42 protein-coding genes (1 of these 42 cut by a window edge) are annotated in these 57,671 nt (G+C 47.5%); 15 read left to right on the forward strand and 27 right to left on the reverse strand.

Annotated features, from left to right (window positions below; all coding sequences use genetic code 11):
- Positions 1-489: 489 nt before the first annotated feature.
- Positions 490-3,033: an ATP-binding response regulator gene (locus EDI28_RS10765; protein ID WP_233353347.1), complete on the forward strand. Its 2,544-nt coding sequence runs from the start codon at positions 490-492 to the stop codon at positions 3,031-3,033.
- A 143-nt stretch (positions 3,034-3,176) separates the two neighbouring features.
- Positions 3,177-4,445, forward strand: coding sequence for a DEAD/DEAH box helicase (locus EDI28_RS10770; protein ID WP_128783850.1), 1,269 nt, complete (start codon positions 3,177-3,179; stop codon positions 4,443-4,445).
- 90 nt (positions 4,446-4,535) lie between these two features.
- Here EDI28_RS10770 and EDI28_RS10775 read toward each other — a convergent pair whose 3' ends face one another.
- The 5 genes from EDI28_RS10775 to dsdC form a co-directional block, all read right to left on the reverse strand.
- Positions 4,536-5,729 (reverse strand): NupC/NupG family nucleoside CNT transporter, encoded by a 1,194-nt coding sequence (locus EDI28_RS10775; RefSeq protein WP_128783851.1) that lies wholly within the window; start codon positions 5,727-5,729, stop codon positions 4,536-4,538.
- A gap of 358 nt (positions 5,730-6,087) precedes the next feature.
- Positions 6,088-6,768, reverse strand: a complete 681-nt coding sequence (locus EDI28_RS10780) for a Crp/Fnr family transcriptional regulator (RefSeq protein WP_128783852.1) — start codon at positions 6,766-6,768, stop codon at positions 6,088-6,090.
- Between the two features lie 151 nt (positions 6,769-6,919).
- Entirely contained in the window at positions 6,920-7,651 is a 732-nt protein-coding gene (locus tag EDI28_RS10785) for a nucleoside phosphorylase (protein ID WP_128783853.1), read from the reverse strand.
- Positions 7,648-8,391 carry a nicotinamide riboside transporter PnuC gene (gene pnuC, locus EDI28_RS10790; protein ID WP_128783854.1) on the reverse strand — a complete coding sequence of 248 codons (744 nt, stop codon included), beginning with the start codon at positions 8,389-8,391 and terminating at the stop codon, positions 7,648-7,650. The genes EDI28_RS10785 and pnuC overlap by 4 nt, the downstream gene beginning before the upstream one ends.
- Before the next feature lie 148 nt (positions 8,392-8,539).
- Positions 8,540-9,478 (reverse strand): DNA-binding transcriptional regulator DsdC, encoded by a 939-nt coding sequence (gene dsdC / locus EDI28_RS10795; RefSeq protein WP_128783936.1) that lies wholly within the window; start codon positions 9,476-9,478, stop codon positions 8,540-8,542.
- Positions 9,479-9,736: 258 nt separating this feature from the next.
- Between dsdC and dsdX the strand changes: the two genes are divergently transcribed.
- Together dsdX and dsdA are read left to right on the forward strand one after the other, a co-directional pair.
- Positions 9,737-11,062 carry a D-serine transporter DsdX gene (gene dsdX, locus EDI28_RS10800; protein WP_233353356.1) on the forward strand — a complete coding sequence of 442 codons (1,326 nt, stop codon included), beginning with the start codon at positions 9,737-9,739 and terminating at the stop codon, positions 11,060-11,062.
- A gap of 20 nt (positions 11,063-11,082) precedes the next feature.
- Complete coding sequence (gene dsdA / locus EDI28_RS10805) at positions 11,083-12,411, forward strand: D-serine ammonia-lyase (RefSeq protein ID WP_128783856.1); 1,329 nt, start codon at positions 11,083-11,085, stop codon at positions 12,409-12,411.
- A 49-nt stretch (positions 12,412-12,460) separates the two neighbouring features.
- Here the strand turns inward: dsdA and EDI28_RS10810 are convergent, their stop codons facing one another.
- Positions 12,461-13,021 carry a NapC/NirT family cytochrome c gene (locus EDI28_RS10810; RefSeq protein ID WP_128783857.1) on the reverse strand — a complete coding sequence of 187 codons (561 nt, stop codon included), beginning with the start codon at positions 13,019-13,021 and terminating at the stop codon, positions 12,461-12,463.
- 48 nt (positions 13,022-13,069) lie between these two features.
- Positions 13,070-14,542 carry a multiheme c-type cytochrome gene (locus EDI28_RS10815; protein ID WP_233353349.1) on the reverse strand — a complete coding sequence of 491 codons (1,473 nt, stop codon included), beginning with the start codon at positions 14,540-14,542 and terminating at the stop codon, positions 13,070-13,072.
- 456 nt (positions 14,543-14,998) lie between these two features.
- Between EDI28_RS10815 and EDI28_RS10820 the strand changes: the two genes are divergently transcribed.
- The 3 genes from EDI28_RS10820 to EDI28_RS10830 all read left to right on the forward strand — a co-directional run bounded on the left by EDI28_RS10820 (position 14,999) and on the right by EDI28_RS10830 (position 19,592).
- Positions 14,999-17,968, forward strand: coding sequence for a TIM-barrel domain-containing protein (locus EDI28_RS10820; RefSeq protein ID WP_164918531.1), 2,970 nt, complete (start codon positions 14,999-15,001; stop codon positions 17,966-17,968).
- A gap of 213 nt (positions 17,969-18,181) precedes the next feature.
- Positions 18,182-18,547 carry a DUF3316 domain-containing protein gene (locus EDI28_RS10825; RefSeq protein WP_128783859.1) on the forward strand — a complete coding sequence of 122 codons (366 nt, stop codon included), beginning with the start codon at positions 18,182-18,184 and terminating at the stop codon, positions 18,545-18,547.
- A gap of 103 nt (positions 18,548-18,650) precedes the next feature.
- Entirely contained in the window at positions 18,651-19,592 is a 942-nt protein-coding gene (locus tag EDI28_RS10830) for a universal stress protein (RefSeq protein ID WP_128783860.1), read from the forward strand.
- Between the two features lie 60 nt (positions 19,593-19,652).
- On the opposite strand, the gene EDI28_RS10835 is transcribed toward EDI28_RS10830, so the two are convergent.
- Together EDI28_RS10835 and EDI28_RS10840 are read right to left on the reverse strand one after the other, a co-directional pair.
- Positions 19,653-20,561, reverse strand: a complete 909-nt coding sequence (locus tag EDI28_RS10835; protein WP_128783861.1) for an aldo/keto reductase — start codon at positions 20,559-20,561, stop codon at positions 19,653-19,655.
- A gap of 190 nt (positions 20,562-20,751) precedes the next feature.
- Complete coding sequence (locus EDI28_RS10840) at positions 20,752-22,188, reverse strand: sucrose-specific PTS transporter subunit IIBC (RefSeq protein ID WP_128783862.1); 1,437 nt, start codon at positions 22,186-22,188, stop codon at positions 20,752-20,754.
- A 344-nt stretch (positions 22,189-22,532) separates the two neighbouring features.
- Between EDI28_RS10840 and EDI28_RS10845 the strand changes: the two genes are divergently transcribed.
- From EDI28_RS10845 to ptsG, 3 genes are all read left to right on the forward strand, one after another.
- A complete protein-coding gene (locus EDI28_RS10845; RefSeq protein WP_128783863.1) occupies positions 22,533-23,522 on the forward strand; it encodes a LacI family DNA-binding transcriptional regulator in 990 nt (329 codons plus the stop codon).
- Positions 23,523-23,721: 199 nt separating this feature from the next.
- Complete coding sequence (locus tag EDI28_RS10850; RefSeq protein ID WP_128783864.1) at positions 23,722-25,371, forward strand: glycoside hydrolase family 32 protein; 1,650 nt, start codon at positions 23,722-23,724, stop codon at positions 25,369-25,371.
- A gap of 858 nt (positions 25,372-26,229) precedes the next feature.
- Entirely contained in the window at positions 26,230-27,618 is a 1,389-nt protein-coding gene (ptsG, locus tag EDI28_RS10855; protein ID WP_128783865.1) for a PTS glucose transporter subunit IIBC, read from the forward strand.
- A 66-nt stretch (positions 27,619-27,684) separates the two neighbouring features.
- Here the strand turns inward: ptsG and cscK are convergent, their stop codons facing one another.
- A complete protein-coding gene (gene cscK, locus EDI28_RS10860; protein ID WP_128783866.1) occupies positions 27,685-28,617 on the reverse strand; it encodes a fructokinase in 933 nt (310 codons plus the stop codon).
- A gap of 313 nt (positions 28,618-28,930) precedes the next feature.
- Here cscK and EDI28_RS10865 point away from each other — a divergent pair, with 313 nt between their 5' ends.
- The 3 genes from EDI28_RS10865 (at position 28,931) to EDI28_RS10875 (ending at position 35,284) form a co-directional block, all read left to right on the forward strand.
- A complete protein-coding gene (locus tag EDI28_RS10865) occupies positions 28,931-31,576 on the forward strand; it encodes an EAL domain-containing protein (RefSeq protein ID WP_128783867.1) in 2,646 nt (881 codons plus the stop codon).
- Between the two features lie 135 nt (positions 31,577-31,711).
- The gene (locus EDI28_RS10870) at positions 31,712-33,145 is read left to right on the forward strand and encodes a Na+/H+ antiporter NhaC family protein (RefSeq protein ID WP_164918532.1); all 1,434 of its coding nucleotides are present in this window, start codon (positions 31,712-31,714) and stop codon (positions 33,143-33,145) included.
- A gap of 36 nt (positions 33,146-33,181) precedes the next feature.
- The gene (locus EDI28_RS10875; RefSeq protein ID WP_128783869.1) at positions 33,182-35,284 is read left to right on the forward strand and encodes a molybdopterin-containing oxidoreductase family protein; all 2,103 of its coding nucleotides are present in this window, start codon (positions 33,182-33,184) and stop codon (positions 35,282-35,284) included.
- An 82-nt stretch (positions 35,285-35,366) separates the two neighbouring features.
- Here EDI28_RS10875 and EDI28_RS10880 read toward each other — a convergent pair whose 3' ends face one another.
- The 7 genes from EDI28_RS10880 to EDI28_RS10910 all read right to left on the reverse strand — a co-directional run bounded on the left by EDI28_RS10880 (position 35,367) and on the right by EDI28_RS10910 (position 43,003).
- Entirely contained in the window at positions 35,367-35,966 is a 600-nt protein-coding gene (locus tag EDI28_RS10880; RefSeq protein ID WP_199287410.1) for a DJ-1/PfpI family protein, read from the reverse strand.
- 7 nt (positions 35,967-35,973) lie between these two features.
- Positions 35,974-36,606, reverse strand: a complete 633-nt coding sequence (locus EDI28_RS10885; protein ID WP_128783870.1) for a bifunctional 4-hydroxy-2-oxoglutarate aldolase/2-dehydro-3-deoxy-phosphogluconate aldolase — start codon at positions 36,604-36,606, stop codon at positions 35,974-35,976.
- A 1-nt stretch (position 36,607) separates the two neighbouring features.
- A complete protein-coding gene (locus EDI28_RS10890; protein ID WP_128783871.1) occupies positions 36,608-37,573 on the reverse strand; it encodes a sugar kinase in 966 nt (321 codons plus the stop codon).
- Between the two features lie 24 nt (positions 37,574-37,597).
- A complete protein-coding gene (locus EDI28_RS10895) occupies positions 37,598-38,452 on the reverse strand; it encodes a tagatose bisphosphate family class II aldolase (RefSeq protein WP_128783872.1) in 855 nt (284 codons plus the stop codon).
- A gap of 108 nt (positions 38,453-38,560) precedes the next feature.
- A complete protein-coding gene (locus tag EDI28_RS10900) occupies positions 38,561-40,054 on the reverse strand; it encodes a DUF2264 domain-containing protein (RefSeq protein WP_128783873.1) in 1,494 nt (497 codons plus the stop codon).
- A gap of 60 nt (positions 40,055-40,114) precedes the next feature.
- Positions 40,115-41,722 carry a sulfatase family protein gene (locus tag EDI28_RS10905; protein WP_128783874.1) on the reverse strand — a complete coding sequence of 536 codons (1,608 nt, stop codon included), beginning with the start codon at positions 41,720-41,722 and terminating at the stop codon, positions 40,115-40,117.
- 27 nt (positions 41,723-41,749) lie between these two features.
- Positions 41,750-43,003 (reverse strand): anaerobic sulfatase maturase, encoded by a 1,254-nt coding sequence (locus EDI28_RS10910; RefSeq protein ID WP_164918533.1) that lies wholly within the window; start codon positions 43,001-43,003, stop codon positions 41,750-41,752.
- A gap of 264 nt (positions 43,004-43,267) precedes the next feature.
- Between EDI28_RS10910 and EDI28_RS10915 the strand changes: the two genes are divergently transcribed.
- Complete coding sequence (locus tag EDI28_RS10915) at positions 43,268-46,393, forward strand: chondroitinase family polysaccharide lyase (RefSeq protein WP_128783875.1); 3,126 nt, start codon at positions 43,268-43,270, stop codon at positions 46,391-46,393.
- A 67-nt stretch (positions 46,394-46,460) separates the two neighbouring features.
- On the opposite strand, the gene EDI28_RS10920 is transcribed toward EDI28_RS10915, so the two are convergent.
- Positions 46,461-48,041, reverse strand: coding sequence for a BCCT family transporter (locus tag EDI28_RS10920; RefSeq protein ID WP_128783876.1), 1,581 nt, complete (start codon positions 48,039-48,041; stop codon positions 46,461-46,463).
- 414 nt (positions 48,042-48,455) lie between these two features.
- Here EDI28_RS10920 and EDI28_RS10925 point away from each other — a divergent pair, with 414 nt between their 5' ends.
- The gene (locus tag EDI28_RS10925; RefSeq protein WP_128783877.1) at positions 48,456-48,827 is read left to right on the forward strand and encodes a phasin-related domain-containing protein; all 372 of its coding nucleotides are present in this window, start codon (positions 48,456-48,458) and stop codon (positions 48,825-48,827) included.
- 242 nt (positions 48,828-49,069) lie between these two features.
- On the opposite strand, the gene EDI28_RS10930 is transcribed toward EDI28_RS10925, so the two are convergent.
- The 9 genes from EDI28_RS10930 to agaW form a co-directional block, all read right to left on the reverse strand.
- Positions 49,070-50,872 (reverse strand): methyl-accepting chemotaxis protein, encoded by a 1,803-nt coding sequence (locus tag EDI28_RS10930; protein ID WP_128783878.1) that lies wholly within the window; start codon positions 50,870-50,872, stop codon positions 49,070-49,072.
- A gap of 103 nt (positions 50,873-50,975) precedes the next feature.
- Entirely contained in the window at positions 50,976-51,497 is a 522-nt protein-coding gene (locus EDI28_RS10935; protein ID WP_128783879.1) for a YgjV family protein, read from the reverse strand.
- A 139-nt stretch (positions 51,498-51,636) separates the two neighbouring features.
- Complete coding sequence (locus tag EDI28_RS10940) at positions 51,637-52,716, reverse strand: glycoside hydrolase family 88/105 protein (protein WP_128783880.1); 1,080 nt, start codon at positions 52,714-52,716, stop codon at positions 51,637-51,639.
- A gap of 11 nt (positions 52,717-52,727) precedes the next feature.
- Entirely contained in the window at positions 52,728-53,492 is a 765-nt protein-coding gene (gene kduD / locus EDI28_RS10945) for a 2-dehydro-3-deoxy-D-gluconate 5-dehydrogenase KduD (protein WP_128783881.1), read from the reverse strand.
- 92 nt (positions 53,493-53,584) lie between these two features.
- Positions 53,585-54,415, reverse strand: a complete 831-nt coding sequence (kduI, locus tag EDI28_RS10950) for a 5-dehydro-4-deoxy-D-glucuronate isomerase (RefSeq protein WP_128783882.1) — start codon at positions 54,413-54,415, stop codon at positions 53,585-53,587.
- Positions 54,416-54,455: 40 nt separating this feature from the next.
- A complete protein-coding gene (nagA, locus tag EDI28_RS10955; RefSeq protein WP_128783883.1) occupies positions 54,456-55,616 on the reverse strand; it encodes an N-acetylglucosamine-6-phosphate deacetylase in 1,161 nt (386 codons plus the stop codon).
- A gap of 2 nt (positions 55,617-55,618) precedes the next feature.
- Complete coding sequence (gene agaF / locus EDI28_RS10960; RefSeq protein ID WP_128783884.1) at positions 55,619-56,065, reverse strand: PTS galactosamine/N-acetylgalactosamine transporter subunit IIA; 447 nt, start codon at positions 56,063-56,065, stop codon at positions 55,619-55,621.
- Positions 56,066-56,123: 58 nt separating this feature from the next.
- Positions 56,124-57,017 carry a PTS system mannose/fructose/sorbose family transporter subunit IID gene (locus EDI28_RS10965; RefSeq protein WP_128783885.1) on the reverse strand — a complete coding sequence of 298 codons (894 nt, stop codon included), beginning with the start codon at positions 57,015-57,017 and terminating at the stop codon, positions 56,124-56,126.
- Positions 57,007-57,671 carry the 3' portion of a PTS N-acetylgalactosamine transporter subunit IIC gene (gene agaW, locus EDI28_RS10970; protein WP_128783886.1) on the reverse strand. It continues 106 nt past the right edge of the window, so only the last 665 of its 771 coding nucleotides appear in the window; its start codon lies beyond the right edge, outside the window — the gene reads right to left on this strand; the stop codon is at positions 57,007-57,009. The genes EDI28_RS10965 and agaW overlap by 11 nt, the downstream gene beginning before the upstream one ends.

Genomic DNA, 57,671 nt, shown 5'->3' on the forward strand with positions numbered 1-57,671 from the left:
TTGATTGCTTAAAAAACCAAGAACATATAAAATTACACTCATATAGTAAAAAACAGTATTGACATAACTTTATTTGACTGGTAGTTAGACGGTAAAGCAATAATGACTTATGAATTTATTAAACTCATTTTATCTTCTTTCGCCCGGTTGCAATTTTCCATTTTAATAATCTCAACAATAATCATCTCAATTTGGCTCTCTTACTACCTATTATTCTTAACGAAAAATGAAGTTAAAGTTAAAAAATCAATATTTTACACCTACTCTTTATATTTGTTATTCATTAATATTTGGGTCATTTCAAACGCGTATTTTCAATCAACATTGTTACCCTATTTCGGTTCCAATATTGCAAAAGAGATAGCTTTAATCGCCAACTCATCTTCTTTGTTATCAGCCAACTTCGCATTTTTATTTTCATGCCTACTCGTAAGATCAAACAAAACATTAAAACCCTATCAGCTATGTGTTTTTCTAATAGGCGTCATCGTGTCGATTGGAATATTCATCTTCCCAGAACTAACCACTCTTGGTGTTAAGATAAATTCTATTGGGGTGTTTTCAATTACGCTAGGAGAAGCCTCTCATAAATTTTTCATTTTTGGCTTCTTTCTACTGATATTAACATTCAGAAACTTTTATCTATATAGAAAAAGTCAGCTAAAAATAAATATAACCAAAAGTAATTACATGATGTTTGGCATTTCAATCTTCATGATATCAACATTAATATGCCATATAATTCTTCCAAGCACATCTAATAACTACACTTCAACTTGGATACCTCCAGCTCTTTCTATTTTTGAACAGATTCTTGTTGGTTACGCTATCTTTTATGACCGCTTTTATAGTCTGAGGTATATGTTACATTTAAGTATTAGTTATTTACTAAATGCTGCTTTATATCTATCGCCAGTAATCGTGATCGTGCAAATAGAACAAAGTGGGTATCAATTTGCTTTAGTCGGATTTTGGATAATTATCAGTGGCGTTTTTTGGAAAAAAAGTTTAAATGTACTTCAACGACATATAAATAGATTTATCTATGGTTCACCGAATAGCACAGTTAATAACATTCATGGTCTAGTCAACGACTTTAAAGAATCCAGTGACGAAGCATTACGTAAAGTAAAAGAGATTCTGAATTCAAACACTGGGAAAATAATAAAAGTTGGAATTAACCCCTCACAATCAGCACTAACTGATTACCTTGAATCCCAGAATGAGGCAATACTAAAGGATGAGCTTGATTATTTCATCGAGTATCATTCATCCAACATTGAAAATCTCACAAAAATTAGAAACAACATGGCTGAAAGTGATTCGGCCTTGATTTTGCCGATTTTTAACAACCATGAAATCACTCACCTATTCATGGTATCGAAGAAGAATGAAGGTGGGATTTTTAGCTATGAGGAAATTACCGCCCTTCAACTAGTGCTTGAGCAATCAAACAAGTTTATTTATGCCGAGGATCAGATACGAAAATCCCAACTACTTGCAGGCTCTATTGCACACGAAATGAAAAACCCATTATCCAAAATTCAGTATCATTTTGAACGCATTGATGCTGACTTGTTTGACTTGGATACTTCATCTCTGATCCCTTATGCCTCTTCAGAAATGAAAACTATCTACCAAAATATCTGTGAAGTAAAAAGTGCTGTCCAGTTAGGTTCCAAGTTCATAGAAGTCATCCTTAACGAGCTGCAGGGCGGTAGGATCAATTCTGAGTCTTTCCGTCTCTTTTCTGCAAGAGATCTGATCTCTCAGTCACTGCATGACTATAATTTCGAAGATGCCGATTCAAAATATGCAATCTCACTAGAATCAGATTCTGATTTCATTTTCAAAGGTAACGATACCCTCTATAGCTTCATCATTTTTAATTTATTAAACAATAGTCTGTTTTATTTAACTCAACATCCCGACATGAAAGTAAACATAAAACTATGCCCAGGCAAGGAGCAAAACACGGTTATATTTACAGATACAGGCCCAGGTATAGACGCAGACCACCTTCCATGCATTTTCGATGAAATGTATACCTCAGGAAAAAACAATGGCAACGGCCTTGGCCTAGCCTACTGTAAGCGTGTTATGACGGCTTTTGGTGGTGACATAACCTGCCGTTCAGAGCTGGGCAAATTTACAGAGTTTACCCTGAGCTTTCCTAGTTTGAGTTCGACTTATGACAAAGAGACAATAAATCGTTTTAAACATGCTCTACAAGGAAAGTACTGCCTTTTGGTTGGAGACTTCTCATCAAGCATGAAGTTAACAGTATTACTCTATGAGCTAGACATCAAAGTCACGAAAGTAGCAAGCTTGAAGGAAATGACGCATGTACTTTCATTTCGTCATTATGATTTTGTTTTGGTTCATGATGACATGATCCAACAATCAACCGAAGCTATCAAGTCGATCCGTTCAGGAAAGCTAGGCGCCATCGCCCAAGTTACCCCTATAATTGTCTGCTCGAATATTCGTATTGATACTCAAACCAAAGCGCTTCCACATTGTCTTATTCAAGGTTTTCTCAACACCACAGAAGAGGAACTCCTTTTCAGTTTTCAACAAATGATCGACAACGGCAATCTGAAACCTCTGGGTAACCTTATAGGGAAAAAAGTATTGGTAGTCGACGATATGTGGGTCAATCGCTTATTGATTAAAGGCTATCTAGAAAGTGAAGGGATCACTTTTATGCAGGCCGAAAATGGTCGAGAAGCAATCGATATTGTAAAGGCTGAGAACGTCGACTTTATCCTAATGGATATTCGTATGCCGGTTATGGATGGATTTGAAGCAACAACCGAGATACGGAAGATTTCCCCCTCAGTGCCGATTGTTGCTCTATCTGGTGAGTATGGTGATGATATTGCCACTACGATTAAAGTGATGATGGAAGATCACTTAATGAAGCCGATCACCAAAAAGCGTTTATTGCAAAAAATCAATCTACATCTTCGAGATACCCCACTTTCTCTACGCGCTACCCGTCCAAGTTATTCGGCAACAGAAATATATTAATGACGTTCGCTGATTAGGCTTGTCATAAACAGCAGAGTATCCCTGACAGCCTTGCTTCATGTTAGAATGCGCACATTCATATTCTTCTGTTATCGCCACCAGCCATAACAGTGGGTAAATTAATCATATACCTGAGATTCAACATGCCATTCTCCAAGCTTGGATTAAGCGATCCGATTGTAAAAGCTGTAACCGAACTCGGTTACGAAACCCCAACGCCGATTCAAGAGAAAGCCATTCCAGTCATATTGACGGGCAAGAACCTTATTGCAGCGGCCCAAACTGGAACAGGGAAAACGGCGAGCTTTGTATTGCCAATAATACAAATGCTAAGTGAAGAACAGCGTACTGTGCGTCGGAAACGTATTCGCGCACTCATATTGGTGCCAACCCGAGAATTGGCGGTGCAGGTAGAAAATAATGTTGCACAGTACAGCAAGCATCTAGCGCTGAACTCACTGGCAATGTATGGTGGCGTTGACGCCAGGCAGCAGAAACAACAACTTATTGAAGGTGTCGATATTCTGGTTGCAACTCCAGGCAGGCTGTTGGATATGTATAGCCAACGCGCCGTGCATTTTGACGAGTTGGACATACTGGTACTGGATGAAGCCGATAGAATGCTCGACATGGGCTTTATCGAAGACATCAATAAGATTATTGAACGCTTACCTTTAGAACGACAAAACCTGCTATTTTCGGCCACGCTATCTAAACAGGTTCGCATCTTGGCCAAAACAGCCATCGATAGCCCAGTTGAAATCTCGGTCTCTCCAGACAGTGCAACCACTCCACAAATAGACCAATGGCTAATCACTGTCGACAAAGACAAGAAATCGGCATTGCTGAGTCATTTGATTAAGGAGAACCAGTGGGATCAGGCGCTGATTTTTATCGAAACCAAGCATGGTGCCGCAAAACTGGTCAGCCAACTAGAAAAACGCGGTATTAATGCCGAGGCTTTTCATAGCGGTAGAAGTCAGGAGGTTCGTGCACAACTACTGGCTGACTTTAAATCGGGCAAACTCAATCTGCTAGTGGCAACAGGAGTTGCTGCTCGCGGTATTGATATTGATAACCTGACCCGTGTCGTCAACTATGATTTACCGTTTCCTGCTGATGACTATGTTCACCGTATTGGCCGTACCGGTCGTGCTGGGGCTTCCGGCGAAGCTGTCTCGTTTGTATCAAAAGACGACTTTAAGAATCTTTGTATGATTGAAAGCCGCCTAGGACACCTTATTACCCGAAAAGAAGTTGAAGGATTTGCACCAAGAAAAGAAGTGCCAATTTCTATTTTGAATTATGTGCCGAAAAGCAAACAAAACGTGGGACGCAATAATCCGAAAAACAGACCGTCGAACGATCGGGCCAATAAGAAGAACAATCAAGGAACGAAAGGAAACAGCTAGTTGTTTTACGAGGATTCGCTGAGCAGCTAACCCGAATGCCTCCGCTCGCTTTATCAAAAGCGAGCGGAGGATAATTGCACAGATGACGGCTTAACTAATCATGACATTGGCAATCATTGCCGACAGCACACTGACTAGTGTTGACCCGTACAGCAGACGCAAACCAAAGCGTGCCACCATGTTTCCTTTCTCTTCATTCACACCTTTTACAGCGCCGGCAATGATGCCGATAGAGCTGAAGTTAGCAAATGATACCAAGAAGATAGATAAGGTGCCGACGGTTTGAACTGACAGACCCGCCATCTTCTCCTGCAGTGCCATCATTGCAACAAACTCGTTAGAAACCAGTTTAGTCGCCATGATACTACCAGCTTGCAGAGCTTCAGATGCAGGTACACCCATCAGCCACGCTACAGGATAGAATAGGTAACCAATAGTATCTTGGAAGCTAATTCCAAACGCCCAGGTAAAGGCTTGGTTCACCATCGCGATCAGCGAGATGAAACCAATCAGCATTGCTGCAACAATTACGGCCACCTTAAAACCCGTAAGAATATATTCGCCCAGCATTTCAAAAAATGTCAGCTTTTCTTCGCCTCCGCTGTTAACCAGATCATCAAAATCCATTTCCGCTTCATGATCGTATGGGTTAATAATCGACAGAATAATGAAAGTACTGAACATGTTAAGAATCAGGGCCGCGACTACATACTTAGGTGCAATCAGCTGCATGTAGGAGCCAACAATTGACATAGACACGGTCGACATCGCAGTTGCGGCCAATGTGTACATACGGCGTTCGGACATCTTGCCAAGAATATCTTTGTAAGTAATAAAGTTTTCCGACTGGCCGACCATCAATGCACTAATGGCATTAAACGATTCCAACTTACCCATTCCGTTGATTTTTGAGAGAACAAAACCAATAAATTGAATAACAACGGGAAGTACTTTGATATGTTGCAAAATACCGATAAGTGCCGAAATAAACACAATAGGCATTAATACATGCATGAAGAAATCGAACTGGCCTAGATTAACGACGCCGCTAAAGACAAAATTAGTCCCTTCAGCAGCAAATGCCATCAGGCTTTCAAAACCGTCAGAAAACTTCGTCACAATGCCGGTTCCGGCTGAAGAGCCAAGCAAGAAGTATGCGAGTCCCAGCTCAATCACAAGAAGCTGAATGATGTAGCGAATTTTTATGCTCTTTCTGTCTTTGCTGACAACCAATGCTAAAACGGCCACAACAGCGAGGCCAAAAATAAAATGCAAGTAAGACATGAAAATGTACTCTTTGGTGATGTATTTCAAATTATGCGTGAATGCTCCACTATTTGTTACATCAATAAAGTGATGAAAGTCGCACTTCGTTCTTGTGTTTATTTATTCACCTACGAGAATAGAAACTGAAGGAGTATTAAAGAAGCCGATAAAGAATAGAAACACTGACACGACAGGCTTTGGAGGGATATTTAAGCGGTTATGAATAAAGCAATTATCAAAAATGCAATCTGATCACCATATATTGCGCTGAGCATAATACAGTCAATTCCGCATAATACCGGAAGTTATAAAGCAAAAAGACGCGGCACAAGTGCAACGTCTTTACTCAGTCACTAAAGGGAAATATAGAAAACAACTACTCGAACTGATCAATAAAGACTTTCAGCGCATCCAAATCAACCACTTTGATTTCTGCACCGTCTTTTACTACCAGATTTTTGTCAATTAGCTCCTTCACTGCACGTCGGTATACCCTACTTGAGGTACCAAAACGCTCGGCTTCCTGGCCGGCTTTATCGAAAGATCCCAACATCACACTCTCTTGATGGCGATGCCAAAGATCATAGGCAATATTATAGGTAATAGGGTGCAACAATCGGTAGGTATAGATATCCAGCGAATCCTGGTAGTCATGCGCCAGTGCACTGGCAAAAAACAAGGTAAACTCGGGACGCTCGAGCAGCAGATCAGCCACAGACTTCAAACAGATCACGTCAACTTCCAGCTGCTCCTCGGCAACGACGCTCCATTGGCATAGCGTATCGGTAAACAGTTCCATTTCGCCGAATACATGGCAATCACAGTCAACTTCGCCTAGTTGGAAACGTCGGCCGTTGACGGCGGAAATATTCATCGATACCCGGCCGACAGAAGTCAGGTACAGATGATCAACAACCTGTCCCTGACGCAAAATCTCCTCGCCCGCCTGATAATACTTACTGTGAGTCTGGCATTGATAAAATGCCTGACGGAACTCTTGATACAGAGCATTTAAATGCTGGGTAAAGCGACCCGTCTGGTAAGGTTTTAGTTGCATAAGATAAAGAGCAGCAGCCTGAAAGTCATCAAATCCTAGCGAAACGTTGCTTGTAGCACAACATCCTCTTCGCTATACAGATCACATACAATAAAGCCCGACGTAAGCCGGGCTCGAAATAACAAGGTGACAACACCAGTAGTGCTAATGACTAAGGTTGAATACAAAGCGCATAGAGAGCCGCTTCGGCTGCCATCATCTCACCTTGCATCATCACCTCGTCGGCGCTGGCATATTGGTTAACACCATCCTGTACATCCTGCTGATACAAAACAACATTATTCAGTACCGATGCCACCTGAAGTCCGCGTAACCGGCCGACAGTAAGCAGCGCAGAGGTTTCCATGTCAGCCCCCAGCACCCCATTTTTATTCCAATATTGGCAAAGTTGATCTTCACCATCGGTATAAAAGCTGTCATGCGACCGCACGATACCGGCATAAGATGGATATTGACGCTGCTTGAGATATGACGAGATACCCGCGACAAGCTGATGACTGGCAACGGCCGGAAACTCGCTGGCGACATAGGCCTTGGAGCCACCTTCATCGCGAACTGCGGCTTCCGCCACAATCAATTCACCCAGGCCGATATTCGCCTGAAGAGCACCGGCCGAACCAACACGTACCATATATTTAGCACCGCATTGCGCCAGTTCTTCAAGCGCAATAATGGCCGAAGGGGCACCGATACCGGTGCTGCACACCGTGATCGGCTGTCCCTGATACTGCCCGTTCATCACCCGATACTCTCGGTTATCGGCCAGCAATTCAGGTCGTTCCAGCAAAGCGACAATGCGATTGACCCGATCCGGTTCGCCGCACACAATGACTCGTTCGGAGACTTGTTCGGCACTAACGGCTATATGAGGCTGTACACTCATGCTACTGCCTCTTTCTTAGTCGTAACCTGCTTAGCTTGGTTTTGCTTGGCTGTTTTCATCCACGCTCGGGTACCATTCGCAGCAATAAACAGCAAGATTGCGTATTCTATCGACAGTGCATACACGCCCTGAGCCGCATAGATACCGACACTGATCACGTTGATCACCACCCAAAGCATCCAGTTCTCAACATATTTGCGGGTCATCAGAACTTGCGCAACCACTGACAGCACAGTCATTGTTGCATCCCAGAACGGAAACGCATCAGGTTCCAGCGTCGGACGTGCCAAATCGGCACCAAACAGATTCAGGCCATCAACGGTAATATTGGCTAATGCAAAGAAGAACGGATCGATATACATAGTCATCAGGCCGATCGCCAGTACGCTGACTACTGCCGTTACCACCAGCTTTTGCTTACTAAGCCAGCGAACTTCCAGCATATCCCCGGAGTCCGAGGCTGGTCTTGTCCATGCGTACCAGCCATACAGGTTGGCACAGAAGAAGAAGAACTGCAGAAGCAGGATCCCGTAAAGCTGGATCTGGTAAAAGATGATTGCAAATAAGGTAACGTTAATCAGACCAAACAAATAATTAATTGTTTTTTCCTGACTTGCGTACCATATACACAGCAAACCAAATACCGTTCCGACCGCTTCGATCCACGACATTGCGTAGCCGCCACCGATCGGAATATTTACTAAGGTATTATTAATATCGAACCAAGCTGCAAAATCCATCCTGTTGTCCTTTCATAGTTTTTTACATAGGTTTTAAGCTTGGCGATATTGTAAGAAAGCCCGAGCCCTGGCAACGAGGACATTTGTCCCTTCGTATTTGGCGAGGGTCATACTTTGAAACAAATAGCAGCAATAAAAGTGAATAGCGCTATTCCGCCAGTTTCTCTTTCATCCAGTCGACAAACACCTTCACTCTCGGGTGGTGGGTACTGTTCGGTGTTACCGCGTAATAATTATGCTGGCAGCTGACTTCAAGTTCGGGAAACGGCTTCACCAGCTCACCGCTTTGAATGCGCTTGTTAACCAAAGTATGCCTGCCCATTGCAACCCCGGCATGATTCATTGCCGCCACAATCGACAAATCAGAGCGGTCGAAGCCAATCCCCCGACACGACACCAAGCTATTAAGACCAAATGACTCAGACCAAAAATGCCACTCATCCATACCGGATTTGTAATCCCATGCCTGTTTGTCATGCAGCAGCGTACAGGCTGCCAGTCCTAACGGATTATCAAACAAGTCATGCTGAAGGGCATATTCCCGACTGCACACCGGTACAATGGTCTCACTCATCAGCTGTTCGCAAGACAAACCTTCCGGCGGCTGATTATCGTAATAAATCGCCAGATCGATATTGTAGTTATTGAAATTGATATACTCATTACCGGTAAGAATATCCAAATTAATGGATGGATACCGCTGATGAAAGTCCGCCAGCTTGGGAACCAACCAGCACTGGGCAATGGACGGGCGGGAATATACTGTCAGCGAGCCTGAAATCTCATTATTTCGTATCTCAGCAACTTCTTGATTAATCAGCGCCAATGACGATTGCAAGGCAATATAAATCCGCTCCCCCTCACTGGTCAGCCTTATTTTACGGTGAAACCGCTCAAACAATTTGAAGCCCAGTTCATCTTCAAGCCCATTAATCCTATGGCTAATGGCACTCGGGCTCAGCGAAAGTTCCTCGGCCGCCATCGAAAATGAAAGGTGGCGCGCCGCCACCTCAAAAGTATGTAACTTAGATAACTGGTAGCCATTTAACAGCATATTTCCTGTTAACGGCAGGTTTTTTGCGTACATGAGATTAACAAACATCGTAATTTAAGAGTCACCACAGTATGCCTAAACGACTATTGAGTCTCGGTTTCATATCGATTTGTGTGACCCCTGCCACCCCAAAGCGCCACATTTTGAGCAGGATCATCTTTTTGATTCAATCTGGCTCATCTGAAAAGTGAATATTGATCGTTTGTCAGCCAAATCCCCGAAAGCTTTAATGAGCACCGAAACAAAAGATCTTATACAGACAAGGAAAAGGACAAGAATATGTATTCGGACATGTGGATATTTGGCACATTAATAAGCTCAATAGCTTTAATTGTGTTCACGATAGTAAAATTAAAAATTCACCCCTTTCTGGCGCTGCTCTTTTCGAGCTTCTTCGTCGGGAGCGTAATGGGAATGAACCCCGTCGAGATGATCAGTGCTATCGAAAACGGGGTTGGCGGCACTTTGGGTTTTCTCGCAATAGTCATCGGCCTCGGAACAATATTGGGCAAGATGATGGAAATCTCCGGTGCGGCCGAACGTATCGGGCTGACGCTACAGCGGTTGCCCTATATTTCAGCTGATGTGGTAATGGTACTAATCGGCTTGGTGTGTGGTATAACCCTATTTGTTGAAGTCGGCGTCGTTCTGCTGATCCCACTGGCCTTTTCGATAGCCAAGAAAACCAATACCTCATTGCTCAAGCTGGCGATCCCGCTGGGAACCGCGCTGATGACAGTTCACTGCATCATGCCCCCGCACCCGGCAGCACTCTATGTGACCAATGCGCTTGGTGCCGATGTCGGTACCGTGATCCTCTATGGATTTATTCTAGGCTTGCCGACAGCATTAATTGGCGGCCCGCTGTTTCTTAAGCTGGTTGGCGATCGCCTGCCGTTCACCTCAGTACCTGCGGAACTCGCTTCTGACCAGGAAAAAGGTGAGAAAGATCTTCCCTCTCTTGCTGCAACACTTTTTACCATCTTGCTGCCTATCGTGCTGATGCTGCTGAAAACAGGAGCCGAGCTTAAGCTGGACGAGAGCACAACGCTCTACACTGTCATTGAATTTATCGGCAACCCGATCACCGCCATGTTTATCGCTGCGCTCAATGCCTACTACCTACTGGGCCTGAAGCAGAACATGGGCATGGCGCAGCTGCTTGATAAAACAGAAAACTGCTTCTCGTCCATCGCCAACATTCTTTTGATCATCGGTGCAGGCGGCGCATTCAATGGAGTTTTGAATGCAAGCGGCCTGGGCGACGGGCTGGCCACTATTCTTGCAGGCTGGCACATGCACCCTATTCTGTTGGCATGGTTAGTGGCTTTGGTAATGCACGCTGCGGTGGGCTCGGCAACCGTTGCGATGATGGGCTCTACGGCTATCGTTTCGCCAATGCTGGTTTTGTACCCTGACGTATCACCAGAAATCATTACTCTGGCTATCGGCTCCGGCGCAATTGGCTGTACCATTGTGACCGATTCACTATTCTGGCTAGTGAAGCAGTATTCGGGAGCAAGCCTCAACGACACCTTCAAATACTATACGACAGCAACTGCCATCGCGTCTGTCGTCGCACTAGGCGGCACATTCCTGCTGTCCTACATCATCTAATTCGAAAGAAGAGAATTATTGTGAATACTGATCAAATCAAACAACTTGTTACAGATTACCCATTGGTTCAGCAGTTAATCGATTTGCAAGAGCTGGCATGGTTTAACCCGAATATCACCACACTGGCAGAAGGCTTGCCCTATGTCGGCCTCGACCAGAATGATGTCAAAGATGCCAGCGATCGTCTGAAGCGATTTGCTCCCTATCTGTGCAAGGTGTTTCCGGAAACAGCCGTCACCAACGGGATCATTGAATCTGACATTCAGGCTATTCCCGCCATGCAGCAGGTACTCAGCTCGCGCTACCACACCGATATCGCCGGCAGAGTATTGCTAAAGAAAGATAGTCACCTGCCTATTTCTGGCTCAATCAAGGCGCGAGGCGGGATCTACGAGGTACTACAACACGCTGAAGGACTCGCCATCGAAGCCGGATTACTCTCGATTGAAGATAATTACGAGAAGCTCCACTCAGATGCATTCACCCAGTTTTTCAACCAGTACAGTATTGCTGTCGGCTCAACGGGTAACCTGGGGATGTCTATCGGCATCATGAGTGCCAAACTGGGGTTCAACGTCAGCGTCCACATGTCCGCCGATGCGCGAGAATGGAAGAAAAACAAGCTTCGCTCCCACGGAGTAAATGTGGTCGAGTACCAATCGGATTACGGCGTTGCGGTTGAAAAGGGGCGCGAAGAAGCCGCTCACGATCCCAAATGTTTCTTTGTCGATGACGAGAACTCCAAGAACCTATTCCTGGGCTATTCCGTTGCGGGCGAGCGCGTCAAAAAACAGTTTGCCGATATGAATATCACTGTCGACAGTAAGCACCCGCTATTCGTTTACCTACCATGTGGCGTCGGTGGCGGACCTGGCGGCGTTGCCTTTGGTCTCAAGCTGGCCTTTGGTGATAACGTCCACTGCATTTTTGCCGAGCCGACCCATTCACCCTGCATGCTGTTGGGTGTCCATACCGGATTGCACGACAATATTGCCGTTCAGGATCTTGGTATCGACAATGTTACGGCTGCTGACGGTCTGGCGGTCGGCCGTGCATCAGGTTTTGTCGGACGTGCCATGCAGCGCCTGCTGGACGGATATTTCACGGTTGACGATCAAGAAATGTATAACCTGCTGGGACGCCTCAGCCAGGCTGAAGATATCCAGCTAGAACCTTCGGCACTGGCCGGGATGGTCGGCCCGATTCATGTGCAGCAAAATACCGAGTATCTCGATCGACAGGGCTTCACCGCTGAGATCATGCGCAATGCGACCCATCTGGTATGGGCCACTGGCGGCGGTATGGTACCGGCCACTGAAATGGAAAAATATCTGGCGACCGCTCAATAGTAAGGAAGAGGCTTCAGGTAAACAGGCTGCGCCCGTGGCGCAGCCTTCGTTACTCTATTGCAATCCGTTTATGGGCGATCCCGGTATGACAGTTAATACAGGTTTCGCCCCGACTTTCCATCATCTCGTGGTTCAATCTCGCACGCTGGGGTTGCTTGCTCAGATCAAAATTATCACCCACATGACATGTCCGACAGGCTTCGGAATCATTTGCCAGCATATCTTCCCACACCATTTTTGCCAATCTTGGCCTGTGTTCTTCGAAGTTCTCCTTGGTTATGGTGCCCTTGATCATGTGATAGATATCAGCCGTTGCGACGATTTTCACCTTCATTTTATCAACAAAGCCATGCGGGACATGGCAGTCCGCGCAGGTCGCCAGCACTTCGTCATCACTGACATAATGGGGCGAGGCCTTATATTCCTGGACTATAGTATCCATACTGAGGTGGCAGCTAAAGCAGAATGCATTCTGATTGGACGCAACCATCACCCCCTGAAATGCCCCGATAGCCAATATGGCAAGGAAGATGCCAATCGGTATCCCCCACAGCAGCGGTTTTTTCAGCCATCGCCACAAGCGTTGCGTCCGAGATAGTTCTTCTCCCATCGTTCCTCACTTAGGAGTCAGGCCGGCAGAACCGGCCTCCCCGGATAGTTATTCCTTACTTTCGCTCAGATAGCGGGCCTTAAACTCAGCCTGCGCTTTCTTACGGGCTTCTTTCACCGAATCAGGTTCTTTGCCGCTAAACCAGGCATGCTCTGGTCTATCCAGAATTTCTTGCAACACCGCACGGGCGCGTTTTGCCCCCTCTTTGTTGCCACCATGCTCGGCTTTCTCTACCACCTCAAGATACTGAGGCACCATCTCGATGTAGAAACGTTCGGCAACTTCATACATACCATGCCACTGCACATAATCCGGTGCCTGCATCGCCGCACCATGACGGGCACGTCGGCCTTCGTGGTGCCACAGATAGAACCATGTCCACTCAATTTCTTCATCAAACCCTATTTCGGTCAGCATCCCCTCTTTGCTTAGTGTCGTCATCAGGGCTTTCCCCGGACGGGCAAACTTTTCGTTATAGAGTTCAACCAACGAATCGAACTGGATGTAGAAGTTTTCAATCATCGATTTAGTATGACAGGCCTGACAAACATTTTGCATATCCGCACGGCGCGCTTGCCAAGTTTTGGTTTCTTTACCCAACGCAATATCTTTGGCGTCAATTTTCTCTGAAATTGCAGGACGCAATGTCCAGGAAATACGATCACCGACATCGTGGGTTACCGGCAACTCACGGGTAGCAGACATATGGCAGGTAGCACAAGTAGGGGCTGCATCATAATCCTCGCCAACAATCCATTTGGCTGAATCAAGATTCATCCTATCGACATGGGCATAGAAGTTAATTCCGTGCTTCGATTCATCATAGACTTCTTTTTGCGGATGATCTGGACCAAGGTGACACTTACCACAAGCTTCCGGACGACGGGCCTGAACCATGTCAAACTCATGCCGCTGGTGACAGGCAGTACATGCACCGATGGAACCATCCGGATTAATTCGGCCAATCCCAGTATTAGGCCAGGTTGTCGGATCCAAGTCGCCATTTTCCAGCACTTTGACTTCCGAACCATGGCACTGCCAGCAACCATTTACCGCAGCCGGAGATTGGCCATTCAAGGTCAATGCCCCTTCAACCACTTCAGCGAGGAAATTGTCCAACGATCCAATTATCTGGCCTGCTTTGGCATGGTGGCTTTTCGAAAATTGATCGACTTCCTGATTGTGGCACTGGCCACAGTCTTTTGGCGAAACGATAACGGCAATATCATAACCCTCATGCTTAATCGCATCTTTATCGGAAGGATCTGCCTGGTGGCACTCATAACAACCAACATTCGCACCATAGTGTTTTGAACGGCCCCACTGGGCATAAATAGACGGATTCTTATCTTTATGACAGGCTGCACACTCCTTGCTTTGATCGCTTAGCTGAGCAAAAGGCTTCATGATCAAAGCCTTGGGCTGAGCATTTACTGTTATCGACCATGATAGTAATACCGCAAAAGTCATCGTCGAAAAGATCCAGTACAAGTATCGTACAGCCAACTTTTCATTGTCCATAGCCAACCTCTTTTGCTTACACTGCTCTCGTTGTGTTGCATATTGTCTCTTTCATGCAACTGGGTATTTTCATCTCAAAGCTTAGATGAATGCTCGATTTCCACATTTTTTTTATGGGGTTGAACACTGAAAATTTAAGCGTACTCTCACCATTTATCATGCGCACTCAGTTGCTTAATTGTTCATTTTTGTTTACTACAGCCCAACAACCTTCAAAATAATTCAAAGCAGAGCAATTGATCAAAATGAATGAATTAGCATGGACTTAAGAGGTTATATGGCAGGAATTTCGCATTATCCATACGATACATCGCAAGCCAAACCACTACAAAATGCATCACGCTTCAAAATTTTAGAAATTAGTTAGAGGGGGCTTAGTATCAAGGAGGAGGAGTATTAGTTCAGATGCATAGAAAATACATATGAATCTTAGCTAACCATATGGATAAGCATCACATGAATAAAAAGCTCTTAGCGATTTGTTATCTGCTAACACCCGGCATATGCCTTGCCGCAGTACCTGAGGCTTATGTTGTCAATTACGGATCGGCCAGCACAGTCATCAAAGTACTGGACGACGATTTGATACATATTTCTTTTCGCCATCACAACAACACCAATGGCGCGGCAACAATCGACAATACTGCCATGGTCTTTAAAAAAGACTATACCGGGCCACAGGTTTACAATCCCGGCTCAAACGGCTTTAGTACTAAAGAGCTGAGTGTCAGTGTCGACCGCAACAACGGTTGTATCAGCATAATCGAGCGAAACCAAAGCAATAAACAGAGTGCAGCTATCTGTCCAGCCATTTATGATGCCACCTGGAAAGGAGCATCCGTTCAAAATATCGGCATGCACTCGGTCTATGGTTTGGGCCAAACCTTCGCCCCTATCGACCCCAATAATGGCGGCCAGATCAATGGCGAATGGCTGAAAGCTGGCGGATTTGGTACACCGGATGATAGAGGTAACACCTTCAGCAGCGTGACCTACACTGACGGTGCTTATGCCGGAGCAACCACTCCGCGACTACAGTTTCCTGTTCTCTATGCCGTGGGTAACGACGTTAACTATGCCCTATTCCTGGATTCCAAATTCAAAAACAACTTCAACCTTTCCCGCGAGTGGTGGGAAATACGCAACAAAGATGCTGCCGAAACTAATTTCTATTATCTAAGCGGTGCAGACTTGCCTGACTTACGCAGTGACTTCATGGAGTTAGTAGGCCGTCCACCGGTTCCGCCTAAAAAAGCCCTCGGAATGTGGGTTTCCGAATTCTCTTATGACAACTGGGCAGAACTGGACGATACAATCAGCACTTTGCGTCAAAACGACTTCCCGGTCGACGGTGCCCTGCTGGATGTCGCATGGTTTGGTTTCAAGCATGCGTGGCAGAACAACAGCCCGGCAAACCCAATGGGCGACCTGCGCTTTGACGAGCAAGCATTCCCCAATCCTGCCAACAAAGTAGCCAGCTTGAAAAATGATGGTATTGGCCTTATTACCATTGAAGAATCCTATGTTTCCAAACAGGGAAACTACGGCGGCACCAACTACAACGGTATGGCTGCTCAGGGCGGATTCGCCAAAAACTGTGGTACCGACGATGTAACTGAATTCAATAACTGGTTTGGCGTCAGCGGCATGATCGACTGGTCAAACAGTAAAGCTGCTGCCTGGTGGCATGACAACGTGCGCAAACCCAACATTACCGATCTGGGTATACTGGGCCACTGGACTGATTTGGGTGAACCGGAAGATTACCGGGCAAGTGCCTGCTATGCCACCGGCAAGCATGCCGACTACAACAACATCCACAACCTATTGTGGAGCAAATCTATTTACGACGGTTATGTGCGTAACCACGACCAAAACCCGCAGCGTCCCTACTCTATAGCACGTGCCGGTACCGTGGGATCACAGCGCTTCGGTGCCGGATTGTGGTCTGGCGACATCGGCGGTCGTCTTGATCATATGAACATGCACTATAACGCAGCCATGCAGATGTCTTTTGCCGGTATTGACTACTACAGCTCAGACATTGGTGGGTTCTGGCGAAAATCCGATGACAAGGGCAAACGAGACACCGCAATTGCAACGGGAACCGGCTACAACGAAGACGAAATGTACAGCCTGTGGTTTGCCAATGCAGCCTGGTTGGATATTCCGCTACGTCCGCACGGTAATAACTGCGGTATGCCCGGCGCATCCGGCAGCGATTGTATTGTTACCGAAACCTCTCCGGCGATGATCGGCAATAAGTCAGGCAACCTAAGTAATCTGCGCCAGCGTTATGAACTGATCCCTTACTACTACTCGCTGGCCCACCGCGCGTACCAATATGGTGAGCCCGTTATTGCTCCGATGCCTTTCTACTATCAGGATGACAGCAAACTAATTGGTCTGGCTGATCAAAAAATGATTGGTAAAGATATTCTGGTCGCCAGCTTGACGACTCAGTTTGCCCAAAGCCGTGATGTCTACCTGCCAGCCGGTACCTGGTACAACTATCACACCTTCGAGAAGTACGACAGTGCCGATGGTATTACCCTGTCCAACGTCAACCAGTGGATTTCATCAGAGAACCGCAACCGCGTACCTGCCTATGCCCGTGCCGGTGCCATCATTCCGATGATGTTTGTCGATCCCCAGACTAAGGATGTCTTTGGCCATCGTAAAGACGGTTCAAGTCATAACGAGCTGATCGCCAAAATCTTCCCGTCGAGTGAAGCCAGCAGCTTCACCCTCTATGAAGATGACGGCAGTACGGTCGCTTATTACGACAAAGGCAGCGTGCCGCATTACCAGGTACGCGAGACCCTGCTCAGCCAAACGCCTATCAGTAACGGCGTTAAAATAACTATCGGCGCAGCAAACGGCAGCTTTGTCGGCGCGCAGAGCAGCCGAAACAACGAAATTCGTTATCTGATAAATGCAGCCGACAAGGCAACGGTAACCCTTAATGGTTCACCGCTTCCGCAGCTGGCCAACCGCACAGCCTTGCAAAAGGCCGGGGCAAAAGGCTGGATCAAGGAAGGCAGTGTTGTTTCAGTTCGCACTGGGATCGAATCAGTCCAGAATACCAAGACTCTGGTCATCACAGCTGAAGCTTGCCAGAACAACTGCGGCTTTGCATCGAATCAGCCTAGCTTCGCCATCCGTGGCACCAACAATGGCTGGACCAGCACCGATATGGCGTTGATCGCAGACAATACCTGGCAGGTTGATGTCACTTTTGGTAGTAGCAGCGATGAGCGTTTCAAATTTGATGTGTTCGGTGACTGGAGCCAAAACTTCGGCGACAACGGCGCTGATGGTAGCCTTGAACAAGGCGGCACCGATATCATCGTTCGTGAGGGTGCAGGCACATACCGCATCACCCTTCACGACAATAGCAACACCTACACAGTGACTAAAATCTAGGTCTTTACCAGCGTAACCAAAGGCGGCGTGCTACGCCGCCTTTTTATTAACTTGTCATTAAACAATGCACATTATAACCCTTTGATTTTCAATCACGCTCAGCAGTTTCTTATATTTGCAACAACCTAGTTTCAGACTTAGAATTAACAATAAACATAATTTACTAATCCGTTCAGAATATTCTCCAAATACCTCACGTAGAGGAGCAATGTTATGAAGAAGCTATTAGCCAGCTCCCTCCTCATTTTCTTTAGTGCTTTGTCTGTTGCCGATCATTTTGTCACATTGGGAAATTATCGTTTTCAAACAGGTACCTCAACGTTCAGAACCGACTATGTCGAACACAAAAAAAGTGCCTATCAAGAAGGGTATACAATTATGGCTGATATCAATAGCCAGAAATCCTTTGATTTAAGCCGATCATTACGGGTCCCCCCCTCACGGCTTGACGTCAGGTCAATCAAGATCGACAACAGTTATGTAATGGTACGTGAACTGTCCCGCGTACCCGGCCAAATTGAATATCAAGGGATAGTTATCGTCAATTACCACTATCGGGTGCGCGAGTCCAGAAACTGATACATCATTTAATGATAAAACTGTAATTTGAAGTTGAGAGCGCGCCATAATCAGTAAAACTAAATAGAGCCAAGCTATTTATCAGCCATTCAAGGAGGCCACTATGTCTTACCGACGTTTACTCTTTCCTCTTGCGCCCAAGCAACCTCTCGGCACCGCTTTTCATCAGGCACTGCAATTCGCCAATCAGGAGAAAGCCTGCGTTACTCTTTTCACCGTCATTGAAAAACTGGCTGAGATGGAAGATCTTAGCCGCTACTCGGTATCAACGTTGAATCTACTCGATAACGCAACTCGTCAGTGTGAGAAAGAGCTTGCAGAACACATCGCAATCTTAAGCCCCCAGTATCCCGACATTGAATTTGACACCATCGTCGCGACTGGTATTCCATACATTGAAATCATCAAGGGTGCCGCCAAGACCTCCAGTGACCTCATCGTTATTGATGCCCATCGCGATAATAAAGAAACAGCCTGCCAGTGGGGCACCTCGACTCGTCATTTAATGCGAGAATCTGACATCCCCCTTTGGACTATCCACCCTTTGCTAGAGCCTCTGCGAATTAAAAAAGTAGTTGCTGCCATTGATGTCACAGGTACCGATCTGACAGAGCTTAACGAGAAAATCCTCCAGCATGCTTTCGAGTTTGCCGACATGAACCAGGCCACCCTTTACCTCTGTCACGCCTGGCGTCTAGAAAGCGAGGGGTACCTGCGCGAATGGAACCGTTGTGATGATTTGGAAATCGCAGTTATTGCCAAAAAATTACGCGAAGACAGGGCATCCCGTCTCGAAGCCTTGTTGGAACCTTATACCAACTCAAAGACATCGGTTAAAATCACCATGCTCGAAGGGGATGCGAAGAAGATCTTGCCGGATTACATCAACAGTCATGATATCGATCTGGTGATCATGGGAAGCGTATGTCGAACAGGGATTGCAGGCTTCGTCATGGGTAATACAGCCGAATACATGCTGGATAAAATTCAATGCTCGGTGATCACCCTCAAACCTGAAGGGTTTAAGTCACCAGTACTGGAGTAGGCTAGATTAGTATAAGGCCTCTCTACGAGGCCTTACCGGTATTCAACAAGGTCTAAAGGCTTATGGCACGCCGTGTCCTTTAGAGGCCGCCCAGACGCGGAACCACTGCTCGCGACTCAGTTCAATATCCAGTGCTGCAATAGCGGCCTGCACTCGCTCAATTTTACCCGAGCCGATTATTGGCAATGGTTTCGACGGCAAGCGGCGTACCCAGGCATAGATGACCTGATCAATACTGGTCGCCCCCACTTCTTCACGGATCAGTTCAAGCTCATTACGAACTCGTATCTGTTGCTCTGACTGGCCCGAGAAAATGTCGCCGCCGGCAAGGCAGGACCACGCCATTGGTTTGGTTCGTTTCAACTGCAGCTGATCGAGGGTGCCATCATGAGCCACCTCAAAATTCAGCGGATTGATTTCTACCTGATTGGTTACCAATGGTGCCTCAAGGCGGGATTGCAGCAAATCAAACTGTGACGGCGAAAAATTCGAGACGCCAAAGTGATTCACCTTGCCCTGCTGTTGTAGCTCGGTAAATGCTTCGGCCACTTCATCCGCATCCATCAAGACATCCGGACGATGGATCAGCAAAACATCAATATTCTCGACCTGCAGCCGCGACAATGAGTTATTGACTGACTCCACAATGTGGGCCTTGCCGGTATCGTAATGGTTGATTTTACGACCGGGAAATTGGTCGGAACACAACCTGATATCGCACTTGGTAACAATCTCAATCTGCTCGCGAATACTTGGCTCCAGTGCCAACGCCTCACCAAAAAGCACCTCACAGCCGTAATTACCATAGATGTCGGCATGATCGACTGTCGAAATCCCCAGCTCAATGTGCTGCTTGAGAAAACCAAGTCGCTGTGACGGGCTCATCTGCCAGTCCGCCAATCGCCAATATCCCTGGACTAATTCAGAAAATTGCGGACCTTGCGGGCTTAATTCAACTTTTGCCACCATACGGGTCAAACTCCATCTAGCTATTATTTCTTTTGGGACTGGCAATCATCCTAGGCTTGTTTCACCGGTATCGCAATGCTATAGACTTCTGGCCTATAACTGGAGTACGAGCTCTGCCTTTTGCGCTACGCCTAAAAAGCCGGCTTAATGCCGGCTCCTGTAACACTACCTAATTGAACAGCGCTGGCTTCTACACCACTGCCGCCGTTGACTTAAACTTTGCGCGCGTACCCAATACCAGCGTCAAGCCAAAGGCTACGGCAAATGAAATTACCATACCGACAACGTAGTACCACACGCTATCAGGGCTAATGGATATGATTCCCGGCAGGCCAGCCGCACCCAGCGCCGTAGCCTTGACCTTGAACAGGGTAATGAACGCACTCGCCGAGGCAGCACCGATTACGGCCGCAATGAACGGGTAGCGATACTTGAGGTTCACGCCAAACATTGCCGGTTCGGTAATACCCAGCAGCGCGGTGACACCCGACGGCATTGCAATCCCCTTGGCTTTGACATCTTTGGTAGTAAACCCAAAGGCCAGACACGCTGCGCCTTGCGCCACGTTGGACATGGCGGCAATTGGAAAGATAAAGGTACCACCTGTTATCGCGATGTCCGCCAGTAACTGCGTTTCGAAGGCAATGAAGCTATGGTGCATGCCGGTAATAACAAACGGCGCGTAGACCAAGCCAAATAGCGCACCACCGATAAAGCCAGCCGATTCGTACAGCCAGTTCAAGCCGTCGCCCAACAGGAAGCCAGCATCACGGGTGATTGGACCGACTAGCGTGAAGGTCAGAAAACCGGTAATGAAAATAGCCAGCATTGGTGTCAATAAATTATCCAACACCGATGGAACCACCTTGCGCAGTCCATTCTCGACTTTTGCCAGAATGAAGGCTGATACCAGTACCGGCAACACCGAGCCTTGGTAACCCACTTTCTGAATTTCAAAACCGAAAATGTTCCAGACAGGAATATCGCCACTAACACTGGCACCACCGAATCCCCAGCCATTGAGCAGATCCGGGTGAACCATCAGCATACCCAATGCTGCGCCGAGGAACGGGTTGCCGCCAAATTTCTTACTTGCCGAGAACGCTAATAAAACAGGAAGGTAAACAAATGGCGCGTTGGCGAAGGTATTGATCATCGAGGCCAGATCAGCCATTCCCGGGTAGGCATCAATCAGAGACTGGCCGTCAATAAACAAGCCCGTCGCGGTCAAAACATTAAACAGACCCATCAACAGACCACCGGCGACAATAGCCGGTATAATCGGAACAAAGATATCTGACAGCCCTTTAACTGCGCGTTGCACGATATTCTGTTTTTCAGCACCAGCCGAAGCAACATCCTTGGTCGACATCTCAGTCTGGCCAGTCTGCTCAGACATCGCAGCATAGACCTGGTTGACAATGCCGGAACCAAAAATGATTTGAATTTGACCCGCCACCTTGAACTGCCCCTTCACACCATCGATGTCATCGATAGCCTTGAGATCTGCTTTGTTCTCATCATGTAGCGCCAAACGAAGACGCGTTGCGCAGTGCGCCGCAGCTGCAATATTCTCTTTTCCGCCCAGTTTTTCGATTAATTGTCGGGCAATGACAGGAAAGTCCATCTTATATACCTCCGTCGTGAACAAGATTCACGCTCAGACCGTTTCAATACATCTTAACCCTAAGCTTAGGTCAAGCACTTATGTGGTTTGCATCGCTAACATCCCATCTCAATACTGCGGGGGTGGAGCAGCATATTTAATTTCGGGAACGTTACCGAAACCAAGTCTTATTGATGCACTGAATTACGTCAACCCTCTAATTTTCATGTGTGAGGGTGATCGGCATAAAATCCGATCATCACTGGTTTATTGTGATCATCATCACTCAATTAGGGGCTAAAACCGGATCTCAATTGCAAACTATCCCGAATGTGGATGATCATGGCTGAAACTAAGGAGTATTTATGGCGAGCTTACACGACGTCGCACGTCTGGCCGGGGTGTCTAAGTCCACGGTTTCTAGAGTGATTAATGACGAATATGGCGTAAAAGAAGCGACCAAAATTAAAGTACGCCGCGCAATTGAAGAATGCGGATATGTGGTTAACCAAGTAGCTAAAGATTTAAAATCTAATAAAACCAACTTGATAGGTATCATCGTACCCCGCGTAGCCTCAAATGCAGTATCACAAGGCGTTGACGGTCTAAGCAAAACCTTTGAACAGGCAAGCAAGCACGTATTGCTGGCCAACAGCGGACTAGAGGCCGGCAAAGAGATCCAGTACATCGAGCTGTTCAACCAAAAACGGGTCGAAGGCATTGTGATGTTCGCGACCCATATTGACGATGCGCTGATCACGGCGATCAAACGCTCCAGGGCGCCAGTCGTGTTAATTGGTCAGGATGGATCAGGCTATAACATTCCCAGCGTCATTCATGATGATTACCGAGTTGGCTACTGCGCAGCCGAACAGCTTCACCGCGCCGGCTGCCGATCTGTCGGCTTTCTCGGGGTAAAAAGTGATGATATCGCTGTTGACCGCCAACGCTACGATGGATTCTCTAATGCATTGAATTACATAGGTTTATCGACACCTCAATTTCATACCCAAGGCCAATTCTCGATTGATTCCGGCCGCGAGGAAATGACCCGACTACTGGCTGACAATCAACGGCCTGACGGTATATTCTGCGCCACTGACCGAATTGCCATCGGTGCAATCCAGGCCATTATTGCTTCTGACCTCAAGCCCGGTAAGGACATTAAGGTTGTCGGTGTCGGCAACGACGAAATGGCATCAGTAGTGACACCCGGACTGTCAACCTTTGCCTATGCCTTTGAACCCGCGGGCAGTAACGCTGCCAAAATGCTACTGGAAATCATTGAGCAGGGTCGAAGTCAAGTTGCCAAGCTAGTGTTAGGCTTTGACTGGGTGCCGCGACAGAGCTGCTAAGCAGCTCTTCCCCACTTTCGACACCACATTTCCTAACTATAGTTCGATCCTCCGCACACTTTTTCCTTGAGCTTTGCGATTATCACAATCGCAACTTGCTTAAGCTTCAATTCTGCTCTATTTTTGGAACGTTCCCGAAAATATTAAAATCTGCATATTGCTAAGCACGACAACAGCTAGCAATTTAAGGCCATCACCAATGACACTGATAGAACTGATCACCGCTTGCGGTGGCAACGACAATTTACTGCGAGCCTTACGTGTTGAGGAGCAGGTAATCATCGAGCTGAAGGACCCGTCTCTTCGAACTTCAGCCGTTGCCGAGCTGCCTTTTAATAACCAACTCTCTCAGCTAACCTGGCAACCTGAGCCCTATCTCACGAAGCAGGAATGGCAGCAGCTCGGCCAGTTCATTGAGGCCAACCAGCGAAAGCAGCTACTAGAAGTTCAGGAAATATCAGCCTCAGCCCATCGCCCTACATGGCATATCGCACCGCCCCAGGGTCTGCTCAATGATCCAAACGGCTTTATATACCATCAGGGCGAGTACCACCTTTTCTATCAGGTATATCCTTTCGATTGCGACCACAAGGATAAATACTGGGCTCACGTTACTAGCACCGATCTGGTGAGCTGGACGACCCAGAGAATAGCACTGTGCCCGTCAGACTGGTTCGACAGCCATGGGGTATTTTCCGGCCATGCTGTCAGCAATAACGATGAACTGCTGCTGTTCTATACAGGTAATGTCCGTATCGGCGAGCAACGCGACCGTATTACAACCCAATGCCTGGCAACATCCCAAGATGGCCTTCACTTCATTAAGCATGGGCCTGTTATCGACAAACTACCGCCATCAGTCACCCCCCACTGCCGCGACCCGAAACTAGTCCGGCACGGTGATCATTGGCTGATGCTGTTAGGCGCCCAACAACAAACCCCAGACAACCAGCTTCAAGGCCGCCTTGCCATTTACCGATCTGATGACCTGTACAATTGGTCCTATAGAGGCCTGTACGGTGATGAGCTCGGTCAGTTTGGTTACATGTGGGAATGCCCGGACCTGTTTGAAATAGATGGCCAGCTGGTAGGAATTATCTGTCCGCAGGGTATCGAGTCACCGAGCGAGCACTACAACATTCCTCACCATAACGGTTATGTCAAAGCAGATCTGGACAGGCAAGACAAGCTAACGATTGGCGATTTTGCCACTCTCGACTTTGGCTTTGACTTCTATGCCCCGCAAACTGCCGAAACCCCGGACGGGCGTCGTTTGCTTATAGGCTGGATGGGACTACCCGATGAAACCGAGCAACCGAGCAACCAAGATGGCTGGCTTCACCAGCTGACCTGCTTACGTGAACTAAGCTGGGAAAACGGTAAGCTATATCAACGCCCGGCCCGCGAACTGCAAACACTGCGAGGAAAAGAGCAAATTCACGTGCCTCGCCTTGAATCGTCTTGTCATACACTACAGCTCGACAGCAAAAATTATGAATTGAAAACGACACTGACGTGGCCGGAAACTGGGCAGATAACACTTCGTCTGATGGATAATGGCGAGCAGTACTGTGATTTTGTCCTTGATGCCGATAACCAACGTATTCTGCTCGATCGCAGCCGGGCATTGCCAACTGACGGCGAGCTTGTTCGAGAGATACCGTGGCATAGCGGTAATAATGTTGATATCCAGGTACTGGCTGATCGCTCCTCACTAGAGCTCTTTATTAATGGCGGTGAATACGTCATGACTGCCAGAGTATTCACACCCGAGGATGCAACACGCATGCAGTTCATTGCCAAGCAACCGCAGCTTTGGCAGCCAACAACGTTTTGGACGCTTAGCTAGTCAACAAGCGATAATAGTTCGATATAGTGCTGGTGATATTCCACTGAAATTATTCGCCAGCACGCTAATATAAAAATCATCCAGTTTCTGTGCTTATCATCTATCATGATTAACCTTTCAAAGCTTAATATTTACCTCTAATATACAGGCTTGGATTGATAACAAATAAATCCAAAGTTACAGCTTACCTTAATCATGACAGCAATTAGCTATTTCAATATCTAAGGTATAAATGTTCGCAACAATAAGTGCATGGTTTCACATCGTAACTTGCTACAATGTTAGCAATTTGAATAATGTTTCGCCTGTACCTTTCTACGAACACCAATGTAACAAAGAAAAATCACACAAACAGCCAGGGTATAACCATTAAAATCAACATGTTAGACTTAAGCGCCATTCTTCCATCATGACTATTCATTACCGTCAAACTTAATCAAAGTTACGTAATACTTACACAAGACGCTTTTTTCGTTACCTAAAGAAACTATAAATTACACTATGTTACATCCAGTGTGACGTACAACTCGTAATTATTTTCAAACCTGACATATGATTAGCTACATCAATTGGAGAGACATAGAACGATAGAACTCTAATTAATAAAACTTAAATAAAGTAGCATTAAGAAGGTTCTTCACGTTTTCGTAAGACGTGTTTTTGAACAAGGATAATCAGTAGGGTTTATTAGTTTAATACGAACAAATTAATATTCACCTGATATCTTAACAGTTACACCGCTTTATTATTTGTCTAGATCACTCACTAGATATCTTAATTTTAGCGTTACTAAGCATTTTTAATTATATATTTAATCTAAAAATATTGTCATAAAGTTCATAATGAATGGGGGTTCAAATGAACGTTTTTAGTACTATGCAAAAAATGGGGCGTAGCCTCATGCTACCTGTAGCATGTATGCCAGCAGCAGGTATCCTTCTAGGTATCGGTGGTAACTCGGAAGTTGCTAAATTCCTACCTGAAATCGTAGCACAGGTAATGACCGAGGCCGGTCTGGGTGTGTTCGCCAACATGGCATTGCTATTTGCCATCGGTGTTGCACTGGGCTTTACCAAAAACGACGGTGTTGCCGCTCTGGCAGCTGCTCTTGGTTACCTAACAATGACCCGCGTACTGGGTGTTGTTGCAGAAGGCACAGATACCGGTGTATTCGGTGGTGTCATCATGGGCTTGGTAGCCGCACAACTTTTCAACAAATATCACGATATTAAGCTACCAACTTACCTTGGCTTCTTCGGCGGTAAACGCTTCGTTCCAATCGTAACCTCTCTGGCTGCATGTTTCGTAGCCGGTATCCTTGCTTTCGTTTGGCAGCCAATCGGTGCCGGTATCCATACTTTCTCTGAGTGGGCTGCATACCAGTCTCCAGAAGTTGCATTTGGTATCTACGGTATTGTTGAGCGTTCTCTAATCCCATTCGGTCTGCACCACATCTGGAATGCACCTTTCTTCTACGAAGTTGGTGAGTTCACAACAGCTGCTGGTGAAGTTGTTCGCGGTGAAATCCCTCGCTACCTAGCAGGTGATGGTACAGCGGGTAACCTGGCTGGTGGTTACATGTTCAAGATGTTCGGCCTACCTGCAGCATGTCTTGCAATGTACGTAACAGCTAAGCCTGAGAACAAGCTAAAAGTTGCTTCAATCCTAGGTTCTGCTGCACTGACTTCATTCCTAACAGGTATCACTGAACCAATTGAGTTCGCATTCCTGTTCGTTGCTCCGATTCTTTACGTTGCTCACGCACTACTAGCGGGTTCTGCATTCGTAGTAATGATTCTGCTGGGCATTAAGCACGGTACTACTTTCAGCCACGGTCTGTTTGACTTTACCCTACTGTTCGGTCAGTCAACTAACGGTTGGTTGCTACCAGTAATCGGTGTTGTCTACGCGGTTATCTACTTCCTAGTATTCGTTACGCTAATCAAAGCGCTTGACCTGAAAACAGTTGGTCGTGAAGACGAAGAAGAGTCTAAGACTGAGGTAAACACAAGTTCTGACGGCCTTGCTATCGAAATCACTGAAGCATTCGGCGGCAAAGCTAACATCAAAGACCTTGAAGCTTGTATCACTCGTCTACGTGTAACAGTTATCGATGGCTCTAAAGTTGACACTGCTCGTCTGAAAGCACTTGGTGCGGCCGGTGTATTCGAGAAAGGCGACAACTTCCAGGCAGTATTCGGTACTCACTCTGAAATCATCAAAGGTCAGATGGAAGCACTAGCTTAATACTGAACTCTTTGATTGAAATATTAAACCGGGCTTTGGCCCGGTTTTTTTATGTCTGTTACTTCCCTACTCTGCCTCTGCAAGAAACGCAGTCAGTTCATCGGCAGTCGGCAAGGCCGTCATTGCCCCCTTTGCGGTTGTGGCAAGCGCACCACACGCATTGGCTTGCTTGATAATGTCCAATAGTTTATCTGCCTGCTGCCAGTCATCACTCATAGCAAGCCCTGCGAGCAACCCACCGACAAAAGCATCACCGGCACCTGTTGTATCAACTGGGCTAACAGGACGTCCCGCTACCAGTTGCTGACACTTAGCCTGAACTACCAGCGCCCCTTTTTTGCCCTGGGTAACAATCACCAACGGTAGATTGAAACTCTCGTGTAACCAAGCCAGTGCCGGCTGCAGGCACTCTTTTTCCGTAATCAACAATAGCTCGTCATCGGAAAATTTTACCACGTCAGCCTGCGCAACGGCTTCCAGTACGACCGGCTTCAATTCTTCGGGCTTTACCCACACTTCTTCTCGTAGGTTTGGATCAAACGAAACAAAACCACCAGCCGCTCTCATTGCTTTCATCGCATCGAGGGTTGTCGAACGGGAAGGCTCATTCGCCAAAGCAATTGAGCAAACATGTAGCCATTCACCGGGCTGGAATGCCGGTACGTCTTCCGGCACGGTAAACTGATCAGCACTTGGCTTAACCATAAAGGTAAAGCTGCGCTCACCTTCGTCATCCAAATCGACTATCACGGTTGAAGTACGCTGATGAGAATCTAGGATCATCTTTTCGGTATTGACTCTTTCAGCTGTGAGCACCTGTTTCATGAAGCGCCCCAACGGATCATTTCCAACACGACCGAAGAAAGCACTATCACCGCCAAGACGCGAAACTCCCACCGCGACGTTGGCCGGTGCACCACCCGGACACTTCAGATAAGTTCCTGCTCCCTCTGGGATCAGATCAACCACCGCATCCCCAGTAACCCACACTCTAGCCATCTTGTTCAACTCCAAGAATTAATTTTCCACATTATTGCTAAACCGTTTTAGCTAAACAATAGAAACCGTATCGATTCCGAATTAAAATGTGATCTAAGTTTGGTTTCCGAGCTATATAAAAACCAGTAACACCAACGTACTTAATGGAAACCAGACTCGTTCACCTGAGCGGTTGCAGGTACCAGGGCAATAATGAGGAACAATACTAGAAAGGGCTATATTCAATACTTGTCAAAAATTGCTATCATCGAGAAAAATGGTGTAACAAAAAATTACATTATCCCGCCCAATAGATAAGAGACCATCTTTAGGCATGAATCACGCCAGCCTTCTCGCTCTAACTCACAATGCCACCTTATTGCTGGCAATGATTTTTATCTACGACATGGCAACCAGTCGCAGCCGTAACTCGTTCGACTCGCTCTGGAAGGTATTCATGGGCTTTGCTCTTGGGCTGATTGGCGCTGTCATTATGCTTACACCTTGGGAGTACTCGCCGGGAATAATCTTTGATACCCGCTCGGTACTGCTCGGCATCTCCGGTCTTTTCTTCGGCCCAATTCCCACCATTATTGCCATGGTAATGACCGCCACCTTGCGTCTTTACCAAGGTGGCGAAGCCGCAATAACCGGTGTTACGGTTATCATTGCTTCTGGCGCTCTAGGGATAGCTTGGCACTATTACCGTCGACGTCCGTTATCAGATTTGTCAGCTCGCGAAATATACCTTTTCGGCATCATTGTCCACATGACTATGCTGGCACTGATGTTCACTTTACCTTGGGGACTGGCACTGAAGGTGCTCTCGAATATTACCTTTCCAGTGTTACTCATTTATCCGCTAATAACGGTTGCAATGGGAATGCTGTTTGTCCGACGGCTACAGCGAGATAAAACAGCAGAGGCATTGAAAGAGAGTGAATTCCTATTTCGCTCCCAATTTGATTTGGGCAACATAGGAATTGCTATCACCCACCCAGATAAAAACTGGCTTCGTGCTAACCCACGGCTATGCGAAATACTTGGCTACAGCGAAGATAAGCTACTTCAATTAACCTGGCAGGAACTCAGCCACCCTGATGATTTACAGCTGGATTTAGATCAGTTTGATCGGATGATAGCGGGCGAAATTGACGGCTACTCGCTGGATAAACGCTTTATCCGCAAAGGTGGCGATATTGTATATGTTCACGTGACGATTGCCTGCTACCGGGTCAAAGGGCAAGTCCAGTTTGCGATTGCAGGCATATTGGACATAACCGAACGCAAGCTTGCCGAAGAATCCCTGCAGTTGGCCTCTATGGTCTATCAAAACAGCAGTGAGGCTATGGTTGTCACCGACAGCGATGGTGAAATTATTACTACCAACCCTGCTTTTACAGAGATTACCGGCTATTCGCAGAATGACGTAAAAGGCAAAAGTCCCAAACTGCTGTTATCACGTCATCAGAACGACAATGTTATACAAGACATGTTACGAGCACTCAACAACAACGGACATTGGCAAGGTGAGATCCAAAAGTGCCACAAAAGCGGGAAAGCCTATACAGCCCTGCTGACAGTCAACTCCATTTACAATAGTGATGGAACGACCCATCGCAGGGTGGCCCAGTTCTCAGATATTTCAGACAAGAAAAAGTCTGATGAGATCATCTGGACCCAAGCCAACTTTGACGCATTGACAGGCCTCCCCAACCGCCATATGTTTCTAAACCAGCTGGAGCAAGAAAAGAGGAAAGCGCACCGGGCTAACCGTCCCATGGCTCTGTTGTTTCTTGATCTAGACCACTTCAAGGAAGTAAATGATACTCTTGGCCACAATATCGGTGACCAGCTGCTCGTTGACGTCGCACAGCGCCTGCGAAACTGTGTCCGCGATACCGATACCGTTTCACGCTTAGGCGGAGATGAGTTCACAGTCATTCTCAGTGAACAAGACGACACACACAGTGCCGAACGTATTGCGCAAGAAATCCTCTACCAATTTTCTGCCCCATTCACGCTGGGTGTTGAGACTATCTATATTTCACCAAGTATCGGCATTACCCTCTACCCTGAAGACGGAACGAAAGCCGATACCCTGCTGAAAAACGCCGATCAAGCCATGTATGCTGCCAAAGAACAAGGGCGAAACTGCTACCGCTATTTCACGACATCGATGCAGGAAAAAGCACTATACCGTCGACAACTGGCCAATGAACTGCGGCTTGCACTTAACAGCAACCAGTTACAACTTCACTATCAGCCAATTGTCGAGCTGGCGACAGGCAATATGGCCAAGGCCGAAGCGCTGATCCGCTGGCAGCATCCGGTTCTCGGTATGATCAGCCCGGTGGAGTTTGTTCCTGTTGCCGAGGAAACCGGTATTATTATCGAGCTCGGTGACTGGGTGTTCCATCAAGCAGCCCGTCAGGCTGCCCAGTGGCGGAAGCTAAACCACCCTGATTTTCAAATCAGCATTAACAAGTCCCCGCAGCAGTTCCGCGACAAGGGAAATGACATCTCACAATGGCTGGACCACCTCCGCTCACTTGGCCTACCGGGACAAGCCATTGCTGTAGAGATCACCGAAGGGTTATTGCTTGATGCCAGCACAACAGTCACTGACAAGCTGCTTGAATTCCGCGATGCCGGCATTGAAGTCTCACTCGATGACTTTGGCACCGGATACTCTTCGCTTTCCTACATAAAAAAATTCCATGTCGACAATATCAAAATCGATCAGTCATTTGTCCGCAACCTTAAACCAGATTCCGAAGATTTAGCGGTATGTGAAGCTATAATTGTCATGGCCCATAAACTCGGTTTAAAAGTAGTAGCCGAAGGTATTGAAACTAATGAGCAACGCGCTTTGCTGGCTGCTGCCGGGTGTGATTATGGGCAGGGAAATTTATTTTCCATGCCATTACCGGTAGAAAAGTTCAAAACGCTGCTGTCTTCACAAGAAATGGTAATTTAACCCCAAATTTTGATTTGTTTAACAAACTTAACACGATGAACTTAAGAGTTTTCAAAACAAAGAGTTATATCACAGCCATTTATTTTTCACACTTTAGAATCGCACCTCCATAGCATTTCTTTAATGGAATTAATTGTGGCAAATCATTCATCTAGCACGCGCTTACCATTCTTTAGTGAAGCTGTATTTTTACTCTCATTTATAACCTTGTCCCTGATTATTGGCATCATGGTGTTCAACCTTGATGTTCATATTTTGCTAATTGGTTCTGTTGTATTAGCAATGTTATTTTGCTGGCGATGCGGTTATAACCTTGATCAACAAATTGAAGTTATGGGCGAGAGTCTTAAAAACGCCACTGGCGCAATGTTCTCGTTTCTTCTTATCGGTATGATCATCGGGATATGGATCTTGGCCGGAACCATTCCGGCCTTGATTTACTATGGGCTCGACATGGTATCGCCCGAACTCTTCCTTCCTGCCGGTTTTCTGGTGTGTTGCGGGATAACCTATGCAACAGGCACTAACTGGGGTGCAGCTTCAACAATCGGGGTAGCACTGATCGGTATGGGGATCGGCTTGGGCGTGCCGCTTCCTATTATTGCCGGAATGATCATTTCGGGCGGCGTATTCGGCGTCAATCTATCTCCGGTCTCAGATGTCACGATTCTCGCCTCGGCCACCGCCGGAACCAGTGTTGGCAATCACCTCAAAGCCGTCAATAAGGTCAACAAAATCGTGTTGGTGTTATCTGCGGTTGCTTACTATTTCATGGGCGTCTTTTATGTCGGTACAGAAACAGGCGGAACTGGGCACATTGCTGAGTTGCAAACAACACTGAGCCAGACATTTGATATGAACTTGGTAGTACTGGCACCGATAATCATTACATTGGCTATGACGTTCGCCAAAATCCCCTCGCAGATCGCACTATTTGGGGGCGTTGTGGTTGGTGCGCTTGTCGCCGGATTGCTGCAACAAAATAGCCTGACCGATATCTTCGCAGCCTTAAACTACGGGTTCACCCAGTCTACAGGCTCCGAACTGGCGGATAAGCTGCTGATGCGGGGCGGTATCCAGAGCATGATGTGGACTTTCTCTCTTGCTTTTGTCGCACTGTGCATGGGTGGCCTGCTGGAAAAGGCCGGCTTCCTTGCTGTCCTGATGGAAAAAATCCTGCCGCGAGTCAAAAGCAACGTCAGCCTGGTATTCACCACATTGTGTACCTGTGTGTTGGCCAATGTCGCCACCAGCGAAGTCTACCTATCGATGATCCTCAATGGCTCGCTGTACAAAGGGGTTTATACAGAACGTGGATTCAAGCCTGAAATGCTGAGCCGACTGCTGAGCGAAGGCTCGATGACCTCCGGAATGTTGTTGCCATGGACAACTGCGGGCGCATTTATGACAGCAACACTGGGTGTCAGCCCATTAGTCTATGCCCAGTATGCCGTGTATGTATGGCTAACGCCGATTGTATCGCTGCTGTTAGTGGGGATGGGGAAAACCTTAATTAAAAGTGAAGCATCCCCTGCTGAATATTGTGTTCCACAAGACGCAAAATCCTAAACCAGGCAAAAGCATTCGTCTTATTTCGAGGTACTAATGTTCAGTCAATCAAAGTTACGGCCAGCTCAGACAGAAGTCACTACCACAAGCTGTGCCCTATGCGGTAGCGGATGTCGGTTAAAAATCATCACCGAACCAGACGGCAAGAGCCGCGTTGCCGGTGACCGACACGATCCCGTATCCGGTGGCCAGCTTTGCCGAAAAGGTCTTAATGCATTGGAGCTGATGAACCACCCCCAACGATTAACCCAACCGATGAAGCGAGTGGGCAAGCGTGGCGAAGGCAAATGGAAAACCATTAGCTGGCAAGAGGCGATTGAGTTCACAGCTAAACAGCTAACGGCTTCACAGCAACAATGGGGCCAGAATAGTGTCTTCATGGCCTATGGCTACTCCAAGGACTTCATGTATACCCAATTGCTACGGCTGGCCAATGGCTTGCAAACCGTTAATATCGTCGGGCCGGAAACCGTATGCTGGGCACCGACCAAACTCGGCCGCGAGTATACCCTAGGCTATAACCCATCTCATGATATCAACGAGCAGACGCGCTGTATCATGCTTTGGGGGGTCAATAAGTACAAAACCCGCTTTAGCGATGTAAAGCAGCTTAATGTTGCGCTGAAAAGTGGCGCAAAAACGGTGTGCATTGATCCGCAATACACCCGCCACGCTAAAAAAGCCAACCATTGGCTGCCAATTAAACCGGGGGCAGATCTGGCCTTGGCACTCGCACTGCTTAAAATCATTATCGATGAGCAGCTTTACGACCATGAATTTGTCGCCCAATGGTGTGAGGGTTTTGATCAGCTCAAACAGCACCTGGCTCGCTATGATCTCGAACAACTGGCACAAGAGGTACAGATCAGTTCAGCAGAAATTCTGTCAGTTGCCCGCCTGTACGCGCAATCCAAGCCCGCCGTAATTATCAGCGGCAATGCCCTTGATCACAACACCGACAGCTTTCAGGTCAACCGCGCCATTGCCATGCTAATGGCGATCACCGGTAATCTGGATATTCCCGGCGGCCAATTCCAGAGCCACGCACCGTCTCTCGTATCTGGCCGCTGGCCTTATGACGACAAGGAAGTACATGCCCTGTCGACGCAGAAGCGGGCATGCAGTGCAGGAACGCCAGTACTGCCGGAATATTTCCGCGCAACCAACCAAGGGATCACCCGGGCAATACTGCACAGTGTCCCGATGCCGATAAAAGCGGGATTGGTGATGGGTGCCAACCCGCTGCTCAGTTGGCCAGACACCCATGCCGTCCATCAGGCATTGTCAGCACTGGACTTTTTAGCAGTATCAGAACTGTTTATGACCCCGACGGCGATGATGGCAGATATCGTTTTCCCGGCAGCCAGTTTTATGGAGTATGAGGGAATAACACAGGGACTTGACGGTTCAGTGCGCTACCAGCCCAAGCTGGCACAGACAGGCAATGCATGCCCTGATCATCAGATCGTAGCTGCCATTGGTGAGACTATGGGCGTTCTCGATCCTCAGTCAGATACCGCCTACTGGGATGATTTCCTTCAACCCGGAGGGCTGGATTTTGCCACCGTCAAAGCGCTGCAAATGGTGCTTCCGCCCACATCGCCTCACCGATACCGTAAGTACTTAACCGACGGCTTTCCGACCCACACGGGAAAAGTTGAACTCTACAGTGCGCAACTTGCCACCATGAATGCTGACCCACTACCAATGTACAGGCCGATGGCAGCAGATAACCCGGCATTTCCTTTACGTTTGACCACTGCAAAATCCAAGCTCTACATGTTCTCCCATGGCCGCCAGATCTCGCCACTGCGAAATGTACACCCAGAGCCTTTAGTTCGTGTGCATCCGGAGACGGCTTCACGGTTGGGATTGAAGGAGGGACAAAATGTGAGGATTGAAACGCCCAACGGACGAGTAATTTACCAAACCCTCAAGCTTGATACGTATTTATCACCGACGGTGGTCGTGGCAGATTTGAGCTGGTGGTATCCGGAAAAGGGAGAGGCTACGCTCGGCGGGGTATTTGAATCTAACTACAATGTCCTGACCTCAATCGATGATGATGGCAGAGGACAGGGTGAGGCAGGTAGCTTTAATATCAATGGATTACCATGTCGACTATGCGGTATTAAATAAACTGTCTGAAAAACATTCATAAAAAAAGGCTGCCCAAACACATATCGGGCAGCCTCAAGATATCAGCTAACAATAGGCACGATTACAGTGGCCAGTGGCCAGTGGCCAGTGGCCAGTGGTCAAAGTAGATATGACTTGCCTGCCAGTCTACTTTTTCCTGATTATCGGCTAGCAGCATCTTGGCAACAGTGAAAGAGAACTCAAAGCTAACGCCCAGCCCCTTACCGGTAATGAAATTGTCTGTTACTACCACTTTCTTATCGAGATACTGGCCATCCGAGAACTTCTCAGCCAGCTTATCACCCGTGGTGTATGCTCTACCTTCCAGCAGATTATGCGCTGCCAATACCTTGGCACCCGATGAGCACAAGGCACAGATATACTTGCCTTCACTGATATGACGCTTGAGAAAGTCTATCACCATCGGATTAGCCGACAGATTATCCGTCCCTTGCGGGCCACCCGGCATCATGACTGCGTCATAGGTATTGTCGTAACCGTTCTTCAGGACATCATCGGCGGTAATTCGAGTTTCAAAGTACGTATTCAGTGCTGTCGTTTCCATGCACGACAATACGGTGACCTTGATATCCAGCCGACGCATAATATCGATAAAGACAACGGCTTCACCTTCTTCAAATCCGTCAGCCAATAAGACGGCAACGTGCTTTTCTGTCATCATCAAGCTCCTAGGCGTTTACTAACTTGCAGGTCTCACGAACGTTGCTGGCAATCGTTTCCCAATCGTTGTCACGAATAGCTGCCGTTGGTGCAATCCAGGTCCCACCACAGGCAATTACCTGAGGAATGGCCAGATAGTCCATCAGGTTTGTCGGCTTTACCCCGCCTGTAGGCATCAGTTGAATATTGCCGTATGGACCGGTCAACGACTTCAGCATGTTAATACCACCAGAGGCTTCAGCCGGGAAAAATTTCAATGCTGTAACACCCAGCTCCAGAGCCTGTTCGACTTGGCTAGGGCTATTCACACCCGGAATGATTTTTACACCTTTTTCTTGGCAATATTTCACCGTTGTCGGGTTGAAACCCGGACTGACAATAAAGTCAGCACCTGCTTCTACAGCCAGATCCACCTGTGCAGGAGTCAACACCGTACCTGCACATAGGATCAAATCAGGCAGTGCCTCGCGGATCAGTCGAATAGACTCCGCAGCCGCTTCACTTCGGAAGGTAATTTCCGCAGCAGGCAAACCATTGTCACTCAGCACCTGGGCCAGCTTTACTGCATCTTTGGCATCTTCAATCTGGATGACTGGCATCACTCGTAGTGCACGTAATGTTTCAATCCACTTATTGTTCATATCAAATACTCATTAGTTCCGTAATATACCGAGTCTGATCCAACGGGATAATCGCACCTTTATGCTGGATAACCCGGGCCGCTAACTTATTTCCCCAATGGCAACACTCATCTATTTCCATTCCCATGCACCAAGCTGCCAGAAAGCCCGCATTGAATGAATCGCCAGCTGCTGTCGTATCGACAACGTTATCCACTTTGTTACCGGCGGCAATGCCGTTGAGACCGTATAACGACCACATTGCCCCTTCGCTACCGAGCTTAACAACAACCTGCTTGACCCCCATAGAGTGCAACCGCTTAGCAATAATACCGGCTGGGGAATTCTTCATACCGAGCAGCAAATCCTCATCCTCAGCAGTAACCAAGGCAATATCGCTTAGCTGGTAGAGCTTTCCTAACCATTCACAGGCATCTGAGCCACTGCGCCATAACCGCGGCCGATAATTGGAGTCGACGGCGATACGAACACCACTTTGCTTGAGCTGCTCCAGCGCCAGCAACAAGGAACGCTTGTCCTGATCCGATAAAATGGCCAGTGAAATACCTGAAAGATAAACAAGATCAAACGCTTTTAACGTCTCGACAACACTGGGAAAGTCACGGTGCTGGCACAGTTGCCGGGCCGCAGACTCATTGCGCCAATAATGGAAGCTTCGTTCGCCTTGCGGGTCAATTTCAATGGCATACATACCCGGAAGCTTGCCATTTACCTCGATCACCATTGAAGTATCAATACCTTCGCTTTGCCATGCCGATACCATCTGACGGCTATAGGTATCTTGACCAAGCCCGGTCACATAGCTGGGGGCCAGCCCCGGCACCAAGCGAGACAGATAAACTGCGGTATTGAGCGTATCACCACCAAAATTTTGCTCCTGAGTGGAAAATGGCTGGCCACTCAGTTCAATCATACACTCGCCAATAATGGCGATTTTCTTCTGCTGAAACTTCGGAGTTGAAGCCATTTTTTTGCTATCCATTTCTTGTGATTACAACTTACCGGCGCTATCGCATACTGCGATTTTCTCCATTACCACTTTCTTCATCGCTTCTTTACCAGGAACAATGTAGTGACGAGGATCGTTGGCATTCGGGTTTTCAATAAAGTACTGCTTTACGGCATCAGAAAAGGCAATTTTCAGCTCAGTGGCAACGTTAACCTTGGTGATACCCAGCTCGATGCAACGGCGTACATCAGCATCAGGAACGCCGGATGCACCGTGAAGCACCAATGGCACATCTGTTTTACCGCGGATAATACCCAAACGGTCAAAATCCAACCGAGGCTCTTCTTTATACATTCCGTGGGCAGTACCAATCGCTATCGCCAGTGAATCAATACCTGTCTTGGTCACGAATTCCAATGCCGCTTCTGGATCGGTATACAACGCATCTTTGGCATCAACAACCAGATCATCCTCCTGCCCACCGAGACGGCCCAGTTCCGCTTCCACTGAACAGTCCCAGCGGTGACAGAATGAAACCACTTGTTTAACCAATTCGATATTGCTTTCAAAATTAAGGTGCGAGCCATCAATCATTGCTGATTTGATCCCAGCCTCAACCTTGTTACGGATATCCGAGAAAGACTCGTGGTGATCGAGATGCAAAGCAATCGGCATCTCATACCGTTTGGCAGCCTCTTTGCATATACCGACTAAATAGTCAGTACCAGCATAGGAAAACGTACCCGGTGTACCGGCAAGAATAACAGGCGATGCCATTTCAGATGCTGTTTCAACGACAACCTGGACAGTTTCCAGGTTATGAATATTAAACGCAGGAACAGCATAGCCGCCTAGCTGCGCTTTGTGGAGCATTTCGCGGGAAGAAACCAGAAACATATATAACCTCAAAACCTTCGTTAGCTTTCGCTTTAATAGTATTTGAAAACAAAAGCAAATAAAAAGATCTAGATCACATAAATACTTTCAAAGCGAAAGTTTACGAAATCAAAAGAAATGAAACATTTTCGAGGTGTAACAGGTAACCCCCTTACGAAGTAGGTTATTTTTAGGCCTTTCTGCACGACCAAGCAGCTTCTCCAGTATCCGTTTAGACCATAACTGTCGCGCCAGGCGCCGTGTAAAGGGGGACTGCTCCGAGATATAGTCATTATGAAAAATAACCACTACCTCTTTCGTTTTGAAAGTTCCAATGATACTTGCTTCAATAGCCGGAACTTCAAATGAAAAATCACCTTTTTCAATTTCGAGCGGAACCTCATCTGTCTGCCATAAACCTGATCGAGCACCACTGAACAAAGCAATGTTCAGCGCTCGCAACGACCAAAAGCTACTGGCCGGCCCGCTGTAATTGTCCACCAGCCGTGGATCATCGGCAAAAACACCCTGTGTAGGTGCGCCATGCTGAAAAGCTCCCTGACGAATGAAATATTCAAGACTGGTTCGAAATGCTCGTTTTGCTTCTCCGACAGAAAGACAAGGATCTGGCGTGTCTATTGCTGCCAGCAACGGTGCAGAGGCCGCCAACCGGTAACATACGCTGCGGCCAAAGAACGGCACTCCTTCGGCCGTAAAGAAATAGCGAAATTTTTCCACAAACGTCGAGAGGCTGTGGCGGATAAACTCAGAATCGAATGCCGGATCTATCTGGTCCAGCCAATACAGCGAATAGAAAAAACCCCAGGCATTGTAGTAGTCATAGTTACCACGGGCACCATCGCGAAACCAGCCGTCCCCGACGTAGAACTCCTTGATACGAGCATATTTGTCGTGGGCAATAGTATCTTCACCAGTCAATGCTTTAAGCACCAACTGGACAGTAAGCGGAAAAAGATGCCAGTTATTATCGACTGTTTGGCAGGTATTAACCTGCTTGAACCACGCCGCAATCTGCTGTTGCTGAATCGAACTAAAACTATCCCAAACCCAAGCCTTACTTAGCCAAAGGGCAAGCGCCAAATCAGCACTTTCGCAAATTCGCTGGTCGTAGTCATGTAACTGTCCCCAGTACCCTTTGTGTTCAGGATTCGTGCCGGCAAGAAATGCCGTTCGCAGCAACTCGGCCACGTCTATCGCTTTATTGTTCAGCCCGGAGATCACCGTCGTTGTCTCGCCGTTGGCATGCAACCATGCGGCAAGCGTCGGAAGTACCCTACTGACACCTTCCATCGCATCCGTTCTGGCAGTTTGCTGGCTCGGGCGACCGGGATAATAGGCATGGGTATAGTCCCAGACAGCGTAGTGTTCGAAAGCTTCGGTGATGTAACGAACCAACTGCTCACACTGTTCTTGCAGACTGACCTGATAAGTATCTGAATTCGAATCAAACACCTGCCGAATTGCTTCGTCATGTCTGCAGTAGGCAGGCTTTTTATGTCGTAGCCGGATCAGGTTCTCTTTGAACAGTTTCAGATACATGGCAGCATCAGGATGCTCGTAGGGGATTGTCGGGCGAGGCTGGGCACTGATTTCTTTTTGCATGATTATTTATCTCACTCATTCACACAAGAAAAGGGCCTCTTTCGAGGCCCTTCATCATGGTTATTTGGCCGACTCCGTTAAGATTTCATAACGGTCCTGTCCCCATGCAACCGGTGCCGGTTTATCTTTTATCCAGTTATAAAAGGCTGTCTTCAGCTCTTTCACTTTCTCTGGATGTTTGTCCGCCAGGTTAATCGACTCCGCAGGATCTTGAGCATAGTTATATAGCTCGTACTCACTGTTGCCATCATCGTAATAATGCAGCGACCATTTCTGATCTTTGATTGCCCACTCACCTTTCGAACGCTTTTCAGTGTGCTTGCTCGGAATAAATTCATTGGTTTCGAAAGTGATCCATTTCCAGTAATTGCTCCAGAAATCTGCATTGCTTGAATCATAATGCAGCGCACGCGGCCCGGCCCAGTAAAGGTACTTGTGAGGCATCTGCTTCTCGCCATTCAATAACGGCATGATATTCTGACCATCTACTTTCATTTCTTCGGGAATTTGAATACCTGCAGCCGTAAGCGCTGTCGGCAAAATATCCATGGCTGAAATCATTGTATTATCGACACGGCCTTCAGGAAGAACGCCTTTCCAGTGCGCGACAAACGGGACATGAACTCCACCACGGTAACGCTGCCCCTTGAACGCCCGGTTCATGCCGTTCATCGGCATCGGGGATTCATGTACGGCACCATTGTCCGACAGGAAGAAAATCAAGGTATTTTCGTACTCACCCATCTCTTTTAGCTTATCAATAACCTTACCAATTCCTTCATCGGACGCATTGACGTGGGCGTAGTATTTATCCACCTCGACGTTGCCGGTATTAAAACGCTCCATAAATTTAGCCGGTGCCGCCTGCTCTAGCGGGATATGGGGCACACTGTAGGCAAGGTTGATAAAAAACGGCTGATCGTTATCGTTGGCTTTTTCGATAAAATTGATCGCTTCATTGGTGAGGTTATAAGTCATGTAACCCGGTGACGGAACATTCTCACCGTTTCTGAAAACAGTCGGTGAGTTATACAGCGCCGCTCCCGATACATAATAGCTATAGGAGTAGTCAAATCCGCGTTCTTCCGGTCCATACCCTGGCTCGGCGATTGAGATCTGATTGTCATGGTAATCACGGCTCTGCAGATCTTTCGGCTTGAACTCCTTACGCACCTTGGCGTTATGGTATTTACCGATATTCGCCGTGGCATAGCCATTTTCATTCATCAGCGCAGGCAGCAATTTGATATCCAGCGGGATCCCCAGCTTGGCATCATCATTACTGTAAGTGCCGAAGCTGTGAGGGAAACGCCCGGTCATCATACCGGCACGAGACGGACCGCAAACCGGTGTCGCCACGTAGGCATTAGTCATTCTGACGCCTTCATTGGCCAGCTGGGTAATGTTCGGCATCGAACGCTTGGCTGCGTCATATAGCCTGTCGAAATCACCATCGTAACGCATAGGTACAGGCCGCTTGGCCAGCGTATCCTTGTCAATATTATCCATCGCAAAGTCTAATTGCGCCGAGCCTAAATCATCCATCACGATTAATAGGACGTTTGGTTGCTCAACTTTCTCTGCTGCCAGCGTCATTGCCGGTGATATTGCACAGGCAGCAGCCACAAGGCCTGCCAGTACCGTCTTCTTGTTTGAGGACAGTCTCATTGTTCACTCCTTTTTAATTAAAACGTATTAATGTGCATCCATGTTTGCCAGTAACGGCATCACACTGGCTGCCACTCCCCCGCGCTGTATTTCCTGCACCATAAGATGCATTGCCGGAGCGGTATGCCTGAAGATCTGTTGATAGGAAGCACACAGGTAATTTTGTTTGTGCTTTTCCCCTGCAATCGGGGTGATACGGTGCTTGGGACAGCCGCCATGGCACAGCGCCCTGAGTTCGCACTGCTGACACTGGCTGGTAAGCTTGGTCGATTTGGCGCTGCCAAAGCGCTGTTGCTGCTTGCTGGTCGCAAGTTTTCCGATATTAGTGAGGGCAATATTACCGAGGCGATTGGCCGGATAAACGTAGTGATCACACGAATAGAGATCACCATTGGCCTCGATCACCATTGCCTGACCACACTCTTTCGCCTGAACGCACACCGAGGCGGGATAGCCCATCCACGTCGCCAGCATACTGTCAAACATACGGACAAAAATGCGGCCGACATCCTCTTTGATCCACTCGTCAAAGATCGCCGTCATAAACTGGCCATAGCCGTGGGCAGGTACGGAGAAGTGGGTCAATGTAGCATCAGCGGTTGGCGAATAATGGCCACTATTACTCTGCTGGCAGTGCTGCTCAACTTCGACAATCGGAATAAACTGCAAGTGCTCGGAGCCTAGTGCCTTTAGCGTGTGATAGGTTTCCTTGCCCTTGCTCCAGTTCTGATCATTGATAACGGTGAGTGTGTTGAATTGGACGTTGAACTCTTTCAACAGTGAAATAGCGTGCTTTACCCGCTCAAACGTCGGTTTACCGTTAACCGAAATCCGGTACTTGTCATGCACCTCGGGCGCACCATCGACCGAAACACCAATTAAGAAGTTATTGTCGGCAAAAAACTGCGCCCACTGACGGTTAATTGCGACCGCGTTGGTCTGAAAACTGTTGGTGATCGTTTTACCGTCAGCATACTGCTGCTGATATTTAACCACGTTACGGTAGAAATCTAGCCCGGCTAGCGTTGGCTCTCCTCCCTGCCAGGCAAAATCAATCTCGTCTGTATCCTGGGAACCAATATAGTCACGTACATAACGTTTGAGTACAGCATCCGACATCTGCTCGGCAGTCGCTACCGGTTGAGGCTTTTTCTCTGCTGGTTGCTGCATCATCTGCTCTTTTTCGAGATAAAAGCAGTAATCACACTTCAGGTTGCAGCGATAGCTTGCCGGTTTTGCCATCATGTGAAAGCGGGCTTGCTTTGGGTGTGATATCGCCATGTAACTTTCCTTTCGTTCCGCAGTTCAAAATAACTAAAAGGCAATATACGTAAATAAACGAAAGATTAAAGAGATAAGGATCACACCAACAAAAACATATGAAAGACTTCGTAAGTCAATTTATTGTGATATATATTCAACAAACAACAACAAAAGACTTCGAAAGCTACAACATGTAACAGAACGTGAATTCGATCAAAAAACAACCACAAAACTTCCACTAACCTTTCGCTCCAAAATCACAACATGAAAGGAAAGACAAAAGTGAAAGCATGGAAAAAACCTAATTACCTCACCCTGTGCATAATTTTCGCCCTTGGCGGATGCGGAAACGAAAGTATTCAAAACACAGATAGCCTAACCAATTCAGGTTCTTCCACAAACGTGGAAAGCAAGCAAGGAACTGAAGGAAAAGGAGCACAACTTGAGCCCGGTGGCTATATGTACTTTTTCGAAAATGGATTACCGCAGGCTATCACTTCCTCATCAACGACACCGCTTGCTATCACTGATGAGCATTTCAAAGATGGCTCCCATTCCCTAAAATGGGCCTATAGCCCCAACAGCCAGCTAAGATTCCACCAAAAAATCAATTATGCTGATGATGACAGTGAAATTACACCTTATACCTTTATGGCCTGGGTCTATAACGAGCAGGCTTCTGACAACACAATGACCTTCAAGTTTGCTAAAGACGACAGCTCGCAAGCTCAGTTTTCCTATTCCCTGAACTTCGAGGGCTGGCGAGGAATTTCTGTCCCCTTCAGGGATATGGACGGAACACCGACAGCCGGCATGAACCGATTAACAGTTACAGCACCAGACTTAGCCGGCTCGCTGCTTTTCGACCAAGTCATGATGGCAGTTCCGGTTGACAACCGCTGGCCAACACCGGATTACCAGCAACCTTTCGTTAATCCGAATGTCGTCGACATGGCCAGCAAGAACTGGACAGCATTATTGATGTACGATCAGATGCTGCGGGAAGATAATCCGAGCTTTAACTTCAATGCCGTATTCGATGATAACCAGGGAGATAGCGCTCCCTTGTATCGCCAATTCGATCAACACCTTGCCGTCAAGACACAGGCAACCATCACCCAGGCAAAAATCGATGCCAACCTGGCGAAATACGCCCCGCTTAATATCACTTACAATGCCGACGGCTCACCAACCGGAATACCTCTAGACCATCCCAAGCGCCATAACTTCCTCAAAGCAGGCATTGTCAGTGATGAGACACTTGCCATGCTGACAGATACCATGTCCATCCGTACGCTAGGCAAGACCATGCTCGAAACGGCCAAGTTCCTGCGGAGCCAGTCACTCTCTGATGCCAACCGTGCCGCACTTGAGAAAGCCTTTGTCGACGCCACCCGGTACGCTCTTGACCAAGGCTGGGAAGGTGGTTCCGGTTTCCAGATCATTACGCATGTCGGCTACCAGACCCGCGAATTCTTCAATGCCATGTTCATCGCCCGACAACTGCTTGCGGACAGTCAACTGCTTGAGCCGGTACAACAGTCTATGATGTGGTTTAATGCCACTGGCCGTATCTATGAAGCCGACGCTCAGATCAACTCATCAAATGTCGATATTCTAAATACCCAGCTGCAGTGGATGATCAAGAGCTTCCTGCTATTACCGGATCAAACCGAACGTGCCGCTATGCTACGTCAACTTCAATCCTGGCTCAGCAAAACCCTGCTGGCATCAGATGGATTAGGCGGCGGCTTTAAACCAGATGGCAGTGTCTTCCATCATTCGCAACATTATCCAGCCTACGGCAAAGATGCCTTTAACGGACTTTCCGGTGCCATATTCGGTTTAAGTAACAGCCCTTACCAAATTTCACAGGCAGCCCATGAGCGAATTAAAGACGTCTTGCTCAAGATGCGTATCTACACCAAGGAAACCCGCACTCCTATTGTGTTAAGTGGTCGCCATCCCGACGGAAAACAGAAAATCTCACCGACACCATTTCAGTGGCTGGCACTTGCGGGCTCGCCGGATAACACCGAGCCGGTCGATACCGAGCTGGCTGCCGCCTATGCCAATCTACGTCACCTTCCATCATATAAAGGTATTGCTGCCGAAGCCGAGCCGAGCGGTGTATGGGCCATGAACTATGCATCTATGGCGGTAGCCAGAGGACAGAGTCCGGCTGAACCAAGTAATTCCTGGTTGGCTACCGCCCGGGGCTTTAGCCGTTATTTGGTCGGAAATGAAACCTATCAGGCCAACAACCTCTATGGCCGCTATTTGCAGTATGGTCAGTTCGAAATAACCCCTTCTAACCTGTCGAAACGAGCATTCAGCCATGATGGGTGGGACTGGAACCGCTACCCTGGCACCACTACCGTCCATTTGCCAAATAGCGAACTACGAACTGTGCTCAATCAACTGCCAGGTGCGGGCATCGAAGAAATGCTGTTGTCTACTGAAAGCTATTCGGGTGCCAATACCTTAGAGAGCGACAGTGCGATGTTTGCCATGAAGTTACACGGTCACAAAAAATATAGCCAACAAAGCCTGCGTGCCAATAAATCGTATTTCATGTTTGGCAATAACGTCATTGCTCTCGGTTCGGGGATCCAAAATGCCGATGGCCTGCATGACACCGAAACCACCTTATTCCAATACAGCATACCTAACCTTGAGCCTGTAGAAATTAACGGCTATAGCGTCAATACCTTGGGTACCGAAATGGCTCTTCCGGGCGAAACGGCACTTCTCGATCCCGCCGGCAACCGTTACTTTGTGGCAGATACCGCCAATGAACTGGTTCGATTTAGCTACCAAACCCAAGAGTCCAACGACGAGGATGATGGCAATCCAACATCTGGCCAGTTTGCCACAGCGGTGATTGATCACGGTAAAGCCCCTGCCGACGGCCGCTATGAATATGCCATCAAAATAGAAGCACAGGATGCCATTAAACCTGCCTATACCGTGCTCCAGCAGGACAACAAGGTGCATGCAGTTCGCAGTGAAAGTGGTGTCGAAGCCTACGCCTTCTTTGAGCCAGCCACACTTTCTGCGTCTAACTGGGTACTCGCATCCGAGACCAGCTCGCAGATCATGGTCAAGGCCAATACACCCGCCGATCAGCTCTCGCTCAGCGTCGTCAATCCAGATTTGGCTCTTTATGATGGGCAAGATCCAGAGCAAGTCGACACCAACGGCGAGCAAATAGAAGTCAGTATCTACAGCAGATCTTGGCGCTATCAGCTGTCCCAGCCCGTAAGCAGCCGGTTTATGGTTAAAGGCGAATGGAAGTTGGAAGGTAATAATTCGCAGGTGACTACCAAGGTTGAAAGCGGTAATACACAAGTCACGGTCACAACGGTAGATGCCATACCGCAAGCATTTAACTTGATTAAGTCGTGATCTGGTTTATATAGAAAAAAATAAAGGAGCCAATCGTAAGATCGGCTCCTTTTCTCAGTCTCAACTATTATCGGTATAAAGAGCGTTCTGTATTTAATCCCTTGATCAGGCTAACGCACATCAACAACAGGACAAAGGAAAACGGCAGGGCCGTCGCTACAACGCCAGACTGCAAGGCCTGAAGCGCTTCTTTGCCACCAACCCAAAGCATGACTGCTGCGATTGCCCCCTCGACTGTTGCCCAGAAAATCCGCTGCGGAACCGGAGCCTCGACCTTACCACCAGCAGTGATACTGTCGATAACCAGTGAGCCTGAATCTGACGAGGTGATAAAGAAGATCAGTATCAACACAATCGAAATAATGGAAATGGCTGAGCCAAATGGCAGGGCATCATAAACATGAAACAAAGTAAGCGAAATATCCGTTAAGCCTTTTGCTCCTAGCTCACCAACCTTGTTGACCACCTGATCGAGCGCAATCCCACCGAATATAGACATCCAAACAATGGTCATCAGAGTCGGAATAAACACAACAGCGAACAAGAACTCGCGCACGGTACGACCTTTAGATACACGCGCAATAAACATACCAACAAATGGAGACCATGAAATCCACCATGCCCAGTAGAATACCGTCCAACCGTGCATCCATGTCGTATCTTCACGGCCATGAGGGTTGCTCAGGCCAATGATATTTTCTGCATAAGCCATGAATGTTGCAGGCAGTGAAAGCTTCGCAATATCAAAGCTGACGTAAGTCACGAACAGCAGCAAGGCGAAGGCAAATAGCATATTGATGTTACTTAGTAGCTTCACACCGCCATTGATTCCTCGCACCACCGAAGCTATGGCTATCAAAGTTACAAATGCGATAACAACAAGCTGCATGCCAATACCGCCATCAGTACCAAACACATGATTAATACCGCTAGTCGCCTGCTGCGCCCCCAAACCAAGAGAGGTTGCCAAACCAAACAAGGTAGCCAGTACAGCCATAATATCAATTACATGACCAAGCCAGCCCCAAGCACGATCACCAAAAATCGGGTAGAACACTGAACGAATGGAGAGCGGTAACCCCTTATTAAAAGCAAAAAAAGCCAACGCGAGCGCGACAATTGCATAGATAGACCACCCATGGATTCCCCAGTGGAAGATTGTCGCTCCCATCGCGAGTGATTTTGCTTCTGCGGTGTACGGTTCTACGTTAAACGGCGTGCCCCACCAGTCGGTAAAGTAAGCCGTAGGTTCAGCCACTCCCCAGAACAAAAGGCCGATCCCCATACCGGCAGCAAACAACATTGCCATCCATGAAACGGTAGAGTGCTCTGGTTTAGCCTCTTTGCCACCAATGCGGATTTTACCAAAGGGTGACAACATCAAGGCTAGAGTGAAAACAAGGAAAAAGTTAGTTGCCCACATGAAGAAGACGTCAAAATCTTCAATGATACCGTTCTTTAAACTATTAAGTGCCTCTTTAGCGGTGCTGGGTTCGACAATTAGCAACGCCGAAAGGAATAGAAAAATAAGGCCTGCGCTAATGCCGAATACGGGGTTATGAATATCAAAACCCCACTTTTGAATGTTGTCCTGACCAACCTGATAGTCGGTTGTTTCAATGCTGTATTTTTTTAAAATGCTATCCATAAATGATACTCAAACGTTCAGTCCTTAATGCTTTTTTTTATGAAACAGTACAAGCGAAATGGCTCACAGAAACCAAGATAATTAGACCACTAAATAAAAAACCAGAGGGAATGTTAACAGCAACAGCATTATTATTCAAATTTCACTAGATTTGCAGCGTTTTCATACTGCACTTACGATAACCTACCCAACCATATGTTACGTGCTCTAAACATTTTTCTAGTGGGATTTGTTAAGTCTAATCGACAGGCAATGAGTCGGAATAAGGCGGCTCTCCTTTATTTTATTTCACCATATGGCATGTTAATTCACTATTTTAGTGAGAATACTCTAAATGAAATTCATATCCTCTAAATACGCTAAAAGCTAATACTTATTGATAGTCAATTTTGTATTACAAAGAGGGAATACGATATGAGCACTTTAAAATCAGTAGCGAAAAATATAGTAAAAGAAGAAAAACTACATAACATCTGGTTAGCGGGGCTAGGTGCCTATACAAAAAGCGCTGGAGAAGTAAACCAGTTATCAGACAAAAGCAAAGTCTTATTTGATGAACTGGTTGAACGTGGTCGTTCTGTTGAATCAGAAGTGAAAGAACGTGTACATACTGAACACACTCACGCCTCAGTTGAGATCGAAGAGCGAGTGCACCATTTGCTACAAAATTTTGTTGGTTTAGACAATAAGCGACTAGACCATATTGATGACAAAATCGATCTACTTACGGAAAATATTGAAACGTTATTAGCTAATAGACAAGAAAAAACAAAGCCAGAAGCATGATAGCTATCGACAATGGATGAGTTCGATAATTGAAACACTCTTAGAAAAGGATTTTTCATGAGTGATAAGAAGATACCAAAAAAGGTTTATCGATTGATACAACGTCTTCTCAAGAAGCATAAGAAAAAAGGCAATAATCACGATTAAACGTATACCTCAAGAACTAGATACACAAGCTGCTGAAGCAGCCTGTGTATCTATTCAAGAATATACACTCATATTCACACGAGTTCAGCGTATAGCTAAGACAAGTTAAATTTGGCCATGTGGAAATTAACCTCGTCCTTGCATTTAAAAAGCTGACTGGTGGTTTTGGCTAGTTGCTCGGCAGTATCAGATGACCGTCGGGTAATATCGACAATTACCTGCATACTTTCGGAGAACGACTCGGCCGTCACATTTTGCTCTACCGAGGCAGTAGACAGGTTACCAGCCTGTTCAGCAACATTGTTGACCAGATCTGATACTGCCGTCAGGTTGGAACCAATATCGTCAACCTGCTGACGGGATGACAACACCGACTGCTGACTCTGGTTCATGGCACAGACAGCCTTACCTGCATCATGTCGCAGAGCCTCAATAATAGAGTGAATTTCCCGTGTCGATGACTGAGTACGCTGAGCCAGAAGCCTCACCTCGTCGGCTACCACAGCAAACCCACGCCCTTGCTCGCCAGCCCGTGCAGCCTCGATTGCCGCGTTCAATGCCAACAGGTTAGTCTGATCTGAAATGCTGCTGATCACCTCAAGAACCGAGCTAATGTTCTCCGTCCCCTGCGCCAGGTGCCCGACAACCTCGGCAGCATCAGACATATTGCTATCCAGCTGGCGAATATCTGAAATAGCAACATCCGTTACCTGATTACAGTGTTCGATTAACTGCTGACTTTGATTAGCACTGTCGGCAACCTCGACCACGCTATTGCTGATTTCTGCCATTGTGGCTGTCAGTTGGGTCATGGCTGCTGCCATCTGTTCGGACTCTGCCAACTGCTGTTGCGCACCGCTACTATTTCCCTCGGCAATAGTGTCCATTTCCGCAGTTACCGTATTGAGCAACTCGAGGTTCTGGCCAATATCTCCAACCATATGGCGAAGCGAGTTCGTCATATGGTTTATGGCCTGCGACAAACTTGCCAGCTCATCACGTGCATCAGAAGAAAGCTGATGATATAGCTCTCCCCCCGCCAGTTTCTCGACAATACAAATGGTGGATTTGATCGGCTTTATCACCGAGCGAGTGAGCACCAGGCCAATAACAAGGCTGGCTATTACCGCCGACAAACATACGACAAAGCCGACCCAAGTACTCAACTGTTTATCCTGTGCCATTTTCAGCTCAACATTAGCCACCAGCGTCTTAGCACTATCACGGACATCCATCGCAGCCTGCAGCATAAGATCTCGCGTTTCGACGGAAGCTTTCACCAAGCTACTAACTTGATTGAGTTTACTACGATAAGCCGCAATCTCTGAAGGCTCCACATAGTGTGACCACAGACCTAAGCTTGCTTCCCATGGTTCAAGCTGGGACAGTTCCAGGGACAGCTCAGTCTGAGTACGCCCCTGCTCAAGGCGAACAAGTAGCAACTGGGCCGAATCAGCCAGATATTGACCTGACCACCTCTGCTCTGTCTCGGCCATCTGTCTGATCAGTGCCTGGATTGTCGTAACTTGCTGGTGGAATTTACCGAACTCTTGACCGTACCTTATGCTGGCGACTTCAAACCTCTCTGCCAACGGGCGATCATGACTCGAATTAAAAAGGTGTTTACTGGCCAAAAATTTATCGAGATTAACTTTATGCCATTTTTTAAATCGCTGAGCAAAAATTGGATCCCGGGTATTTAGATAACTATTTTCAAGCACCTGCAAACCAAAAACTTCACGAACACCTATATTGGCAACATTCAGCTGATTAATGCCATCCTCCGTGACTCGGCGGCTTCTCAGGCCTTCCCCATAAACGAGCAGAAGCATCACAATAATAATTGCAAAACCTGCACCTAATCGTTTGCCGAAACTATATTGTTCTAAACGAAACATTTTCACCCCAATATATAATCACGCAGTAATAAATCTGGTCAATCAAGTGGTCACCACTTATTATAAAGTCGACCAAACCTTGAGATAAGAAGAGACTACTTCACTAAATCCGTATCTGTTCGAGAGATTTCCTATCGCTATAAAGTCGGTATAAGGTAACGGCATTCATACTCGCACTACAGGCTTCAAGCAGGGTTCCACCAACCGAACCCAGGGCAATATTATTGCCCAACCACAAGAGTGAACCTGTCAGCAACCCCAAGCGAAGCCTTATACCGTCAAGCATAAAAAGCGAATAAGTACCGACACATATACCCATGACGCCAAGTGCTTCACTCAATCGCTGGATTGAAAAAGCACCAGCAATGCTAAACAGCATGAAGGTCATCATCACCCACCGCGATCGAACCTTTATAGTAATTAAGTTTCTCACCATAGAAACGATCGCGCAAAATGCTGACGAGGAAGAGTTCAATAATAAAAAGTGCATCGCATTCACAAGGCATAATACTGCCATCCACAATTTCAGCTTAATATCTTGTTTCTGGTAAAACGCAAACAAACCGATAGCGAAGCTCAGAAAACCAAGTGATTGCGCGAGAAAATATACTGATTGTTCAGACATAAATTAAGACATTTTCACATAATAAAAAAGCCTCTCTTTATCTTGAGCCGAAAACTAAAAGAGAGGCTAATAACAATAAAGTCAGAGTTCATTAGGTATAAAGCACTCAGTTTAATACAGAGTTCACTATGCCCATTTATTATTCGACCAAGTTAGCAACTTCAATTGCTGCCAACATAAAAGCTCCGGCACCGTAGTCTATATTGTGCTCAAACTTTACGTCGCGAGGATTAAAGGCGGGAAGCTGTACCCACCCCATCATGCCGTTATCGTGAATACAGCCTTGTAATGCCTGCCAGGCTTTCTCGACAACTGGCAGATAGATGTCACGATCAAGCTGACCGTTATTTATTCCCCATGCCAAGCCATAGCAGAATAGCGAGGTTGCACTGCTCTCCGGAGCCGGGAAGCTTTCCGGATCGAGCAGGCTAGTACGCCAAAAGCCGTCATCTTGCTGATATTTGATCACTTCGGCAGCAAGGTTATTGAACAATTCAAGATAACGGCTGCGCTCGGTATAATCCTCGGGCATACGTGCCATCAGACGCGGTACCGAAGCCAGCATCCAGCCGATACCGCGCGACCAGAACACCTTCTCGCCGTTAGCTTCGCGAAACTCTGCCCCACCGTCACCGAACTCATCACGGTACTTCTGGCCAAGCTCAGTTGGCATATAACGGTAGTCACGGTAAAACAGGCCCGTTTCAGGATCGTAGAGATGATCAATCGCGTCCCAGAATGCCGTATTCATGTAATCGAGGTACTTGCGCTCGCCGGTCACTTTTGACAAAGCCGCAAAGGCAGGTGGTGCCATAAACAGTGAGTCCACCCACCACCAGTCGCGATGGCCAGGTTTCGGCTCATCAAGCATAACATCGAACGCCTTAACGGTCGGCTCCAACGCTTCAGGGATGTTTATGGTTGGGTAGACATCCAAATACGCCTGGGTACAGACATGGTCATCAGCAAAACGCGGAAATGCACCGGTCCGAAAACCAGTATGCAGCGCGTAATTCATCACCCCGTCAAGGTATTCATTATCGTCAGTTGCCATCCATGCAGCAGAGGCACAAGACCAGAATACGCCGCGTTCCCAGTCCGTATCCTTGATAAAACGAGTCGCGCCACTGCGGCGAATCACAGAGCGAGTCTGATTCGCGGCTTGGTAGCGATAGACACGTTTTAGCTGCTTTAGTATATGTTCTTTCGTCAATGTCATGTCATCACCTATTAGCGAGCCAACCAGCCACCGTCAACAGCAAGGGTGTAACCCGTTACGTAATCTGAAGCCGGAGAAGCCAGGAAGATAACAGGACCGGCCATATCTGCTGGCAGCCCCCAGCGACCAGCAGGAATCCGCTCCAGAATGGCCTTGTTGCGCTCTTGGTCTTCACGCAGCGCCTGTGTGTTATTGGTTGCCATATAACCCGGGGCGATAGCGTTCACAGTAATATTGTGTGGGGACAGTTCGGTGGCCAGTGCACGGGTAATACCCATGACCGCAGACTTGGATGCAGTGTAGGAAATAACACGGATACCGCCTTGGAAAGACAGCATAGAAGCAATATTAATGATCTTGCCGCCATTGCCTTGCGCAATAAAGTGTTTAGCAACAGCTTGAGACAGGAAGACAACCGCTTTTTGATTAATGGCGATAACGTCGTCCCAGTTATCATCGGAGAAATCCAGCAGGTCTTCACGACGGATAATACCGGCATTGTTTACCAGAATGTCAACACGCCCCATCTCAGTCACCGCCTGGTCAACCAGTGCAGTCAGTGCTTTTTTGTTCGAGTCATCGATAAGGTTGGCAGTGATGTAGTGGAACTTCCGGCCCAGCGCTTCGACTTTCTCGCGCGTTTCTTCAGCAGGGACATAACCGATACCCAGAATGTCAGCACCAGCCTCTGCCAGACCAACCGCCATGCCTTGGCCAAGTCCTGTATCACAACCTGTAACGATGGCAACTTTGCCTGATAAATCAAACATATTCATTTGGAATTCCTAGTTAAAAAGGCTGCGGTATGGCAGGCAGTGGACGAATCTGTTTTCGAGCCTTTTGCCATACCGCAAATTGAGATAGAAGGTTATTTCAGATCGCTCATCGCGACATGGTCCATGTCATGGAAGGTCTGGTTTTCCCCCACCATGCTCCAGATGAAGGTGTAGGCTGCCGTACCCACGCCAGAGTGAATCGACCAGCTAGGGCTAATCACTGCTTGCTCGTTACGCATTACGATATGGCGTGTTTCCTGCGGCTCACCCATGTAATGGAAAACGATGTTGTCATCTTTCATGTTGAAGTACAGGTACACTTCCATACGACGCTCATGGGTATGGCAAGGCATGGTGTTCCACAGGCTGCCTGGCGCTAACTCAGTCAACCCCATAAGCAGCTGGCAAGTTGGTAGTACTGCAGGATGAAGGTACTTATTGATGGTACGTACGTTGCAGTTTTCCTGGCTACCTAGCGTTTCGGGGGACGCATCTTCACGCGTGATCTTGCGCGTCGGATACGTCATGTGGGCTGGTGCACTGTTTACATAGAAACGTGCGGGCTTTTCTGCCGACACACTTTCAAACTTAACGTCTTTGGCACCCTTACCGACATAAATCGCTTCGCGAGTACCGATCTCATAGGTTTCGCCATCAACAATCACCAGACCCGGTTCACCGATATTGATAGCACCTAGTTCACGGCGCTCCAGAAAGAAATCAACGCCAATTTCCTTGCCGCCTTCAAGCGTCAGTGCTTCAGTTGCCGGTACCGCGCCACCGACGATAATGCGGTCAATATGGCTGTAGGTCAGATTGATCTGACCAGCCTGAAACATGCCTTCAATCAGAAACTGCTCGCGTAGCCCGGCAGTATCAAGTTGCTTGGCATGTGCACTGTGAATTGGTTGACGAATTTCCATGTAAAACCTCTTATTCATTTGTTTGGCAAGGCAGACAGCGCTATTTGGTCGCTTCGGTTTGATAGGCCCACTCGCCTTTGATTAACGTGCCCTGCACCTGTAAATCTTCATTCATAATAGTGAGACTGGCTTCCATTCCCTTGGCGATACTGCCAAGACGGTGAGCAAGCCCCAAGTAATTAGCCGGGACAGACGATGCCATCTGCACCGCTTCCCATTCTGGGACATGGCTTTCGAAAACCATGTTTCGTAGCGCCTGATCCAAGCTACAGGTACTGCCTGCCAGCGAGCCACAGGCCGTACGCGCTTCGCCGCCAGTGACGGTGATCATCTGTGCCCCTAGCTGATATTCGCCATCATCGAGACCACCGGCACGCATACAGTCGGTGATCAGAGCAATACCCTGATAGCCTTTCATCCTGTAAGCGAGCTGCATCATCACCGGATTGACGTGAATCCCATCGGCAATCAGCTCGGCCAGCATGTCATGATAGAGAACGGCACCACAGCATCCCGGCTCACGGTGATGGAGGCCGCGCATACCGTTAAAAAGGTGAACCCCGCAGTCAGCACCGCGTTGAAATGCTTCGGTTACCTGATCGAAAGTCGCATCGGTATGAGCAACCGATGCTTTGATCTGGTGTTCGGCGAGCCAGCTAATCGCTTCCATCACTCCCGCGGCTTCCGGTGCCACTGCCGCACGAATCAATGAATCGCCAGCGACTTCATGAAGCTGCTCAAGCTCACGAATAGTGGGAGATTTCAAATAGACCGGAGGATGAGAACCGCGGTGAGGTTCGGTGAAATACGGCCCTTCCAGAAAACTCCCCAGTAACTCGGCACCCTGCTCTTGCGCTTGATCGGTAAAATAGCGAACCTGACGCAATGCACTAAGAATGTCATCCCACGGTGCCGTCACGGTCGTACCGACCCAGCCGACCACACCGGTTTGAGGCAGGGCATCGGCAATCGTCTGCAACGCTTCATCCGTGGCATCCATCACATCGGCACCCTGACGACCATGAATATGGATATCAATAAAGCCCGGCATCAAAGACTGACCTTCCAAACGGATAACCGGGCAGTCTTTGGGAAGCTCCGTTGTTATCGCTTCGATTTTACCTTCGGCAATCATTACTGCGGTATCAGTCACAATGCCTTCGGGGGTAAACACGCGATCGGCGAGTAAGGCGTAACGCATAGTTATAGTCCGTCTTCACTTTCTTCAGCGACTGGTTCTGGTGCCATGACAGCTTCCAGCTCTTTACGCATGTCTTGCATGCAAGAAGCACCAATCTCCAATAACGTATTAACAAGCTCCTGCAGGCTGACACCGTCGCGCTCGAACGCCGCATTGGCAATCATTGGCAGGTTCGCTCCACCAATCAGTTCGATATTTTGCGTATCCATCATGATTGAGAGTGCGCGATTACATGGTGAACCACCTGGGATGTCAGTCAGAAAGAGTACCCCTTCCCCCGAGTCAACCTGTTGTGCAGCCTGGCGAAGCTGTACTTCTAGCTCTTCTGTCGACATTGACTCGACAAAATCAATAAACTCCATTTGGTCTTGTTCGCCCGCAATGGCCTGAACCGCTGACTGCATGCCTGATGCGAAATTAATATGACCCGAAACAACAATACCAATCATCTGAAAATCCTTGATATGGGGGGAATATCTCCCCCCTGAACTATCGAAACCTAATTACTTAAAAAATGCCGAGGAAGTGGCCGACAACACCGGCAGCAAGGGTTGAGAAAATCAACACCGGCGGTTTCGCCCAGAAGCCCGTCCCTTTCACCAGCTTGAGCATAAAGAACACCAATGCCAGCGGCAGAATGTTCGGCATCACCTTATCGAACAAGGCACTTTGCAGCTCAACGACCTTCCCTCCCAGTTCGAGCGAGGCCGTGGTCTGCACCCGAATGAAGGTAGCCGATAGCGCCCCGATAACAAAGATACCCATAATGTTGGCTGCTTTTGCCAGCTTCTCGGTAGCATCGCTCATGTTGACCATCGCGGCGGTACCCGCTTTGTAGCCCATGAACATCAGGCCAAAGTACACGGCAAAGTGAACAATCTGATATAGGAAGAAGAAAACAAACGGACCGGCAATTGAGCCTTCCATTGCAATCGATGCCCCTAGCGCCAATGTCAACGGCATCAAAGTCATGTGGTCAATCGCATCACCGATACCACCCGTTGGCCCCATCCCCGCCACTTTCATGACGTTGACAGTGGATGGCTTTTCTTTGTTCTCTTCCATTGCGATGGCAGTACCAAGCAAGAAAGTGAACAGTTTTGGACTCGCGTTGAAGAACTGAAGATGGTTCTTTAACGATTTAGCCAAGTCACGTTTGTTGTCGCCGTGGATCTTTTTCAGTGCCGGAATGATGGAGTAAGCAAAACCACCTGCCTGCATACGTTCAAAGTTGAAGTTACCTTCCATGAACAGACCACGCAGCGCACAAATCCAAAGATCTTTTTTCGAGATCACTTTACGTGGTGTGGTGTCTTCGTATGAATCAATACCATCAACCAGACTTTCATGAACCTTGGTGTTTTTACCGGCTAAAGTGCCTGCTGTGATATCAGATGCCATCTTCAAATTCCTCTACTTGTTGATTGTTAGAATTTCCATTATTTCCACTGAAGAAGTAATACAAAGCTGCCGCTGAAGCCCCAAGGATTGCGACGGCCATGATTGGTAGTTTGAGGTAGGTTGTCATCACGAAACCGATGAAGAACACACCTGCCACTTCTTTTGACCACATGATTTTAAGCAACATTGCGAAACCAATCGCCGGTACCATCTTGGCACCAATACCCAAGCCTTCTAGCAACACTTTCGGTGCGTTTTCGTCAATCCAGCTTGCTGCATGCTCACCAAAATAAACCGTTATGAAAGCAACTAGCGCATACATCAAAGAACGAAGCGATATGGTGGTAATCAAGAGCCGATCTATACCACTGGTATCAGCATTTTCAGCAAATCGGTCTGCTTTACCCATAGTGAATGAAGTAACAGCAAAGAAACCGATAACCAACATCTGCATCAGTACAGCAATCGGCATACCTACACCCATTGCGACTTCTGCTGATTGCCCTGTCATCACAGCAAAAGCAACGGCAGCAATCGTACCCATGGTGACATCTGGCGGCTGAGCACCAGCATTAGGCACTAAACCTAACCAGGCCAATTCCAGAGTGGCACCGGCAATCAGACCAATTTGCATATCACCCATAATCAGGCCGA

This window comes from Photobacterium chitinilyticum, from assembly GCF_004104355.1.
In the GTDB taxonomy this organism is placed as follows: Bacteria; Pseudomonadota; Gammaproteobacteria; order Enterobacterales; family Vibrionaceae; genus Photobacterium; species Photobacterium chitinilyticum.

Bases quoted from the DNA above. Each gene is read 5' to 3' on its own strand.
- EDI28_RS10890 (WP_128783871.1), bottom strand. From the start codon at position 37,573: ATGGCTTCAACTCCGAAGTTTCAGCAGAAGAAAATCGCCATTATTGGC.
- EDI28_RS10825 (WP_128783859.1), top strand. From the start codon at position 18,182: ATGAAGAAGCTATTAGCCAGCTCCCTCCTCATTTTCTTTAGTGCTTTG.
- EDI28_RS10905 (WP_128783874.1), bottom strand. From the start codon at position 41,722: ATGAGACTGTCCTCAAACAAGAAGACGGTACTGGCAGGCCTTGTGGCT.
- EDI28_RS10815 (WP_233353349.1), bottom strand. From the start codon at position 14,542: ATGGACAATGAAAAGTTGGCTGTACGATACTTGTACTGGATCTTTTCG.
- EDI28_RS10900 (WP_128783873.1), bottom strand. From the start codon at position 40,054: ATGCAAAAAGAAATCAGTGCCCAGCCTCGCCCGACAATCCCCTACGAG.
- kduI (WP_128783882.1), bottom strand. From the start codon at position 54,415: ATGGAAATTCGTCAACCAATTCACAGTGCACATGCCAAGCAACTTGAT.
- EDI28_RS10865 (WP_128783867.1), top strand. From the start codon at position 28,931: ATGAATCACGCCAGCCTTCTCGCTCTAACTCACAATGCCACCTTATTG.
- ptsG (WP_128783865.1), top strand. From the start codon at position 26,230: ATGAACGTTTTTAGTACTATGCAAAAAATGGGGCGTAGCCTCATGCTA.
- EDI28_RS10830 (WP_128783860.1), top strand. From the start codon at position 18,651: ATGTCTTACCGACGTTTACTCTTTCCTCTTGCGCCCAAGCAACCTCTC.
- pnuC (WP_128783854.1), bottom strand. From the start codon at position 8,391: ATGGATTTTGCAGCTTGGTTCGATATTAATAATACCTTAGTAAATATT.
- EDI28_RS10770 (WP_128783850.1), top strand. From the start codon at position 3,177: ATGCCATTCTCCAAGCTTGGATTAAGCGATCCGATTGTAAAAGCTGTA.
- EDI28_RS10935 (WP_128783879.1), bottom strand. From the start codon at position 51,497: ATGTCTGAACAATCAGTATATTTTCTCGCGCAATCACTTGGTTTTCTG.
- nagA (WP_128783883.1), bottom strand. From the start codon at position 55,616: ATGCGTTACGCCTTACTCGCCGATCGCGTGTTTACCCCCGAAGGCATT.
- agaF (WP_128783884.1), bottom strand. From the start codon at position 56,065: ATGATTGGTATTGTTGTTTCGGGTCATATTAATTTCGCATCAGGCATG.
- EDI28_RS10895 (WP_128783872.1), bottom strand. From the start codon at position 38,452: ATGTTTCTGGTTTCTTCCCGCGAAATGCTCCACAAAGCGCAGCTAGGC.
- EDI28_RS10875 (WP_128783869.1), top strand. From the start codon at position 33,182: ATGTTCAGTCAATCAAAGTTACGGCCAGCTCAGACAGAAGTCACTACC.
- cscK (WP_128783866.1), bottom strand. From the start codon at position 28,617: ATGGCTAGAGTGTGGGTTACTGGGGATGCGGTGGTTGATCTGATCCCA.
- kduD (WP_128783881.1), bottom strand. From the start codon at position 53,492: ATGAATATGTTTGATTTATCAGGCAAAGTTGCCATCGTTACAGGTTGT.
- EDI28_RS10820 (WP_164918531.1), top strand. From the start codon at position 14,999: ATGAATAAAAAGCTCTTAGCGATTTGTTATCTGCTAACACCCGGCATA.
- EDI28_RS10885 (WP_128783870.1), bottom strand. From the start codon at position 36,606: ATGAACAATAAGTGGATTGAAACATTACGTGCACTACGAGTGATGCCA.
- EDI28_RS10775 (WP_128783851.1), bottom strand. From the start codon at position 5,729: ATGTCTTACTTGCATTTTATTTTTGGCCTCGCTGTTGTGGCCGTTTTA.
- EDI28_RS10920 (WP_128783876.1), bottom strand. From the start codon at position 48,041: ATGGATAGCATTTTAAAAAAATACAGCATTGAAACAACCGACTATCAG.
- EDI28_RS10910 (WP_164918533.1), bottom strand. From the start codon at position 43,003: ATGGCGATATCACACCCAAAGCAAGCCCGCTTTCACATGATGGCAAAA.
- dsdX (WP_233353356.1), top strand. From the start codon at position 9,737: ATGTGGATATTTGGCACATTAATAAGCTCAATAGCTTTAATTGTGTTC.
- EDI28_RS10835 (WP_128783861.1), bottom strand. From the start codon at position 20,561: ATGGTGGCAAAAGTTGAATTAAGCCCGCAAGGTCCGCAATTTTCTGAA.
- EDI28_RS10930 (WP_128783878.1), bottom strand. From the start codon at position 50,872: ATGTTTCGTTTAGAACAATATAGTTTCGGCAAACGATTAGGTGCAGGT.
- EDI28_RS10940 (WP_128783880.1), bottom strand. From the start codon at position 52,716: ATGACATTGACGAAAGAACATATACTAAAGCAGCTAAAACGTGTCTAT.
- dsdC (WP_128783936.1), bottom strand. From the start codon at position 9,478: ATGTACGCAAAAAACCTGCCGTTAACAGGAAATATGCTGTTAAATGGC.
- EDI28_RS10965 (WP_128783885.1), bottom strand. From the start codon at position 57,017: ATGGCATCTGATATCACAGCAGGCACTTTAGCCGGTAAAAACACCAAG.
- EDI28_RS10785 (WP_128783853.1), bottom strand. From the start codon at position 7,651: ATGAGTGTACAGCCTCATATAGCCGTTAGTGCCGAACAAGTCTCCGAA.
- EDI28_RS10780 (WP_128783852.1), bottom strand. From the start codon at position 6,768: ATGCAACTAAAACCTTACCAGACGGGTCGCTTTACCCAGCATTTAAAT.
- EDI28_RS10880 (WP_199287410.1), bottom strand. From the start codon at position 35,966: ATGATGACAGAAAAGCACGTTGCCGTCTTATTGGCTGACGGATTTGAA.
- EDI28_RS10810 (WP_128783857.1), bottom strand. From the start codon at position 13,021: ATGGGAGAAGAACTATCTCGGACGCAACGCTTGTGGCGATGGCTGAAA.
- EDI28_RS10925 (WP_128783877.1), top strand. From the start codon at position 48,456: ATGAGCACTTTAAAATCAGTAGCGAAAAATATAGTAAAAGAAGAAAAA.
- EDI28_RS10850 (WP_128783864.1), top strand. From the start codon at position 23,722: ATGACACTGATAGAACTGATCACCGCTTGCGGTGGCAACGACAATTTA.
- EDI28_RS10845 (WP_128783863.1), top strand. From the start codon at position 22,533: ATGGCGAGCTTACACGACGTCGCACGTCTGGCCGGGGTGTCTAAGTCC.
- EDI28_RS10840 (WP_128783862.1), bottom strand. From the start codon at position 22,188: ATGGACTTTCCTGTCATTGCCCGACAATTAATCGAAAAACTGGGCGGA.